At 27.9% G+C, this 57,671-nt stretch carries 56 protein-coding genes, 1 pseudogene and 1 other annotated feature (1 of these 58 running past the window's edge); of the genes and pseudogenes, 47 read left to right on the forward strand and 10 right to left on the reverse strand.

Features of this window, described 5'->3' with window-relative positions; genetic code table 11:
- The first annotated feature begins 188 nt into the window (after positions 1-188).
- On the forward strand, positions 189-1,094 hold the full coding sequence (locus J7M87_RS05925; protein ID WP_291649616.1) for a Gfo/Idh/MocA family oxidoreductase: 906 nt from the start codon (positions 189-191) through the stop codon (positions 1,092-1,094).
- A gap of 30 nt (positions 1,095-1,124) precedes the next feature.
- On the opposite strand, the gene J7M87_RS05930 is transcribed toward J7M87_RS05925, so the two are convergent.
- On the reverse strand, positions 1,125-2,261 hold the full coding sequence (locus tag J7M87_RS05930) for an AI-2E family transporter (RefSeq protein WP_291649618.1): 1,137 nt from the start codon (positions 2,259-2,261) through the stop codon (positions 1,125-1,127).
- Between the two features lie 220 nt (positions 2,262-2,481).
- Here J7M87_RS05930 and J7M87_RS05935 point away from each other — a divergent pair, with 220 nt between their 5' ends.
- The 18 genes from J7M87_RS05935 to J7M87_RS06020 all read left to right on the forward strand — a co-directional run bounded on the left by J7M87_RS05935 (position 2,482) and on the right by J7M87_RS06020 (position 18,054).
- Complete coding sequence (locus J7M87_RS05935) at positions 2,482-3,072, forward strand: NUDIX hydrolase (RefSeq protein ID WP_291649620.1); 591 nt, start codon at positions 2,482-2,484, stop codon at positions 3,070-3,072.
- Between the two features lie 86 nt (positions 3,073-3,158).
- Positions 3,159-4,142: an alpha/beta hydrolase gene (locus tag J7M87_RS05940; protein WP_291649622.1), complete on the forward strand. Its 984-nt coding sequence runs from the start codon at positions 3,159-3,161 to the stop codon at positions 4,140-4,142.
- 360 nt (positions 4,143-4,502) lie between these two features.
- Positions 4,503-5,054 (forward strand): GNAT family N-acetyltransferase, encoded by a 552-nt coding sequence (locus tag J7M87_RS05945; RefSeq protein WP_291649624.1) that lies wholly within the window; start codon positions 4,503-4,505, stop codon positions 5,052-5,054.
- A 127-nt stretch (positions 5,055-5,181) separates the two neighbouring features.
- The gene (locus J7M87_RS05950) at positions 5,182-5,619 is read left to right on the forward strand and encodes a MarR family transcriptional regulator (protein WP_291649625.1); all 438 of its coding nucleotides are present in this window, start codon (positions 5,182-5,184) and stop codon (positions 5,617-5,619) included.
- Positions 5,620-5,730: 111 nt separating this feature from the next.
- Positions 5,731-6,123, forward strand: coding sequence for an HsmA family protein (locus tag J7M87_RS05955; protein WP_291649627.1), 393 nt, complete (start codon positions 5,731-5,733; stop codon positions 6,121-6,123).
- 238 nt (positions 6,124-6,361) lie between these two features.
- The gene (gene sufC / locus J7M87_RS05960; RefSeq protein ID WP_291649629.1) at positions 6,362-7,114 is read left to right on the forward strand and encodes a Fe-S cluster assembly ATPase SufC; all 753 of its coding nucleotides are present in this window, start codon (positions 6,362-6,364) and stop codon (positions 7,112-7,114) included.
- 16 nt (positions 7,115-7,130) lie between these two features.
- Entirely contained in the window at positions 7,131-8,540 is a 1,410-nt protein-coding gene (sufB, locus tag J7M87_RS05965) for a Fe-S cluster assembly protein SufB (protein ID WP_291649631.1), read from the forward strand.
- The gene (gene sufD / locus J7M87_RS05970) at positions 8,540-9,646 is read left to right on the forward strand and encodes a Fe-S cluster assembly protein SufD (protein WP_291649633.1); all 1,107 of its coding nucleotides are present in this window, start codon (positions 8,540-8,542) and stop codon (positions 9,644-9,646) included. The genes sufB and sufD overlap by 1 nt, the downstream gene beginning before the upstream one ends.
- The gene (locus tag J7M87_RS05975; protein ID WP_291649635.1) at positions 9,639-10,868 is read left to right on the forward strand and encodes a cysteine desulfurase; all 1,230 of its coding nucleotides are present in this window, start codon (positions 9,639-9,641) and stop codon (positions 10,866-10,868) included. Before sufD ends, J7M87_RS05975 begins: the two co-directional genes overlap by 8 nt.
- A gap of 5 nt (positions 10,869-10,873) precedes the next feature.
- Entirely contained in the window at positions 10,874-11,305 is a 432-nt protein-coding gene (gene sufU, locus J7M87_RS05980; RefSeq protein ID WP_291649637.1) for a Fe-S cluster assembly sulfur transfer protein SufU, read from the forward strand.
- 220 nt (positions 11,306-11,525) lie between these two features.
- Entirely contained in the window at positions 11,526-12,854 is a 1,329-nt protein-coding gene (locus tag J7M87_RS05985) for a hemolysin family protein (protein WP_291649639.1), read from the forward strand.
- Between the two features lie 80 nt (positions 12,855-12,934).
- A complete protein-coding gene (locus tag J7M87_RS05990; RefSeq protein ID WP_291649640.1) occupies positions 12,935-13,375 on the forward strand; it encodes a hypothetical protein in 441 nt (146 codons plus the stop codon).
- 79 nt (positions 13,376-13,454) lie between these two features.
- Positions 13,455-13,691, forward strand: a complete 237-nt coding sequence (locus tag J7M87_RS05995) for a DUF1292 domain-containing protein (protein WP_291649641.1) — start codon at positions 13,455-13,457, stop codon at positions 13,689-13,691.
- A 121-nt stretch (positions 13,692-13,812) separates the two neighbouring features.
- Complete coding sequence (locus J7M87_RS06000) at positions 13,813-14,043, forward strand: hypothetical protein (RefSeq protein WP_291649644.1); 231 nt, start codon at positions 13,813-13,815, stop codon at positions 14,041-14,043.
- Between the two features lie 122 nt (positions 14,044-14,165).
- Positions 14,166-14,855 carry a hypothetical protein gene (locus tag J7M87_RS06005; RefSeq protein ID WP_291649646.1) on the forward strand — a complete coding sequence of 230 codons (690 nt, stop codon included), beginning with the start codon at positions 14,166-14,168 and terminating at the stop codon, positions 14,853-14,855.
- Between the two features lie 124 nt (positions 14,856-14,979).
- Positions 14,980-15,744, forward strand: coding sequence for a TIGR02206 family membrane protein (locus J7M87_RS06010; protein WP_291649648.1), 765 nt, complete (start codon positions 14,980-14,982; stop codon positions 15,742-15,744).
- A gap of 80 nt (positions 15,745-15,824) precedes the next feature.
- A complete protein-coding gene (zupT, locus tag J7M87_RS06015; RefSeq protein ID WP_291649650.1) occupies positions 15,825-16,625 on the forward strand; it encodes a zinc transporter ZupT in 801 nt (266 codons plus the stop codon).
- Between the two features lie 262 nt (positions 16,626-16,887).
- Positions 16,888-18,054 carry an AI-2E family transporter gene (locus tag J7M87_RS06020; protein WP_291649652.1) on the forward strand — a complete coding sequence of 389 codons (1,167 nt, stop codon included), beginning with the start codon at positions 16,888-16,890 and terminating at the stop codon, positions 18,052-18,054.
- Positions 18,055-18,182: 128 nt separating this feature from the next.
- Here J7M87_RS06020 and J7M87_RS06025 read toward each other — a convergent pair whose 3' ends face one another.
- The 3 genes from J7M87_RS06025 to J7M87_RS06035 form a co-directional block, all read right to left on the reverse strand.
- Positions 18,183-18,986 (reverse strand): TPM domain-containing protein, encoded by an 804-nt coding sequence (locus J7M87_RS06025; protein WP_291649654.1) that lies wholly within the window; start codon positions 18,984-18,986, stop codon positions 18,183-18,185.
- Between the two features lie 2 nt (positions 18,987-18,988).
- Positions 18,989-19,558 (reverse strand): LemA family protein, encoded by a 570-nt coding sequence (locus J7M87_RS06030; protein ID WP_291649656.1) that lies wholly within the window; start codon positions 19,556-19,558, stop codon positions 18,989-18,991.
- A gap of 93 nt (positions 19,559-19,651) precedes the next feature.
- Positions 19,652-20,554 carry a prenyltransferase gene (locus tag J7M87_RS06035; RefSeq protein ID WP_291649658.1) on the reverse strand — a complete coding sequence of 301 codons (903 nt, stop codon included), beginning with the start codon at positions 20,552-20,554 and terminating at the stop codon, positions 19,652-19,654.
- A 215-nt stretch (positions 20,555-20,769) separates the two neighbouring features.
- On the opposite strand from J7M87_RS06035, the gene J7M87_RS06040 reads away from it, so the two are divergent.
- The 9 genes from J7M87_RS06040 to J7M87_RS06080 all read left to right on the forward strand — a co-directional run bounded on the left by J7M87_RS06040 (position 20,770) and on the right by J7M87_RS06080 (position 32,418).
- On the forward strand, positions 20,770-21,816 hold the full coding sequence (locus tag J7M87_RS06040) for a galactose ABC transporter substrate-binding protein (protein WP_291649660.1): 1,047 nt from the start codon (positions 20,770-20,772) through the stop codon (positions 21,814-21,816).
- Between the two features lie 88 nt (positions 21,817-21,904).
- A complete protein-coding gene (mglA, locus tag J7M87_RS06045) occupies positions 21,905-23,404 on the forward strand; it encodes a galactose/methyl galactoside ABC transporter ATP-binding protein MglA (protein WP_291649662.1) in 1,500 nt (499 codons plus the stop codon).
- A 16-nt stretch (positions 23,405-23,420) separates the two neighbouring features.
- On the forward strand, positions 23,421-24,443 hold the full coding sequence (mglC, locus tag J7M87_RS06050; protein ID WP_291649664.1) for a galactose/methyl galactoside ABC transporter permease MglC: 1,023 nt from the start codon (positions 23,421-23,423) through the stop codon (positions 24,441-24,443).
- A gap of 23 nt (positions 24,444-24,466) precedes the next feature.
- Positions 24,467-24,631, forward strand: a complete 165-nt coding sequence (locus tag J7M87_RS06055; protein WP_291649666.1) for a hypothetical protein — start codon at positions 24,467-24,469, stop codon at positions 24,629-24,631.
- Between the two features lie 398 nt (positions 24,632-25,029).
- On the forward strand, positions 25,030-26,640 hold the full coding sequence (locus tag J7M87_RS06060; protein ID WP_291649667.1) for a response regulator: 1,611 nt from the start codon (positions 25,030-25,032) through the stop codon (positions 26,638-26,640).
- Positions 26,641-26,650: 10 nt separating this feature from the next.
- The gene (locus J7M87_RS06065) at positions 26,651-28,444 is read left to right on the forward strand and encodes a sensor histidine kinase (protein ID WP_291649669.1); all 1,794 of its coding nucleotides are present in this window, start codon (positions 26,651-26,653) and stop codon (positions 28,442-28,444) included.
- Positions 28,441-29,412 (forward strand): substrate-binding domain-containing protein, encoded by a 972-nt coding sequence (locus J7M87_RS06070; RefSeq protein WP_291649671.1) that lies wholly within the window; start codon positions 28,441-28,443, stop codon positions 29,410-29,412. Before J7M87_RS06065 ends, J7M87_RS06070 begins: the two co-directional genes overlap by 4 nt.
- A 28-nt stretch (positions 29,413-29,440) precedes the next feature.
- Positions 29,441-30,490: a galactose ABC transporter substrate-binding protein gene (locus J7M87_RS06075; RefSeq protein ID WP_291649673.1), complete on the forward strand. Its 1,050-nt coding sequence runs from the start codon at positions 29,441-29,443 to the stop codon at positions 30,488-30,490.
- Positions 30,491-30,625: 135 nt separating this feature from the next.
- Positions 30,626-30,866, forward strand: a binding site (T-box leader).
- A gap of 250 nt (positions 30,867-31,116) precedes the next feature.
- Positions 31,117-32,418 (forward strand): dicarboxylate/amino acid:cation symporter, encoded by a 1,302-nt coding sequence (locus J7M87_RS06080; RefSeq protein ID WP_291649674.1) that lies wholly within the window; start codon positions 31,117-31,119, stop codon positions 32,416-32,418.
- A gap of 219 nt (positions 32,419-32,637) precedes the next feature.
- Here the strand turns inward: J7M87_RS06080 and J7M87_RS06085 are convergent, their stop codons facing one another.
- A complete protein-coding gene (locus J7M87_RS06085) occupies positions 32,638-34,308 on the reverse strand; it encodes an FAD-dependent oxidoreductase (RefSeq protein WP_291649676.1) in 1,671 nt (556 codons plus the stop codon).
- Between the two features lie 146 nt (positions 34,309-34,454).
- Positions 34,455-35,018, reverse strand: coding sequence for an alkyl hydroperoxide reductase subunit C (gene ahpC, locus J7M87_RS06090; protein WP_291649678.1), 564 nt, complete (start codon positions 35,016-35,018; stop codon positions 34,455-34,457).
- A gap of 288 nt (positions 35,019-35,306) precedes the next feature.
- On the opposite strand from ahpC, the gene J7M87_RS06095 reads away from it, so the two are divergent.
- Positions 35,307-35,558, forward strand: coding sequence for a TIGR04540 family protein (locus J7M87_RS06095; RefSeq protein ID WP_291649680.1), 252 nt, complete (start codon positions 35,307-35,309; stop codon positions 35,556-35,558).
- A gap of 130 nt (positions 35,559-35,688) precedes the next feature.
- On the opposite strand, the gene J7M87_RS06100 is transcribed toward J7M87_RS06095, so the two are convergent.
- A complete protein-coding gene (locus J7M87_RS06100; protein WP_291649682.1) occupies positions 35,689-36,690 on the reverse strand; it encodes a glycosyltransferase in 1,002 nt (333 codons plus the stop codon).
- 197 nt (positions 36,691-36,887) lie between these two features.
- Here J7M87_RS06100 and J7M87_RS06105 point away from each other — a divergent pair, with 197 nt between their 5' ends.
- Positions 36,888-38,813, forward strand: coding sequence for a glycosyltransferase (locus J7M87_RS06105; RefSeq protein ID WP_291649684.1), 1,926 nt, complete (start codon positions 36,888-36,890; stop codon positions 38,811-38,813).
- A 739-nt stretch (positions 38,814-39,552) separates the two neighbouring features.
- Here J7M87_RS06105 and J7M87_RS06110 read toward each other — a convergent pair.
- Both J7M87_RS06110 and J7M87_RS06115 read right to left on the reverse strand, forming a co-directional pair.
- Positions 39,553-40,032, reverse strand: a complete 480-nt coding sequence (locus J7M87_RS06110) for a flavodoxin family protein (RefSeq protein ID WP_291649686.1) — start codon at positions 40,030-40,032, stop codon at positions 39,553-39,555.
- Between the two features lie 109 nt (positions 40,033-40,141).
- Positions 40,142-41,494, reverse strand: coding sequence for a [Fe-Fe] hydrogenase large subunit C-terminal domain-containing protein (locus J7M87_RS06115; protein WP_291649688.1), 1,353 nt, complete (start codon positions 41,492-41,494; stop codon positions 40,142-40,144).
- 372 nt (positions 41,495-41,866) lie between these two features.
- Here J7M87_RS06115 and J7M87_RS06120 point away from each other — a divergent pair, with 372 nt between their 5' ends.
- From J7M87_RS06120 to J7M87_RS06190, 15 genes and pseudogenes are all read left to right on the forward strand, one after another.
- Positions 41,867-42,304: a LytTR family DNA-binding domain-containing protein gene (locus J7M87_RS06120; RefSeq protein ID WP_291649691.1), complete on the forward strand. Its 438-nt coding sequence runs from the start codon at positions 41,867-41,869 to the stop codon at positions 42,302-42,304.
- A gap of 14 nt (positions 42,305-42,318) precedes the next feature.
- Positions 42,319-42,750, forward strand: a complete 432-nt coding sequence (locus J7M87_RS06125; protein ID WP_291649693.1) for a DUF3021 family protein — start codon at positions 42,319-42,321, stop codon at positions 42,748-42,750.
- Between the two features lie 11 nt (positions 42,751-42,761).
- Positions 42,762-43,643, forward strand: a complete 882-nt coding sequence (locus J7M87_RS06130; protein WP_291649695.1) for an ABC transporter ATP-binding protein — start codon at positions 42,762-42,764, stop codon at positions 43,641-43,643.
- Positions 43,643-44,461, forward strand: a complete 819-nt coding sequence (locus tag J7M87_RS06135) for an ABC transporter permease subunit (protein ID WP_291649697.1) — start codon at positions 43,643-43,645, stop codon at positions 44,459-44,461. Before J7M87_RS06130 ends, J7M87_RS06135 begins: the two co-directional genes overlap by 1 nt.
- A 146-nt stretch (positions 44,462-44,607) precedes the next feature.
- Positions 44,608-45,369, forward strand: coding sequence for a DUF2087 domain-containing protein (locus J7M87_RS06140; protein WP_291649699.1), 762 nt, complete (start codon positions 44,608-44,610; stop codon positions 45,367-45,369).
- Positions 45,369-46,226, forward strand: coding sequence for a GNAT family N-acetyltransferase (locus tag J7M87_RS06145; protein WP_291649701.1), 858 nt, complete (start codon positions 45,369-45,371; stop codon positions 46,224-46,226). Before J7M87_RS06140 ends, J7M87_RS06145 begins: the two co-directional genes overlap by 1 nt.
- Positions 46,227-46,576: 350 nt before the next feature.
- A complete protein-coding gene (locus J7M87_RS06150; protein WP_291649703.1) occupies positions 46,577-46,888 on the forward strand; it encodes a PTS sugar transporter subunit IIB in 312 nt (103 codons plus the stop codon).
- Between the two features lies 1 nt (position 46,889).
- Positions 46,890-49,631, forward strand: a complete 2,742-nt coding sequence (locus tag J7M87_RS06155; protein ID WP_291649704.1) for a sigma 54-interacting transcriptional regulator — start codon at positions 46,890-46,892, stop codon at positions 49,629-49,631.
- 166 nt (positions 49,632-49,797) lie between these two features.
- Positions 49,798-50,109, forward strand: a complete 312-nt coding sequence (locus J7M87_RS06160; protein WP_291649707.1) for a PTS sugar transporter subunit IIB — start codon at positions 49,798-49,800, stop codon at positions 50,107-50,109.
- Between the two features lie 163 nt (positions 50,110-50,272).
- A complete protein-coding gene (locus tag J7M87_RS06165) occupies positions 50,273-50,584 on the forward strand; it encodes a PTS sugar transporter subunit IIB (protein WP_291649709.1) in 312 nt (103 codons plus the stop codon).
- A gap of 2 nt (positions 50,585-50,586) precedes the next feature.
- Positions 50,587-51,909, forward strand: a complete 1,323-nt coding sequence (locus J7M87_RS06170) for a PTS transporter subunit EIIC (protein WP_291649711.1) — start codon at positions 50,587-50,589, stop codon at positions 51,907-51,909.
- Between the two features lie 21 nt (positions 51,910-51,930).
- Positions 51,931-53,019, forward strand: a complete 1,089-nt coding sequence (locus J7M87_RS06175; protein ID WP_291649713.1) for a MupG family TIM beta-alpha barrel fold protein — start codon at positions 51,931-51,933, stop codon at positions 53,017-53,019.
- A 1-nt stretch (position 53,020) separates the two neighbouring features.
- A complete protein-coding gene (locus tag J7M87_RS06180) occupies positions 53,021-53,323 on the forward strand; it encodes a PTS lactose/cellobiose transporter subunit IIA (protein WP_291649714.1) in 303 nt (100 codons plus the stop codon).
- 10 nt (positions 53,324-53,333) lie between these two features.
- Positions 53,334-54,733, forward strand: a pseudogene (locus J7M87_RS06185) (glycoside hydrolase family 1 protein).
- Positions 54,734-55,064: 331 nt separating this feature from the next.
- Positions 55,065-55,193 carry a hypothetical protein gene (locus tag J7M87_RS06190; RefSeq protein WP_291649716.1) on the forward strand — a complete coding sequence of 43 codons (129 nt, stop codon included), beginning with the start codon at positions 55,065-55,067 and terminating at the stop codon, positions 55,191-55,193.
- A 275-nt stretch (positions 55,194-55,468) separates the two neighbouring features.
- On the opposite strand, the gene J7M87_RS06195 is transcribed toward J7M87_RS06190, so the two are convergent.
- Positions 55,469-56,044, reverse strand: a complete 576-nt coding sequence (locus tag J7M87_RS06195) for a hypothetical protein (protein ID WP_291649719.1) — start codon at positions 56,042-56,044, stop codon at positions 55,469-55,471.
- A gap of 298 nt (positions 56,045-56,342) precedes the next feature.
- Here J7M87_RS06195 and J7M87_RS06200 point away from each other — a divergent pair, with 298 nt between their 5' ends.
- Together J7M87_RS06200 and J7M87_RS06205 are read left to right on the forward strand one after the other, a co-directional pair.
- The gene (locus J7M87_RS06200) at positions 56,343-57,185 is read left to right on the forward strand and encodes an aldo/keto reductase (protein ID WP_291649721.1); all 843 of its coding nucleotides are present in this window, start codon (positions 56,343-56,345) and stop codon (positions 57,183-57,185) included.
- A 217-nt stretch (positions 57,186-57,402) separates the two neighbouring features.
- A protein-coding gene (locus J7M87_RS06205) for an AraC family transcriptional regulator (protein ID WP_291649723.1) crosses the window boundary here: on the forward strand, positions 57,403-57,671 show its 5' portion. The gene runs 625 nt beyond the window's last position; 269 of the gene's 894 nt are visible here — the first part of the coding sequence; it begins with the start codon at positions 57,403-57,405; the stop codon falls past the right edge of the window.

Here is a 57,671-nt window from a genome sequence, read left to right on the forward strand (position 1 = left end):
ATTTCATTATTTGAGAACCTTATTTTACTCATATTAAATCACCTCATAACTTTATTGTACAAAAAAAGAACCTATATAGATAGACTCTCTTTTATAAGTGTCCATCTTATAGGTTCCATTTTAATATCTTCTCGCTTTTATTTTTATGATAAAATATAATTGAAATATATTTTAAAGAGGTGAATTTAATGAAAATAGGAATAATTGGTTTAGGAAATATATGTGAAAAGGCTTACTTACCTGTTATTACAGCTATAGAGGGAATAGAAATAGTATTTTGCACTCGTAATAAGGAAAGACTAGATAATTTATCAAAAAAATATAGAATAGCGAAAGTTGTATCTACTGTAGATGAGTTAATTAATATGAATATCGATGCAGCTTTTGTTCATACAGTTACGGAAAGTCATATAGATATAATAGAAAATCTTTTAAATAATAATATCCATGTTTATGTAGACAAACCTATAAGCTATAACTATGAAGAGAGTAAAAGAGTATCTGATTTAGCTAAGAAAGTTAATAAAATACTAATGGTAGGATTCAATAGAAGGTTTGCACCAATGTATTCAAATTTAAAAAATTATGGGACACCTTCTGTTATAAAGCTAGAAAAAAATAGAGTGAGTAGTCCAAAAGATCCCGTAGTATTTGTTTTAGATGATTTTATTCATGTTATAGATACGTTAAGATTTTTAATGAATGAAGAGATAGAAAGTATAAACGTAAATTGTCTAAAGAAGGAGGGGTTAATTTATAATGTTGTTGTTACAATGACAAGCAAAAATACGACTTGTATAGCGATGATGAATAGGGATAGCGGTGCTAATGAAGAGGAGCTAGAATATACCTCATCAGGAAAAAAAGTAATAGTTAGAAATTTAATGGATTCAAAGGTATTAATAAATAATATAGAGGAAAATAAATCTTTTAAAGATTGGGATACTATTTTATATAGAAGAGGATTTGAAAATATAATAAATGAGTTTATTAACTCTGTAAAGTTAGGGATTCAGCCAATGCCAACAATAGAAGATGCGCTAAAGACTCATAAAATATGTGATGAAATTTTAAAGAAGATAAATGAGATTTAATAAGGAAGTGAGATTAATCTCACTTCCTTATTAAATCTTTATATTTTTATTAATTAACCTTTTATTAGTATATTCTTTAATAAGTTGATAAGCTACGCTAAATGTTGGGATTCCAATTAACATCCCTATTAATCCAAGGGTACTACCACCAACTAACATAGCAAGCATAACCCATATTGCAGATAGCCCAACAGAGTTTCCAACTACTTTAGGATAAATGATATTACCTTCAAGTTGCTGTAAGCATAAAATAAATACAATAAACCATAGGGCTTGTATAGGGTTTATTATAAGTATTAAGAATACAGCTGGAATAGTACCAATAAATGCTCCGAATACTGGAATTAATGCTGTTACTCCAATAAGAACGCTAATAAGTAATGAGTAAGGCATTGAGAATATATTCATTCCTACAAAGCAAAGGGCTCCTAATATAACAGCTTCTATGCACTGACCTGTTATAAATTTTGCAAAAGTAACATTAGCAAGTCTACCAATATCTATTATTTTATCTGCTATAGATTTCTTTGAAAAAGCATATAATATCTTTTTAAAATGATATATTAGAGTTTCCTTGCTAGCTAACATATAAATTGTTAATACTATAGAAAGAACAAAATTAACAACACCACTAGTGATATTCATTGTAGTATTCAATATACCAGTGAGAGAAGTAGTTAATAATCCACCAAAGAATTGAAGTAATTCTTTCCATGTGCTCATTAAAGTATTATATACATTTTGTAAAATTTCAGTTGATGAAACAAATTCATTTATTAATGCTTCGAAAGATTTTATATATTCAGGAACAGTATCTAGCAGTGTTGAAACACTTGATACTAATTGTGGAATAACAAATAAAGCTAAAGCTATTATAAGCCCAATAACAGTAATAAATGTTGTTAAAATAGATAAAGGTCTCTTTAAGCCTCTTACAAAACTTGATTTTTCTTTATCTAAAAAATAAAATACGTTTTTTTCAAAGAATTTCATAGGTAAATTCAATACAAATGCCATTGCAAAGGCTATTATAAATGGATTTAGAATTCCTATAACATTTCCAAATGAACCAACTACATATTTTATATTTAAAAGTACAAAATATAAAACGATCAAATATGTTCCAAGTAAGATATTTTGCTTAAATTTGTTGTTTATTTCTTTCAAATTTATACATCCTCCAATTGATTAAAATATAATAAAAGGTTTAAAATTAAGTTTGGTTTAGAGCTATCCTATTAATACAATTATTGATTTAAAATAATATAATATAATTTTAAATCAATAATTGAATTAATACCAGTAATAAAGGTCAAATCATTTGTAAAATAAATATTAAATATATATAATAATAACTATAAATTAAAATAGTAACGGAGTTGAGTGTATGAGTAAGGTAAAGGTAAGTAATATAATAACATTAGCAGATACAAAATATTTAAAGTTGTATAATGCAGATTACATAAATAAAAAAGGTGATTTAAGAAGTTGGAGTATAGCGTCAAGAAAAGATTTAGAAACGATAAAGAGTAAATTTTTTGATGGATCAGAAGATAAAATAGATGCGGTTGTAATAGTTGCAAAGCATATAAAAGAAGATAAATTGGTTGTAATAAGACAATTTAGGGTTCCTATAAATAATTATGTTATTGAATTACCAGCTGGACTTATAGATAATAATGAAAGTTTTGAAGATGCAGTAAAGAGGGAATTAAAAGAAGAAACAGGTTTAGACCTTATAAGCATAGATTATAAAAATACTAAAGAAAAAGTTTATGTTTCAGTAGGTATGACTGATGAGTCTATAGCCCTTGTTCAATGTGCATGTGATGGGGATGTATCATCAGATAACTTAGAGGATGATGAAGATATAGAAGTGATAATGGTTTCAAAAGAAGAAGCTAGAGCACTTATAAATTCTAATGAAAATATAGATGTTAAAGCACTGCTTGCAATTCAAAACTTTATATTAAGCTAAAAAGGTAGGGAGCATCCCTACCTTTTTTAATAAATTTTCCAAAATGAGATAAAATATTAAGGACTATTGTGTATAGAGGTGCTAAAATGGAAGACAAAATTATAAGCAATAAAAGAGAATATTTTGAAAATTTTGGGATGGATGAAGATGTAGTAGAAAAGGTAAGAAAAGAACTTTCATATATAAAACAATCAGGATATTTTACTGGAGAAAATAATATAAAAATATATTATGAAAAATATAAAGTAAAAAAAGAAATAGCAAAAATAGTTATTTCTCACGGATTTACAGAATGTATAGAGAAATATAAAGAAATAATATACTATTTCACAAGAGAAGGATATTCTGTTTATATAATGGAGCATAGAGGACATGGGAGATCTGGAAAATTAGGTATAAAAGATAATACACAAATAAATGTAGAGAGCTTTAATTATTATATAGAAGATTTAAAAAAATTTATTGATAAAATAGTAATTAAGAATAATAAAAGCCTGTATTTATTTTCTCACTCTATGGGCGGAGCAATAGGGGCTATGTTTATAGAAAAGTATCCAGAGTATTTAAATAAAGCTATTTTATCGTGTCCTATGCTTGAAATAGCAATAGGGAAAGTTCCATGTTTTATTGCTAGAAGTATAGCAAAAATAAGTATATTATTTGGAAAAGGTGATGAGTTTATATTTGGTAATATTCCTTATGAAAGTACATACGATTTTATGCTAGCATCAACATCGAACGAAAGTAGGTATAGGGCATATTATAAAGAAATATTATGCAATGAAAAGATACAAAGAGGTGGGGGATCCTTTAGATGGTTATATGAATCTTTAAAAGCAATTAAGTATATATTTAAGAAGAAAAATATAGCCAAGATAAAGATACCAGTTTTACTCTTTCAAGCTGGAAATGATGCTTTAGTTGGTGAAAAGGGAGAAAAAAGATTTTCTAAAAAATGTAATAAGTGTGAATTGGTTAGGTTTGAAAATGCTAAACATGAACTTTACTTAGAAAATGATGATGTATTAGTGCCATACTTAGATAAAATATTTAATTTTTTAGAAAGGTGAATTAGTATTATAGAATATTAATTAATGTAGGTATTGAAAAGTTTGTAATTATTAATATTAAGCAGGCTATATAAAAATATAAGCCTGTTTTTTAGTATTAACAATAATATTATTATAAAAATATGATATTATATAAGTTACAATAAAAACTTAACATTTAAATATAATATTAAGGAATTAATATTATAAAAATAAAGTTAGTATTTTAGAAGCTTATATAAAAAATTAAATAATATATATGATTTCAATTTTGATATCTTACTTAATATAAGTATATTAGACCTTTAATATACTATTAGTGTTAACTATATAGATTATCAATTGAGACATATATGTAAATGCATAAGGAGGTATATTAAAATGCAAGAGATACTAAATTTAAAAGACAAGAGTGGAAATGTGGTTGATGCTAAATATAGAGAATTAGATTTAAGTTATATAGATCAAATAATGAGGCTACAAGATATAATAATTGACGGATTAGAAGATAAGCAATTATATGCTCCTACAGAAAAAAATGAGTTTATAGAGTATTTTAAAAAGGGTGCTAAAATAATAGGCTATTTAAATGAAAAAGAAGAGCTAATTGCTATGGCAGTTTATATAAAAAAAGGGTATGAAAAAGGAAATTATGGATATGATTTAGATCTAGAAGGGGAAAAGCTACTTAAAGTTGGGCAAGTTGAATCAACTGTAGTTAGAAGTGATTATAGAGGAAATGGCCTTCAAAGAATACTTTGTGAAAAGATTGAAGATATAGCTAAGAAAGATGATGTTAAACTATTAACATCAACAGCTTCACCGTATAACAAATATAGTGTTAATACATTTGAAAAATTAGGATATAAAATTAAAAAAGATAAAATTAAATATGGCGGATTAAGAAGATATGTATTAGCTAAAGAATTATAAATTAATGTAGCTGCTGAATTTTACAGTAGCTACATTAATTTACTATGTTATCTATATTGTAAAATAAATATAAGTTATAATATTCTTAAACTATATTAGTTAATAAAATATATTTAAAGGAGAAAATATGAAAAATAAATTTGATTCATTTGAAATGGCGATGCTTATAAAAGAGATATATTCAAGTACTATGAATATTTTAAGTAGTAGTTTGAAGGAAAGTGGATTAACACATCAACAAATAATGGTTATAAAGATAATAGGGCACAATAAAGAGGTAACGATATCAAAGCTTTGTGAAGAAATGCACCTTGCAAAGGGAACAGTATCAGGGATTGTACAAAGGTTAGAAAGTATAGGCTACTTAGAAAAGATTAAATATGGTAGTGATAAACGTAATACATATGTTAGGTTTTCTGATAAAGGATTAGAGTTTTCAAAGGAATTCAGAATGAAAATAAATAACAGCTTTGATATAGTTTTTGATAAGTTTACTGATGAAGAGGGGGAACGTGCAATAGAAGAACTTAGAAGAATAAAAGATAAGATAAAAAAGATTAATTAGAGATTTTAAATTTAATCTCTTTTTAATCTTGACATAAGAAATATTGAAAAGTATAATAGTTTGCATACGAACTAAATAGTTTGTATGCAAACTTATTTGGAGGGATGAAAGATGAATTCAGAATTAATTTTAGCTATTGTAACTATAACATTAGCACTAGTATTTTACACAATAGGTGTATTTGGAGAGAGAAAAGCTAAGAGTTTAAGCAAAAAACATGTAATTATATTTTGGTTAGGTTTAATTTTTGATACTACAGGAACATTAACAATGAGTAAAATAGCAGAAGAAGGAATAAAAGGAATTTCAGAAGTTTCTCAAATGATCCATGGTGTAACTGGACTTTTAGCTATTATTCTAATGTTATTTCATGCTGTATGGGCAACTTGGGTTTTATATAAAAATGATGAAAAGAAAAAAGCTACATTCCATAAGTTTAGCATAGCTGTATGGTTAGTATGGTTAGTACCATATATAGTTGGTATGATAATTGGAATGATGTAAAAGTGGGAGCTTATTCCTTTGAATAAGCTCCTTTTTTATATAAAGTAAAAAATATTTAGCAATGTAAAGCTAATATAAGTTAATAGTAAATAATTAGGCAATATAGTTCAAATTTAAAAAAATACCAGTTGATTAAATCTGAGTAATTTAGTATGATATAATCAATTCAGAGTGAAATAATAAGGATTAAATTAAATAAACTTAAAATAAATTCAAACATAATTAAGGAGATGTAAATATGAGTGATGTTTTATTAAATATAAATGGATTAAAAACGGCTGTTGAGGGAAAAGAAATTCTTAAAGGCTTAGATTTAAAGATAAACAAAGGTGAAATTCACGTTATAATGGGACCAAATGGTGCTGGAAAGTCAACATTAGCTAATACTTTAATGGCTCATCCAAAATACAAGCAAGTTGAAGGTGAAGTCACATTTGAAGGTGAAGATATAACAGAATTAAAAACTGATGAAAGAGCAAAGAAAGGCTTATTTTTATCATTTCAACATCCAGAAGAAGTTCCAGGTATAACTGTAGAAAACTTTATAAGAAGCGCTAAAATAGCTAAGGATGGACAATTAATTAAATTCTTAAAGTTTGATAAAGATTTAAAGAATAATATGAAAGAATTAAAAATGGATAATGAATATGCAAAGAGATATTTAAATGTTGGTTTCTCTGGTGGAGAAAAGAAAAAAAATGAAATATTACAAATGCTTATGCTAAGCCCTAAGCTTGCAATACTTGATGAAACTGACTCAGGATTAGATGTAGATGCTATAAGAATAGTTTCACAAGGTATAAAGATGTTTGCAAATGAAGAAAATGGAGTGCTAATAATAACACATAATACAAAAATACTTGAAAACTTAAAAGCTGATTATGTTCATGTTTTAGTTAATGGAAAAATAGTTAAAACAGGAGATGCAACATTAGCTAAGGAAATTGAGAAAAATGGATATGAAGCTTTTAAAGCAGAAGCAGCAATGTAATATGGAGGTGAATACTTTGGAAATAAAGAAGAAGACCTATGTAGATGATATGGATAGAGGTGTCTACGATGTTAAAAATGAAGACAGATTTGACTTCAAGGCAGATAAGGGATTAACAAAAGAAATCGTAGAAACTATATCTAAAGAAAAAGATGAACCAGAATGGATGAGAGAATTTAGATTAAAATCTCTTGATATATATAATAAGATTAAGCTTCCAACATGGGGACCATCATTGGATGAGCTAGACATGAATAACATAGTTACTTATGTTAGACCAAAGTCAAAGCTTAATGAAAGCTGGGAAGAGGTTCCAGAAGATATTAAAAAGACATTTGATCTTTTAGGAATACCAGAAGCAGAAAAGAAATCATTAGCTGGAGTTGGAGCACAATATGATTCAGAAGTTGTTTATCATAGTATAAGAGAAGATCTTGTTAAGCAAGGTGTTATATATACAGATATGGAAACTGCAGTTAAAGAATATGAAGATATAGTTAGAGAATATTTTATGAAATGTGTTGCTCCAAGTGATCATAAATTTGCGGCACTACATGGAGCAGTATGGTCAGGTGGATCATTTGTATATGTACCAAAAGGAGTAAATGTAGATATACCACTACAATCGTATTTTAGATTAAACTCACCAGGTGCAGGACAATTTGAACATACTTTAATAATAGTTGAAGAAGGCGCAACCCTTCACTTTATAGAAGGATGTTCAGCACCTAAATATAACATGACTAATCTTCATGCTGGATGTGTTGAATTATTTGTAAAAGAAGGAGCTACTCTTAGATATAGTACAATAGAAAACTGGTCAAAGAATATGCTTAACTTAAATACAAAGAGAGCAATAGTCGAAAAGAACGGAAGAATAGAATGGGTATCAGGATCATTTGGATCAAAGATATCAATGCTTTATCCTATGAGCATTTTAAAAGGAGAAGGAGCAAGAGCTGAATTTACAGGAGTATCTTTTGCTGGTAAAGGTCAAAACTTAGATACTGGAGCGAAAATAATACATGCAGCACCAAATACTTCTTCAACAATAAACTCAAAATCTATCTCTAAAAATGGAGGAGCAGCTACTTATAGAGGAGTTGTAAAAGTAAATGCAAATGCTTATAACTCTAAATCAGTAGTATCATGTGAATCATTAATGCTAGATAATTTATCTAAATCGGATACTATACCAGTTATAGATTTAATGAATGATGATGTTGAAATAGGGCATGAAGCTAAAATAGGTAAAATTAGTGATGAAGCTATATTCTATCTAATGAGTAGAGGAATAAGTGAAGAAGAAGCTAAGTCAATGATAGTAAGAGGATTCGTTGAACCTATATCAAAAGAATTACCACTTGAATATGCGGTAGAAATGAATAATTTAATTAAGCTTGAATTAGAAGGGAGCATTGGATAATGAATAATAGTTTAAATTTCAATAATTTAAATAAGACTCCTGTAAGAACTAAAAGCTGGTTAAATGTTAATGATATAACATTAAGAGATTATAAAGCTCCTGAAATAGGAAACTTTAATAATGATAAAATAACTGGTAATGATTTAGAAGGAGTAACAATAGAAAAACTTAATAAGGGAAATGTATTTCCATTAAATAAGAAGTTTATATATGGAGTTTCATATGAAATAGTAAATCAAGGTGAATTTGATTTTAATAAAGGATATATAATAAATATAGCTAAGAATTCTAAAGTTGAAGAACCAATAATTATAGAATTTAATATGGATAATGAAAATAATACTTTAGTAGATAATATACTAATAGTTGCTGAAGAAAATTCTAATGCTAAAGTAATTATAAAATATAATTCATTAGATGATAGTGAAGGATATCATAACGGTGTCTGTAAGATATTTAGTAAAAACAATAGTAATATTCAAGTTGTTAAAGTGAATTTATTAAATAAAAATACAATGAATTTAGATTCAAATCTTTCAGATGTTGGATACAATGGTAAAGTTGATTTTGTTTCAATAGATTTAGGTGGAAAAAATAGTATTACAAATTATCATGGTGATTTACTTGAAGACAATTCTGAATCAACACTTAGTTCAATTTACTTAGGTGGAGATAAGAAAGTTATAGATATGAATTATGTTATGACTCATAAAGGAAGAAGAAGTAAGTCAGGGATAACAACTAAAGGAGCCTTAAAGGGAGAAGCTAACAAGATATTTAGAGGAACTCTTGATTTTAAGAGAGGAGCTTCAAGAAGTGTTGGAGTAGAAGATGAATATTGTATGATATTATCTCCAAAGGTTAAGGGAAAAGCTCTTCCATTATTACTTTGTGAAGAAGATGATGTATCTGGAGAACATGCAGCTGCTTCAGGTAAGATAGATGAAGCAAAACTATTCTACTTAATGAGTAGAGGTCTAAGCTATAATGATGCTAGAAGGGTTATTATAGAAGGAGCCTTTAATCCAATAATAGACAAAATAGATAATGAAAATATAAGAGAAGCAATAGTAGCTTCTATAAAGGAATGTTTAGATAATGAATAATAGAGATTTTTTGAAAGATTTTCCTACATTAAATAAAGAGAGAAATGGAAAGAGAATAGTTTATTTAGATAGTGCTGCAACAACACAAAAGCCTAGTTCTGTTATAAATGCTATAAAAGATTATTATGAACAATCTAATGCAAATCCTCATAGAGGTGCTTATGAATTAAGTGTACTTGCAACAGATGCTTATGATGAAGCAAGAGAAAAGGTTAAAAATTTTATAAATGCAAAGTATAGAGAAGAAATAATTTTTACTAAAAATGCAACTGAATCATTTAACCTTTTAGCTATGGCATATGGAATGAATTTTATAAATGAAGGTGATGAAATAGTAATTTCAATTGCAGAACATCATTCAAATCTAATTCCATGGCAACAAGTAGCAAAAGCTAAAGGTGCTATCCTTAAGTATATGTACACTGATGAAAATGGTGAACTTACAGAAGAAGAAGTAAGAAATAAAATTACTGAAAAAACAAAAATTGTAAGTATAACACATGTATCTAATGCTTTAGGAACAATAAATCCTGTAAAAGAAATTGCTGAATATGCGCATTCAAAAGGTGCTATAGTTATAGTTGATGGGGCACAAAGTGTTCCACATATGAAGGTAGATGTAAGGGACATAGATGCAGATTTTTTAGTAATTGCAGGCCATAAGCTATTAGCACCTATGGGTATAGGTGTATTATACGGTAAAAAAGAACTACTAGAAAAAATGCCACCTTTAATGTTTGGCGGAGATATGGTAGAGTATGTATATGAGCAAGAAACTACATTTAATGTATTACCATATAAATTTGAAGCAGGTACTCAAAATGTTGAAGGTGCAGTGGGGTTATCAAAAGCAATAGATTACTTAAATGAAATAGGTATGGATAACATAGAAAAAATTGAAAAAGAACTAATGACTTATGCATATGAAGAAATGAGTAAGCTTGAATATGTGAAAATATATGGGCCAAAAGATATTGAAAAAAGAGGAGGAGTTTTATCCTTTGAAATAGATGGAGTTCATCCACATGATGTAGCTTCAATATTTGATACTTTTGGAGTGTGTATAAGAGCAGGTAATCACTGTGCACAACCTCTAATGAGATATATGGGAATAAATGCAACATCTAGAGCAAGTATATATTTTTATAATACAAAAGAAGATGTTGATAGATTAATAGAAGCAGTAAAACATACATATGATATGTTTGCAAAATGGAGGTAATATTAATGGATTTAAACGCTATATATACAGAACTTATAATGGAGCACAGTACTTCAAGACATAACAGAAGAAAGCTAGATAATCCAGATTTATCTGAAAAAGGCCACAATCCAAGTTGTGGAGATGAAATAACATTAGAGTTAAAAATCAATGGAGACATCATAGAAGACTTAGCATTTACCGGTCAAGGTTGTGCAATATCTCAAGCATCAACTTCAATGATGATCGATCTTATTAAAGGTAAAGATAAAGAGGAAGCATTAAAGCTTGTAGAAACATTTATTGGAATGATAAAAAGAGAAATAAATGATGAAGATGAACTTGAAGCTTTAGAAGATGCTATAGTTCTAAAAAATATATCAAATATGCCAGCTAGAGTAAAATGTGCTGTTCTTGCATGGCATACTTTAAAAGAAGCTTTTGGTGAAGAAAACTAATAAAAGGTTAGGAAACTTTTGATTTCCTAGCCTTTTATTATAGAGATACGTAATAATCATTAGTTTTTAGAAGATATAGCTTAATATAGATAAGTATTTTACAATAATTTAAAAAATTAAGATTATTTAATCTGTAGTATTAAAAATACGAATTTGAAAGAATAAGCTTTTATATGGTAGAATTATCTCACTATATTTTAAATTTAAGGAGAATGAATAAATGGAAGGAAGTCCCGGGAGTAGTTTTATATTAATTTTAATATTGGTAATAGTTAATGCATTTTTTGCATCGGCAGAAATGGCAATAGTATCATTAAATAAAACAAAAATAAATATATTAGCAGAAGAAGGAAATAAGAAAGCAATACTATTAAGAAACATACTAAAGGAGCCTAATAATTTCTTATCTACAATACAGGTTGGAATAACATTTGCAGGTTTCTTTGCATCAGCATCAGCTGCAACATCAATTTCAGTTGGATTTGCAAACATATTAAAAGAAGCTAATGTTCCTTATAGCGAAAGTATTGCATTAGTGATAACAACTTTAGCTATTTCATATTTAACACTAGTTCTTGGAGAATTAGTACCTAAGAGAATAGCACTTCAAAATTCTGAAAAGGTTGCAATGTTTTCTATAAAAACAATAATTCTAATATCAAAAATAACAAAGCCATTTGTATGGTTTTTATCATTTTCGACTAATATTATTCTTAAGATTTTTGGATTTAAAACAGAAGGAATTGAGGAACAAATATCTAGAGAAGAGATTAGAAGTCTTATAGAAATTGGTGAAGAAAATGGGGCTATAAATCAAGTTGAAAGAGAAATGATAGATGGAATAATTGAATTTGATGATACTACAGCTAAAAAGATAATGACGCCAAGAACAGAAACGTTTTTATTAGACGTGGATGATGATATTAGAGATTGTATTAAAACTATCTTAGATGAAAACTTTTCAAGAATACCTGTATATGAAGAAGAAATAGATAATATCATAGGTATATTGCATATGAAAGATTTATTTGCAAGTATCGTTGAAAAAGGTATAGATAATGTAAAAATAAGAGATCTAATAAAAGAACCATGTTTCTTTATTGAAACAAAAAGTATAGATGACTTATTTAAAGAATTAAAAGATAAAAAAGCTTATATAGCTATTCTGATAGATGAGTATGGTGGATTTTCAGGTATAGTAACAATGGAAGATATCATAGAAGAAGTAATGGGAGAAATCCTAGATGAGTATGATGATAATTTAGATGTTGAAAAAATAGATGATAAGAACTATGTTGTTAGTGGATTAATGACTTTATCAGATCTAAATGATTATTTAGATTTAGAATTAGAGTCAGAAGTTGCTGATACCATAGGTGGATTTTTCATTGAAAAGCTTGGAGCAATTCCAACTACAACTAAAAATTGTGAAGTATTATCAGATAATATAACATTAAGACTGGTAAAACTAGATGATAGAAGAATCGATAGGATTCATTTAATTATAAATGATAAAGAGAAGAGAATCGAAGAGCTAAATGAAAAATAAAATAAATTTATCATTTAAATAATTTAAAAGGAATAAACCTCCTTTATAAAATAAACAATAATATAAAGGAGTGTGAAAATATGAATAAAGATATAAATGAACTCAATAAAGAACTAGAAGGAATTATAATGGGAGAAAATGAAATAGCAAAATTAAAAGAAAAAGCTATTGATTATAAAGTTATAGAACTTCTAGATAAAGTATTGATAACAGTTCAAAAGAATAAAGATTTGATAGTAAAAGAAATTGAAGAATTAGGTGCTAAAGTAACATATGACGAAGGCATGTGGGGAAAAGTTGTAGAAATTTTTAATAGCATTAAAGAGATAAATGTAGACACTGATAAAGAAATACTACAAACAGCAATTAAAGGTACAGAAATGGGATTTAAAGCTATTTTAGATTTCCTAATAAAAGACAATAATATACATGAACATTTAAAGCGTAGTTTAATAGAAATATCAGATGAATATACTGTGCTAATAAAGGATATGCAAGAATATTTATTAAGATTAGCTTAAAGATAATTTTAATAATATATATGCATAAATTTACTGAATTAAAGCAAAATAAATTTAGTAAGGTAAAGGAGTGTATATTATGAGTGAAAAAATAATGTCTTTTAGTGATGAAAATGGAAATAAAGTAGATTATGCAATATTAGAACAAAAACTAATATGTGGAAATGAATATGTTGCTATGGCACCTGTTAAAGATAAATCACATATTGAAATATATAAAATAAAATTCGATAAACACTGGAATGAAAGTTTAAGTGAAGTAGAATCAGAAAAAGAAATAAATATGTTTAAGCAGGTTTCAAGCTTAAAATTTTAATTTAAAAATAAGTCAAAATAGTTAATTCTATTTTGACTTATTTTTTTGAGGAAAAATTAGGGTAACAAATAAAAATGATAATGAATAAGATAAAGTAAAATAATTCTAGGAGCAAAAAATAATGAATAGTTATAATTTAATCATGAAACTCCAAGCGAAGATGCAAGATCCACGCTTTGCTGATAGGTTCAATAGAATAGTATCAGAATTTAATAATATCCCAGGAGTTCAACAAGAAGTTATGAGAATAGCACAAATAGAAGATGAGAAAAAAAGAGAAAAAGCTATATCCAAACTTCCAGATAGGGTAAAAAAACTTGTTAGAGAAGTTTATTCATTGTTAAATGAATAAGTTTATTAAGTTATTTATTATACTTAATAAGATAAATATTAAATATTATAAAAAGCATTAACCAAAAGAAGAAACCATTCATATATTATGTATTATGAGTATTATACAAGGAGATAAAAAAGATGGAAACAAATTATGAATTCAATAGTGATAATTTTGAAGATATAATAAGAAGAATTCAAAATGAAGAAGGAAACCAATTTGTAGGAGAAAATTCAATAGAAAATAATTCAGTAGAAAATGATGCATTCTTTGAAAATGATAATTTTGCAGATTTAGCTAATTTTGATGAAGATATCGATAGTTTAAATAATGAATTTCAAGGCGAAGAAAATTTGGATAGACTTAGTAATGAAGAATTACGTTCTGGATGTGGTAATAATAGCGGAATAGTAAATTGTCGTCGATGTTTTGAAAGAGGATTAAGATGTGGACTAGAAAGAGGATTTAGAAGAGGCTTTAGATGCGGATTAAGTAAGGGTAGAGAGCAAGGAAGACGTGAAGGTTATTCACAAGGATTTAGAGATGGATTTAGAAGTGGTGTTTCTAGAGCAGAAGAATTAGCTAGAGCTAGTTTTGAAAGAGGCCTTAGACAAGGATTTAGGCAAGGATTTAGACAAGGATTTGAAAGAGGATTTAGAGAAGGCTGCAGAGTAGGTTTTCAAAGAGGTTTTAGGGCTGGAGTTAGAAGAGGCCGTGAAGAAGTAATTAGAGAGGTAATGAGATTCTTAAATGATTTAAGACAAGGAAATAACAATAATGGAAATAACAATAATGGAAGTTGCAATAATGGTTGTTGGAGATCTTGTTAATATGAAAATAAACTAATTTAAAAATAGTATAATAAGACCAGTATGGCATTTGCTATACTGGCCTATTTTTTTAGAATTATTTTATTATTGACATCATATTGATAGATTAGAGAGGAGATATATAATGAGAGATTTTTTTATATCGCAAAGACCAAATAAAAACTATCAAATGAGTAGTATGGAGCAATTTATTCCAATACTAATAATGATATTAATAATAGTGTTATTAGTAGTTTATAGAAATGAGATAAGAAAAAATTATAGGGTTGAAAAAACATTAAGATATACATTAACAGGTTTATCTTCAATTATATTTATATTTTATTATTTGGGCACATGGTTAATTAGTGGAATAGAAGTAGATAATTTGCCTTTGCATCTTTGTTATATTGCAAATATTTTATGCATTATTCTTGGGTTTACTAAAAGTAGAAGAATATATGACTTTGTTATTTGCTATGGTGCTATAGGAGGAATGGCTAGCTTAATAGCTATGGATACTTCCTTATCCAGCATGTACTTAAAATATTATCAGTTTATGGTATCGCATATTTCAATAATAGTAATTCCAGTATATTTTTTAATAATACATAGATATTATCTAAAAGAATATAGAGTAGTAAAATTATATATATTATTACAGATAATAGGTATAGCAATTGGCATACTTAATCATAAATTTAATACTAATTATTTTTTTATAATGTTTAATTCAAATGCAGCCGCACGAGGTACTGTTCTTGAGGGGTTAGGAGATGGTTATAATTATTTTATAAATTTAGAATTACTGGTAACGCTATATACAGGAACTATATATATATTAGTTAAATTTCTTAATAGAAAAATGAAAAATTCAGAAGTTTTAGAAAATAAATATAATTTCAATTGAAATTAATTATCATTTAGTGTAAAATAATCATATAGAGTTAATATATGAAATAAAAGAAATTAAATAAGGAGGATAAAAATATGAGCAATATAACAGTAGCGTTTTTAATAACATTATTTGCTGGACTTGCGACTGGTATAGGAAGTTTAATAGCTTTCTTAGCAAAGGATACAAATAAGAAATTTTTATCCATAAGTTTAGGATTCTCAGCTGGAGTTATGATATATGTATCAATGATAGAAATATTCCCAAAGGCAAAAGATTCATTAGTATTAGCATTAGGAGAAAGACCAGGAAATTATTTAACTGTAATTTCATTTTTTGCAGGGATGTTTCTAATTGCAATAATAGATAAATTTGTACCTAGTGGAGAAAATCCACATGAAGTTAAGTCACTTCCAATAGAAGGGGAGAAGGAAAAGAATACTGATGGACTTTTAAGAACAGGAGTATTTACTGCATTAGCAATAGGTATTCATAATTTTCCGGAAGGACTAGCTACATTTATATCTGCATTAGGAGATATGAAAATAGCAATACCTATAGCAGTAGCTATAGCAATTCATAATATTCCAGAAGGAATATCAGTTTCAGTACCAATTTACTATGCTACAGGAGATAAGAAGAAGGCATTTTTATATTCTTTTTTATCAGGAATGTCAGAACCAATTGGAGCAATTGTGGGATATGTATTTTTAAGAAATTACTTTAATGATCTAACATTTGGAATAGTATTTGCTATGGTAGCAGGTATAATGGTATTTATATCACTAGATGAATTATTACCAGCAGCTAAGGAATACGGTGAGCATCACCTATCTATATATGGATTAATTTTAGGTATGATAGTAATGGCAGTAAGCTTGCTATTATTTATTTAATAAAAGGATTGTCTAGATCAAAGTTTAGACAATCCTTTTTATGGTATATAAATTAATATAAACAAAATTATATAAAGTTTAAAACATAAATAGAAAATTATAAATTGAGAGTAATATATATTATAAATTTACATAAGAATAATATTATAATAATGAATAATTAATTAAATTTCACAAAAGATGTCCATTTTAAACCTAAATACATTATAATTGTATTACAAAGGTTTAACATAAAAAATATTATAGTAAAGAGAGGTAAATAATGAAAGTAAATTGGAATAGTAAATACACAACAATAGCAATATATTCATTTATAGTTGCAATTTCAGTTATATTATTTTATTTAGCTATATCGCAAGTAACGATTTTTACGGATAAGTTAGATTCTATATTAGTTGTTATGCAACCATTTATAATTGGATTTTCAATTGCATACATAGTAAATTTTTTATTAGACTTTTATGAAAATAAAGTTTTTGAAACAAGATATATAAAAATGGTAAAGCTAAAATCAAAAAGAGGATTAGCTATATTATTTTCTTATATAACTACTTTTTTTATAATTAGTATGTTTGTAAAATTCTTATTACCTCAGCTAATTGATAGTATTGTTGGGTTAGTAAATGATATACCCTCATATATAACTAACACTACAAATTTTGTAAATGAAATAATAATGAAATTAAATATAGAAGAGCAATATTCTCAAGTTTTAATGGATAACTTTAATAGCTCGGTTAATTATATAATTAAATTTGCTACAAATTTAATTCCTGCATTGGGAGGATTTTTAGCGAATGTTGCTTCAAGTATATGGAATGTGATTTTAGGTATAATTGTTTCTGTTTATTTATTAATAGATAAAGAAAAGTTATGTGCATTAAGTAAAAAAGTAACTTACGGATTATTTCCAGAATTATATGCAGATGAAATTATAAAACTAGTTGATAGAAGCAACTATACATTTGGAAGATTCCTAGTTGGAAAGATAATAGATTCTTTAATTATAGGAGTATTAACATTTATAATACTAACTATATTTAAAATGCCATATACAGTGTTGATTTCAGTTATAGTTGGAATAACTAACATTATACCATTCTTTGGGCCATTTATAGGAGCAATACCATCATTTATAATAATATTATTTGTATCTCCTGTTCAAGCTTTATGGTTTTTATTAATAATATTCTTTATACAACAATTAGATGGAAATGTAATAGGACCAAAGATTTTAGGCGATTCAATAGGTATCTCAGCCTTTTGGATATTATTTTCTATATTAGTTGCAGGAAAGTTATTAGGTATAGTAGGAATGATAATAGGGGTTCCTCTATTTGCTGTTTTCTATTCTATAGTTAAGGATTTTATAGAAAGTAAGCTAAGAAAAAAGGGATTAAAAACAGAAACAAAGGAATATATGAAATAAAAAAAGTTAATTTCTTATTTTTATCAAGGGGCTCGCGAAACACGAGTCCCTTTTACATTTTAAATAAGAGGCTTTCTGCTATAGCCTCTTATTATTTTATATAATAGTTTATTTCAGTAGATTATAATTTACCAGCTGCCAGAAGAGCCACCTCCATTAGAAGATCCACCGCCAAAACCTCCAAACCCACCAGATCCACCACCGCCGAAACCGCCATCTCCACCACGAGGACCACCTCTTCTTCCTATATTACTCCAAAAGATAATTTGAAGTAGTGAAGAGGAAACTCGACCACGGTTAAAAAATAAATCTAGAAAGAACGAAATAACTAGTATTCCTATTAAAATGTTTCCTGCAAAATTATGTGATGTTTCTTGCGTTTCGTTTGGAATCGATATATTTAAAGATTTACTTAAAGTAACTCCATATTCTTCAGCAATTAAATCAGTAAAAGCGCTATAGCTCTTTATTATACCGGAACTATAATTTTCATTCTTAAAATCATCCTTAGCTAAAGATTGCATAACTCTATTACTAATAGCATCTGGAATAGCGCCCTCTAAACCTCTTCCAACTTCAACTCGCCAATTTCTATCATTTATGGCAACTAGAATTAATAAACCATTATCTTTATTTTTCTGTCCAATTCCCCAAGAACGAAATAAATTTATAGCATAATTTTCAATTGGAATATCGCCTGTAGTATCTACAATTACAACAATAGATTGAGCTCCAGTTTTATCTTCCAGTTCCTTACCCAATGATATAATTGTTTCTATTTCGTTTGACTTTAATATCCCTGTATAGTCATTTACATATTTATAGTTTGTAGGAGAAGGATAATTAGTAGCTGCTGAAACTGTTAATGAAAAACTCAGTATTAATAAAAGAGAAGATACTAAAAGTTTTTTTAATACATTACTAATATTCATACTTATCTAGAGAAATCAACTGAAGGTACTTCACTAGCACCATCACTTGCTTTATAAAGTGGTTTTTCTTGAAATCCAAATAATGAAGCAATTATATTTGTAGGGAATCTTCTCCTTTTGGTATTATAATTAGTCACAGCTGTATTATAATCTTGCCTTGCAACAGCTATTCTATTTTCAGTTCCTTCTAATTGAATACTTAAGTCCTGAAAGTTTTGATTAGACTTTAAATCAGGGTATCTTTCAACAACAACTAATAATCTAGAAAGAGCATTTGATAATTGACTATCTGCATTTGCTTGTTCTGATATGTTTGCTGCACCTGAAAGCTTACTTCTAGCATTAGCTATATTAGTAAATATATCCTTTTCTTGAGAAGCATATCCTTTAACTGTATTAACTAAATTAGGTATTAAATCAGATCTCCTTTGTAATTGAGTATCTATATTAGATTCTGATGTATTAACAAGCTGTTCTAGAGATACTAAATTATTGTAGCTAGATATTATGGGAAAAACCAATATTGCAATAACTACAAGTACAGCAATTAATATTTTTGTTCCTTTTTTCATATAAAAATACATCTCCTTTCTATATATAAACTATTATATGTAAAAAGAAGATGTATTATTAAAGATTTACTGTACAATATTGATTAGTAAGAGTTAACTTATAAATAATGATAATATCAGAATAAGAGTAAATGTCCAGTGTAAATTATTTGTATAAGGAATTCCAAGCTTCTCAAATTTACAAACAGATCTATGAGCCTTTAGTGCTAATGGGAATGTTAAAAACACTAATAAAGAAGTAATAGGATAGAATCCTGATATAGCATATATTAAAGTTAAAATATATGCTCCAAAAACTAAAAATCTATAGATATATGTACTATATTTGCTACCAATTCTAACACTTAATGTTCCAAGACTTAAATTAGCATCTCTTTTGAAATCCCTCATTTCATTACTTATCATTAGTGCTGGAATAAGAAATGAAGCAGGTAATGAAAGGAATATTGGATATAGGCTTATAGATTTAGTAAAAGGATAAGATGCACCTAATACCATTAATGGACCCATTGTTATAAAAGAAATTGGAACTCCTAAGCCTTTTCTTTTAAATACAAAGGGTTCTCCTGTATAAGCGTAAGCACCAAATATTCCTATAATACCAATAAGAAACATTTTAAAATCAGTCATGTATATAAGATATAATCCAATTAGTGAAGCTAGTGCAAAACAGCACATTGCCCAAATAAAAACATAAATGTCAAAATAAGTTCTAGTCACACCTAAAAAATTAATTTTTCTACCGCTTGGCCTATAATATCTAAAACTTCCTTCAAAATAATCATTTACTAAGTTAGCTCCGGATTGAGCTAGAAGTCCAGCTAGTGTAATTAGGATAACTAAAAAAATATCATTAGTATTAGACCAATTAATATATCCCATTTTATCAGCAGCAATAATACCAAGAGTGGTAGATCCAATTGCTAATGTTAATGAAAAGGGACGGAATGCTTTCCAAGAATCCTTAATAAATTTCGATAGATACTCTTTATCCACGTTAATCACCTCATATATTTAATTGCAATTTTAAATTTTATCATAAAAGGATAATCCTTTCAAATTATTAAAAAATATATATAATTATTTATCTAAGAATTTCGATAGAAGTGTTAAGTTTTTCGTATGGAAGTTATTACAAGATAAATTTATAATATTAGATGTAAACGAAATCAATTAAGTCTTAACGATTTTATAAAAGGTGGAGGGTTAATATGAAAAAGGTAAAAAAATTACTTACAATGGCAATGGCTACTGTTATGGTTACAGCTTCATTAGTTGGCTGTAGTGGAAATAGTGGAAGCTCTAATGGTGGAGATACTTCAAAAGGAGACAAGGTTAAGGTTGGGGTATGTTTATACAAATTCGATGATACTTATATTTCTACAGTTCGTCAAAGTTTAGAAAAAATACAATCTGAAAATCCAGATAAAGTTGAGTTCACTTTCTATGATGGAAAAGGTGACCAAGCTACTCAAAATGACAGTATAGATACATTACTTCAAAAAGATGTAGATCTTCTATTAGTTAATTTAGTTGATACAGGAGCAGCACCTACAGTAATTGATAAGATTAAAGCTGCAGAAAAACCAGTAGTACTATTTAATAGAGAGCCAGCAGCAGATGCAATAAAAGCATATGAAGATGCTATATTTGTTGGAACAAATGCAAAAGAAGCTGGAGTTATGCAAGGAGATATACTTTCAAAGGAATGGGAAAAAGATAAAGCTGCTATAGATAAAAATGGAGATGGAGTATTACAATATGTAATGTTAAAAGGTGAACCTGATAATCCAGAAGCAGTTGCAAGAACTCAATATTCAGTTTCAACTTTAAATGATAAAGGAGTTAAGACAGAAGAATTAGCACTTCAAGTTTGTAACTGGGACCAAGCATTAGCACAAAATGCAACTGAAGCATGGTTCTCAAAATTTGGTGATAAGATTGAAGCTGTTATTGCTAATAATGATGGTATGGCTCAAGGTGCTATAGCTGCATTACAAGCTCAAGGATATAACAATGGTGATGCTGCAAAAACTATCCCTGTTGTAGGTGTTGATGCTACAGCAGCAGCACAAGATTTAATAGGTAAAGGATTTATGTTAGGATCAGTTCTTCAAGATGCAGAAGGAATGGCTAAGGCATTATATGAAACTGGAATGAATTTAGCTGGTGGAAAGAGTGCTATAGAAGGTACTTCATATGAGTTCGACGATACAGGAGTTGCTGTTCGTATTCCATATCAACCATATGTTAAATAATATATAAAGAAATAAATTTTCTTTAAACTGCATAGTGAAATTTTCACTATGCAGTTTAATAAATAATAGAAAAGTGGTGAAGTAAGTTATGGCAGATACAAAATATGTTCTTGAAATGACAGATATATGCAAAGAATTTCCAGGAGTTAAAGCGCTAGATAATGTCCAATTAAAAGTAAGACCAGGAACTGTACATGCTTTAATGGGTGAAAATGGAGCAGGTAAATCTACTTTAATGAAATGTTTATTCGGTGTTTATATTGAAGATGGTGGAGAAATTTTAATAGATGGTGTGAAAAGTAAATTTTCTAATCCAAAGCAAGCAATGGATAATGGCGTTGCTATGGTTCATCAAGAATTAAACCAAGTTTTACAAAGAAATGTTATGGATAATATATGGCTTGGAAGATATCCAGGAAATGCTGGAGTTGTAAGCGAAAAGATAATGTATGAAGAGACTAAAAAAATATTAGATGAACTTGAAATAGATGTTAATCCAAGGCTTAAAATGGCAAAACTATCTGTTTCTCAAAGACAAATGGTTGAAATTGCAAAAGCAGTTTCATATAATGCAAAAATACTAGTTTTAGATGAACCAACATCATCATTAACTACAGAAGAAGTTAAGCATTTATTTAGAATAATTAATAAATTAAAGGCTAAAGGCTGCGGTATTATATATATTTCTCATAAAATGGAGGAGATTCTTGAAATTTCTGATGACGTTACAATAATGCGTGATGGTAAATGGATAGATACAATTCCTGCAAAAGATCTTACAACTGATAAAATAATTAAATTAATGGTTGGTCGTGATTTGACTAATAGATTTCCACCAAAGACAAATAGGCCAGGAGAGGTAATATTAGAAGTTAAAAATCTAACTGGTACATATCAACCATCTATAAAGGATGTATCCTTTGAACTTAAAAAAGGAGAAATTTTAGGGGTTGCTGGACTTGTTGGATCAAAAAGAACGGAATTATTAGAAACTATATTTGGAATAGCTCGTCATAATGAAGGCGAAGTAATATTACATGGTAAGAAAGTTGAAAATACAGATTCAAGAAGAGCAATAAAAAATGGATTTGCATTATTAACGGAAGAACGTAGATCAACAGGAATATTTGGACAACTTGATATAAAATTTAATACGATGATTGCTAACATAGATGGATATAGTAAATTTGGTGTATTAGATAATAAAAAGATGACTGAAGATACTAAATGGACAATAGATAGTATGAAGGTAAAAACTCCAAGTCAAAAGACGGCTATTAGAACTCTTTCAGGAGGTAACCAGCAAAAGGTAATCATAGGAAGATGGCTTTTAACTAATCCAGAAATACTACTATTGGATGAGCCAACAAGAGGAATAGATGTTGGAGCTAAATATGAAATTTATCAACTTATTATAGATTTAGCTAATAAGGGCAAAGGGGTTATAGTTGTATCCTCTGAAATGCCAGAATTATTAGGAATATGCGATAGAATACTTGTAATGTCAAACGGAAGAGTAGCTGGAATAGGTGATGCAGATAAATTGTCACAAGAAGATATTATGTCTATGGCTGCGAAATATATTTAGGATAGAGGTGTAACTTATGAACAAAGTTAAATTTAATAAAGAGTCTTTACAAAATTTCCTACTAAATTATGCACTATATATAGTATTATTTATAATGATAGTGTTCTTTGTTATAAAGGAACCAGGGTTCCTTTCATTGAAGAATTTTACTAATATTTTAAGTCAAGCATCAACACGTGGTATCCTTGCATTAGGGGTAGCAGGACTTATAGTACTTCAAGGTACAGATCTTTCAGCAGGACGTATATTAGGCTTTACAGCTATTATATCAGCATCATTATTACAATCAACAACATATGCTGCTAGAATGTATCCAGATCTACAAGCCTTACCACTAATATTACCAATGTTTTTAGCAATAGTTATAGGTGGTATATTTGGTGCAATAAATGGATTTGGGGTTGCAAAACTAAAGGTTCATGCATTCATTATTACCTTAGGTACTCAGCTTATAGCATATGGAGCATCATGTTTATACATTGATAGACCTCCACTAGGTGCTCAACCAGTGGCTAACTTAGATGAAAGATATACAAAATTTGTTAATGGTTATTTGAAATTAGGTACTGTAGAAATTCCATATTTAGTATTTTATCTTGCAATAGTAGCAGCTATTATGTGGTTTGTATGGAATAAAACAAAACTTGGTAAAAATATGTTTGCTATAGGTGGGAATCCGGAAGCAGCAGCAGTTTCAGGAGTTAACTTAGTTAAGAATATAATGTTTATATTTATAATATCAGGAGTACTTTATGGACTAGCTGGGTTCTTAGAAGCTGCAAGAGCTGGATCAACTACAACAAGTACAGGGTTCAACTATGAATTAGATGCTATCTCAGCTTGTGTTGTTGGGGGAGTATCCTTTACAGGTGGTATTGGAACAATTCCAGGAGTTCTTATAGGGACAGTATTATTACAAGTTATAAATTATGGATTAAACTTCATTGGAGTAAATGCTTACTGGCAATATATAATAAGAGGTTTAATAATAATAGTAGCTGTTTCATTAGATGTAAGAAAATATATAGCTAAAAAATAATTTAAAAAAGGAAATGATGTTAAATGGAAAATGAAGCTGTAAAAGAAAAAGTAGAAGAAGTTCCTAAGAAGACTATGAGGGATACATTATATGGTAATTTAGATGTATCAGTTAAAACAATGGATAGATTTATTACAGGATTATTTGTACTGTTAGCATTATCAATGATAATAGGAATATTAGTATAAAAATATAATATTATTCATAGAAATAGGATGAGAATTATAATATCTCATCCTATTTTGCTGTTTGATAATATTTACATGAAAAAAAATACAAAAATATGTTATAATTAATTTTAAGATTTAGAAAATTCAGGTTTAACTTTAAAATACTAATTTTTTAAGAAATGTAAATTTGATTTTATTATATAAAAGTTGAAATTATAAAAGTACATATACATATACATATACATATACATATTTGATTATTTGTATAGAGTATTATAGTAATCTCAGGTATAGCAATTATTAAATAGGTATAAAGGGGATTTAAAATTATAATTATTAAAACTATTGCTAGAGAGATACTGCTAATCAAATTTATTCTTTTAGAAACTTATAGTTTTTATATAGGAGGATTATTTATGGGGTTATATAAACTGATGATTGTAGATGATGAAGAGGAGATAAGACTTGGAGTCATAAAAAAAATTAATTGGGAAGAAAATGGATTTGTTGTTGTAGGTGATGCTGAAAATGGACAAGAAGCTTTAGAATTAGCAGAAAAGTTGCATCCAGATGTAATAATGACAGATATAAAAATGCCATTTATGGATGGATTAGAATTAGGTAGAAAAGTTACTGAAATCATGCCTTCAACAAAAATTATAATATTCTCAGGTTCTGATGATCTTGAATATGCGCATAAGGCAATAAAAATAAATGTAGTTGAGTATGTTTTAAAGCCAATTAACTCAATTGAACTTATAGAGGTTCTAAAAAGATTAAAAGAAAAATTGGACAAGGAATATGATGCAAAAAGAAATGTGGAAACATTAAGGAACCATTATGTAGAAAGTATTCCTGTAATAAGAGAGCAGTTTCTTATTGGAGCCTTAGAAGGAAGAATCACTAGAGAAAAGTGGATAGAAGATGAGAAAAAGTTAGGATTAGATTTTATAGAAAAATATCTATCAGTTGCAATAATAGGTGTTGATGGGAATATAAGATCTAATGAAGAAGATTTAGAATTACAAAATGATATTGGTTTATTATCTATATCAATAAAAAACATAGTAGATGAAACTATGGATAATTATTGCAAGTTTATTAGTTTTCCATATTTAGATAAGGTTGTAATTTTAAGTAGCTTTAATGAAAAGGATAACATAATGAACTTTATAAAAGGGTTAAATGAAGTTTGTAAGGTTTTCGAGTGTATATTTGGAGGTACTATATCTGCAGGGGTAGGTAGGATATGTGATGATATATCAAAAATAAGATTTTCTTACAGCACAGCTCAAAGTGCATTAAATTATAGACCAATACTTGGAAATGGAAAAACTATATATATTGATGATGTTGAGCCAGACAATTCAATTCAATTACAATTTGATGAGCAAGATGAAGTTAAATTTTTAAATACTATAAAGCTATCTACAGAGAGTGAAATACAGGAAGTTGTAAATAGTATATTTAAAGTAGTTGAAGAATCTTGTATACCATTGGAAAAGTATAGAATTTATATAATGGAGATACTGACATCTATGCTTAAGTTAACGCAAACATATAATATAGAAATTAATAGTGTATTTGGTGAAAATTTTAATTGTTATATGGGATTAGATCATCTAGATTCTATAGAAGAAATAAAAGGATGGTTTATAAATAAGTCTATTAAACTTAATAAGCTTATAAAGAAAGAGCGTGTTAATTCTTCAATGCTTTTAGTAGAAAAGGCTAAAAATTATATAAAGGAAAATTATAGTGATTTTGATATATCAGTTGAAAAGTTATGCTCAAAATTACATGTAAGCCCAACATATTTTTCAACTATATTTAAAAAGGAAACTGATATGAGTTTTGTAAACTATCTTACTTCAGTACGACTAGAAGAAGCTGTGAAGTTATTAAACACTACTGACGATAAAACATATATGATTGCTACAAAGGTAGGATATCAAGAAGCAAATTATTTTAGTTATGTATTTAAAAAGCAATTTGGAATAGCACCATCAAGATATAGAAAGAACTGAGTGAGTTAATATGCTAAATTCTATTAAGAGTAAAATAATAGGTTATTATAAAAAAGCTAGTATCCAATATATAATATCCATATCTTTTACAATAGTAGCTGTTATTGGAATGATAGTTGTAGGTGGAGCTCTTTACTTAAGATTTAATAACTCGACAGAAGAAATGGTGTTAAAAAATAATAAGTCCATACTAGAGCAAGTTAATTTAAATTTAGATACTTACTTAAGAAAAATGATGAAAATATCAGATACTATATATTATAGAGCTATAAAGAAAACAGACTTATCTACTGAAAATATAGATAAAGAAATGGACCTAATTTATGAAGCAAATAAAGATTATCTTATAAGTATAAGCTTATTTTCAGATTATGGTGAAGTAATGGCTTCATATCCATTGCAACAACTTAAAAATAACATTGATCCTAGAGAAAGTGAATGGTTTCAAAGTGCAATAAGTAAAAGAGAAAACCTACATTTTTCTACTCCGCATGTACAAAATTTATTTTATGATCCTAATTATAAATATACCTGGGTAGTATCTTTAAGTAGAGCAGTTGAGCTTACTGAAAGTGGTAAAATTAATGGTGGAGTTCTTTTAGTAGATATGAACTTTAGTGGGATAGAACAAATATGTAAAAATGTTGATATGGGGAAGAATGGATATGTTTATCTTATAGACAGGGACGGAGAAATAATATATCATCCAAGGCAACAATTAATATATTCTGACTTAATAAAAGAAAATAATTATGAAGCATCTAAATATGAAGATGGAAATCATGTTGAAAAGTTTGAAGGAGAAAAAAGGCTAGTAACAGTAAAAACGGTTGGATATACTGGGTGGAAGATAGTAGCTATATCACCAATGTCAGATATTACAGCTGATTATTATGAAATTAGGATATTTGCAATATTTATAATGTTTTTTGCCATATTTACGTTAATATCAATAAATATGTTTGTATCATCAAGAATAGCAAATCCAATAAAGGAATTAGAAAAATCTGTTAATGAATTTGAAAATGGAGTAGTTAATCTAAATATATCGGAAAGTGGTTCTTATGAAATTCAACATTTAGGAAAAGCAATTAGATCTATGGTAAAACAAATGAATATGCTAATGGAAAATATAATGAATGAGCAAGAGGCAAAGCGAAAAAGTGAATTAAATGCACTACAAGCACAAATCAATCCACATTTTTTATATAACACCTTAGATTCTATTATATGGATGATAGAAAATGAAAATTATGATGGTGCTATAGTAATGGTTACAGCCCTAGCAAGATTTTTTAGAATAAGTTTGAGCAAGGGTAAAAATGTAATAACTGTTAAGGATGAGTTAGAACATGCTAGAAATTACTTAACAATACAGAATATACGTTATAAAAATAAATTTACTTATGATATTAAGGCTGAAGAAGAAGTTTTAAATCTTGCTAGTATTAAATTAATAATTCAACCACTGATTGAGAATGCTATTTATCATGGTATGGAGTATATGAGCGGTGATGGCGATATTATTATACAAGCCTATTTGAAAAACAATGAATTATATATAGATATTATTGATAATGGACTTGGGATGCCTCAAGAGGTTGCAGATAAATTATTAACTAATGATAATAATATTCAAAAGAAAGGTTCAGGAATAGGGCTTAGAAACGTTCATGAGAGAATAAAGTTATACTTTGGAGATAGTTATGGATTAGAGATATATAGTGAACCAGATGAAGGAACAACAATAAGAATTCATATGCCATCTATAGATTTTTATAGTATTAAGGAGGATAAAAAGTGAAGATAAAAAAGAAGTTAGTTTTCATAATCTTATTTATAATGCTTATTTCTTCCTTTTTAGTATTATTAAATGAAGGTAAAAAAAAGGACGTTAAGGTTTATAATTTTTCAGTAATAATTAGAGGAAAAAATAGTGAAGGGTGGAGGATAATAAAAGAGGGGATGGAGCAAGCGGCTTCTGAGATGAACGTAAATATAAGATTTTTAACACTTTTAGAAGAAAATAGTATTAAAGAACAGACTGAATTAATAGAAAGAGAATTAAGTGATGGTGTAGATGCAATACTTATATCTCCAACAGATTACAAAGCTATGGCGAGTACTATAGAAAACGTGAGAAAAAAGATACCGGTAGTTTTATTTGAATCTAATATAAAAACTAAGCAAAATATACCATATATATCTTGTGACAATTATGAATTAGGGCAGAGTCTAGCAGAGGAAATAGTGAGAAATGGAAATACAAGAAGTAAAGTTTCTATTATAAAAAGTGATTTAGGATGTAGTAGTATAAATGAAAGATATTTAGGATTTATAGATGAAATAGAAAAAAGTAAAAATACTTATGAATTCTTAGAATTACCAAAGGATGAGGTGCAACTTTATAATAAAGTTAGAGAAATTATAGAGAATAATGAAACAGATGCAATAATTACATTTGAACCAAGTATTTTAGAGAGTATAGGAAAAGCTAAGAAGTATGTATTAAGTACTAACAATTTAAAATCTGATGTTGAATTATATGGGACAGGAAGTACAAGCTTGATAATATCTTTGATTGAAGAAAATATAATAAATTCAATAGCTATGCAAAATGAATTTAATGTTGGATATTTAAGTGTAAAGGCTTCTGTTTCACAAATTGAGGAAAAATCAATTGATGATAGCATAATAACATCAACTATAATCAATAGTAGAAATATGTACTCTAAAGAAAATCAAAGGATGTTATTTCCCTTTGTAAGATGATAAATTTAATGCTTTATAGGAGGTTAGGGTGAAAAAGGGTAAAAGAATAATTAATATTTTTAGCTTAATGCTAATATCTACTCTTATTGTAGGCTGTAATAAAGAAAGCAATATTAAATTTAAAAAAGAAATTAAAATAGGGGTAACACTTTATAAGCAAGATGATACTTTCATATCTACAATCAGTAAAAATCTAGAAGAAATAGTTAAAGAAAATGAAAGTATTGATAAATCTAAAATAATACTTGATTTTGTTGATGCAAAAGGAAGTACAATAAATCAAGGTAATCAAGTGGATAAGTTTATAAATCAAGAGTATGATGTTATATGTGTAAATTTAGTAGATAGAACAGCAGCATCAACTATAATTGATAAGGCGAAATCAGCAGATATTCCAATAATATTTTTTAATAGGGAGCCGGTAGAAGAAGATATGGATAGGTGGGATAAATTATATTATGTTGGAGCACAAGCTGAACAATCTGCAAGGTTACAAGCAGAGATAGTACTTGATGAATGGCTTTCTAAAAAAGATACAGTAGATAAGAACAAAGACAATAAGATTCAATATGTAATGCTTGAAGGAGAACCAGGACATCAAGATTCTTCAATAAGGACAGAATATTGCATAAAGTCCATTACTGAAAAAGGTATCCAACTAGAAAAACTAGCAGATGATAGTGCGAATTGGCAAAGTGATCAAGCTATAAGTAAAATGAATCAGTGGATTAAAGAGTTCGGAGATAAAATTGAAGTTGTATTTAGCAATAATGATGTTATGGCACTTGGCGCTATACATGCAATAAATTCGAGTGATGTATTTACTAAAAAGCCTCTAGTTGTTGGGATAGATGGGATAAAAGAAGCAATGGAATCAGTTAAGAAAGATGAAATGCTTGGTACAGTTATAAGTGATTCTAAAGCTCAAGCTCAAGCAATATTTGATATTGCAGTAGCATTAGCCAAAGGTGATAGTGTAGAAGGAATAGATGAACTAGAAAATAATAAATATATAAAAGTTCCCCATACAAAAGTAGTTAAAGACAACGTGGATTTATATATAGAAAATAAAAAATAAATTTTTAAGAGTAGGGTAAATACTTACTCTTTTTTTATTAAAAATACCTAATAAATATACAATTTAAATATATAATTAATATATTGACAACGGAGAAAATAATGCTATAATTAAATCATAGTAATCCGATATGAATTAAAGATTATGAAGAGGGAAAGTAATTAATGATAATTATAACAGAGAAGGTTAGTTGCTGAGATAGCCTATAATTTTATTAATGAAGTGCACCTTGGAGTTGAAGGCCTGAATGTAATGAGTAGGGGCTTATGGGTTCTCCCATTATAGAGACAAGGTATTATAGTACCTAAAATGAGATAGATATTTAAGTTATATCTAATCAGAGTGGAACCGTGGAAGTTTACCTTCTGCCTCTGTACAAACAGTGGTAGTAGGTTTTTTTTTATTCATACAATAGATTTAATTAATATATTTATTAATTATTGTATAAACTATTCATAGATTAATTATAGGATATAAATGATTGTATAATTAATCTAAAATTAACTTATTAGATAAAAATTTTAAAATACAACATTTAAAGAATTATCTTAAGAAATTTGCAGGCCAGCAAATAAATATTTAACTAAATATTAAATCATCTAAAATAAATATTAGGAGGATACAAAATGAATATTAATTTAATATTAGCTATTATATTATCAATAGCAGCACTTTATATAATTTATTTAGTAAAATCAAAAACAGGAAAATTTTCTTACTCAACACTGACTGCGTTAACAATAGGATTAATACTAGGTGCAATTTTTAAAGAGAATATTACGTTCCTTGAAGTAGTAGGAAAAGGGTATATATCATTAATAAAAATGATAGTAGTTCCTTTAGTTATGGTATCAATAATAACAAGTATAATTAGACTTAAAAATTTAGATACTTTAAAATCAATTGGGCTTAAAACATTAGGAATATTACTTGGTACAACAGGTGTAGCAGCAATAATAGGAATTATTATTGGAAAGACTTTTAAATTAGGACAAGGGATAAGTTTTGTGGGGGCAGAAGGTTTTAAAGCAAGAGAAATACCAGCATTTTCAAAGGTATTATTAGACTTTTTACCATCAAATCCAGTAGCATCAGTGGTTAATAACCAAATAATTCCAATAGTGATATTTTCACTTTTTGTAGCGATAGCTTTAGTTATTGAAGATAATAAAAATCCAGAGAAGGTTAAGCCATTTAAAGATTTCATTTTATCAACTTATGAATTAGTTTTAAGTATAACAAGAATAGTATTGAAATTTATACCATATGGAGTTTTCGCATTAATTGCAACGGCGGCAGCTACAAATGGTATGGATACAATAAAATCATTAATTAATGTTATATTAGCAGTATATATAGCTTGTATATTACAAATAGTATTAGTTCATACTCCATTAATAGCATTTGTTGCAAGAAAAAATCCGTTAAAGTTCTTTAAGAATATTTTCCCAGCTCAAGTTGTAGCTTTTACAAGTCAAAGTAGTTATGGAACATTACCAGTAACAATTAAGAGCTTAGTAGAAAATGCTAAGGTTTCTGAAAATATAGCAAGCTTTGTAGCTCCACTTGGATCAACCATTGGAATGAATGCTTGTGGTGGATTATATCCAGCAATAGTTGCAATTTTTGTAGCAAATGTATTTAATGTTGATATGACAATGTATCATTATTTCTTAATAGTATTAACAACAGTTATATCTTCAATAGGTATAGCAGGAGTTCCTGGATCAGCAACTATGTCAACAACAGTTGTTTTATCAACTTTAGGATTACCTATAGAGGGTATGGCAATGGTAATGGCTGTAGATGCTATAATAGATATGATGAGAACAGCAACTAATGTTACAGGTTCTGCTGTTACAGCTTTAGTTGTTGATGAAACTGAAAAAAGAAAAGGGAGTGCTCCTATAGCACTTGGATCTAAATAATTAGCTGAAAAAATAGATTGTGAAATAAATTATAGCCCTATTAAACTAAAAGCAAAGAGTTTAATAGGGCTATATGTTTTTTATTATATAGTTAAAAATAAACTTGAAAATTGTATATGGATCATAGAATTTAATCAATGTTAGGAGTTATTACTTATAAAAAAATAGGCACTACATAGATAATTATTATCTTCTGCAATACCTTTAAAATAATATTTATTATTTAAGTAATTGAACTATATCTTCAAGCTTCTTGCCGCCAAAATACACTTTAGAGTCGTTGATTATTAGTGCGGGAACGCTCATTATTTTATGTTTATCTTTAATATCTTTGAAATTAGATAAATCTAGCATTTCTGTTTCTATATTAGGATTTTCTATAGCTATTCTTTGAGCTGCAGTTACAACTTCAGGGCAAACGTGGCAAGAAAGAGATACTGCAACTTTAATATTAGTTTTCTTATCTAGTGAGAGTGATTTAATTTCATTTAGTAAATCTTCATTTAGTGATTGACCTGGACCAGCTAAATTGTAAATAGCAAGTATAAATGAATTTAATTCATGTCCTCCAGGGACTCCATGGAATTTAACTCCGCTGTAGTTACTATCTTTATCTAATAAAGCAACTACAGGATACTTATCTGCATGAATTTTAGATTCCATTTCAGTATTTTCACCTTTTTTATAGATTATAGCAGAAATTTTATCACTCAAGTCAGATATATCTAAAACTAAATCTCTTAATTCAATTGATTTTTTGTTACTTTCGTCAACTATTGATACTAATGAAATGTTATTTTCTATTTTAGCTAATATACCTTTTAATTGGTTTCTTAAAGTGTCGTTTAATAAGTTGCTTTTTCCGGATAAAGTCTTATTATTAGAAGTAAGTACTTCATTTTTAGTCTCCACTTTTTCTTCAATAACTTCTTCTTCAACTATTCCGAGTCTTTCTTTTTCAGATGCAACATGTCTTTCAGCATCTGTTGCTGCAATAGCACCATCAGCCACAGCTGTTACAACTTGTCTTAATAGCTTAGGTCTTAAGTCACCAGCAGCATAAACACCTTTAATATTAGTTTCCATATTTTCATTTGTTAAGATATATCCATATCGATCCATTTCTATTTTATCTTTAAATACTTTAGTCTGTGGCTCATAACCAACAAATACAAAGATACCAAATGTTCCATCTTCTTTAGGAGGGAAGTATTCTGACCTTTCATTAGTAACATTATTAATAAGTTTTACAGATCTTAGAACATCATCACCAACAGCTTCTACAACTTCAGTATTAAATCTTATTTCGATATTTTTATTGGCTTTTACTTTATCACCTATAGATTTAGCACAAGTAAATTCAGGTTCCCTTGCTACTATAATTACTTTTTTAGCAAATCTAGTTAAGTAAATGGCTTCTTCAGCAGCAGCATAACCTGCACCGATTACAAGAACCTCTAAGTCTTTAAAGAATTCTCCATCGCAAGTAGCACAGTAGGCAACACCTCTACCACCGTATTCAATCTCTCCAGGGAAACCTAATTTTCTTGGTGAAGCACCTGTTGCTATAATTACAGATCTACCTTGAATTTCACCATTATTTGTCTTGATAATTTTTACATCTCCAGAAAAATCAACATCAACTACATCTGCTGTTTGGAATTTAACACCGAAGTTCTCAGCTTGGGTTCTCATATCTGAAGTTAAATTAGGGCCAGTTGTTTTTACAATACCAGGGTAGTTTACAATTTCGGCAGTACTATTAATTTGACCACCAGTATGCTCTTTTTCTATTATTAAAGTATTAAGCCTTGCTCTACCAGCATATAGACCAGCAGATAAACCAGCAGGACCACCACCGATTATAATTAAATCATATATTTTATTCATAAATTCCTCCTTAAAATTTCAAATATGTTATTAAGTAATAATAATTATTGATTAGTTTATTAAAAAAATAGCGAGTTTCCTCGCTAATTTTTTAATATATGATTGGATATATAGTGAGGAGAAAATAGCTCTCCTTATGTTTTATATTAAAGTTTACCAACTAAATCTAAGCTTGGTACTAAAGTTTCTTCACCTGGAGTCCAGTTTGCAGGGCAAACTTGATCGCCGTGTTCAGCTACGAATTGAGCAGCTTGAACTTTTCTTAATAATTCTTCAGCATTTCTTCCAATTCCGTTTTGATGAACTTCGTAAGCTTGGATTTCTCCTTCAGGATTAACTATGAATGTACCTCTTAAAGCTAAACCTTCTTCTTCTATAAGAACTTCAAACATTCTTGCTAATTTTCCAGTAGGGTCAGCTAACATTGGGTATTGAATTTTTCCTATTGTTTCTGTTGCATCAGCCCATGCTTTGTGAACGAAGTGAGTATCTTCAGATACTGAGTATATTTCAGCACCAATTTTTTTGAATTCTTCATAATGATCAGCTAAGTCTCCTAATTCAGTTGGGCAAACAAATGTAAAGTCTGCTGGGTAGAAGAAGAAGATTGACCATTTACCTAAAACATCTTCCTTTGATACTTCCTTAAAGTTACCATTGTGGTAAGCTTGAACTTTAAAATCTTCTATATTTTTTCCTATTAATGACATATATTGTTTCCTCCTTGTTTTTAAAAATTACTATGTATTAATAATAATTATTATTTAATAAAAAGTCAATAGATTTAGCGAAAATAATTGATAATTTTTATCATTTGATTTTTTATTGCAATTATACAGAAATATATAACATTATTACCAAAATAGGAGTAATATTTACACATAATAATTAAATAAAAATTAAGAAATTTAATACATATTGTTTTAGAGTTATATTTAGTATAAAATATATATAAAAAGTAGATTTTAAAAAGTAGATTTTTAGGGAGGATAATATTCTTGAACAAGGGTGGAATTAGATTATATTATAAAAATCAGGAAGAGCTTAGCTATGCGCTAAGAGACTACATAGACGATTACTTTGAAGGTAACATAGAGGATGAAGCTCTAGAAGAAAAAATATTTATGGTAATAGAAGCTAATAGAGCTAAATTTTATAAAGATGAAGAAATAGCTAAGAAACCAAAGCAAATTTTAGGGAAAACAAGATTAAATGTATTAGAACAAATTTTAAAGAAAAAAAGGGGATAATAACCTGATAAAGCAATCATTATTTAAGAATTTATGTTTATAAAACTTTAAATGGTTCCACTAATAATTTGGATTACTTATATTTGGGAATTAATAAGAAGGACAAGTAGAAATACTTATCCTTCTTTTTTTAATTAAGCTTTTTTAAGTTTTCTAAATTAAAACCAAGCATTTCCGGTATGAAGTTTTTTAAGTTTATAAAATCTAATCTAAAATAATATGGGGAGTATTTTTCATAAAGCTCTAGATATAATTTTAGATTTTCTCGTGATTTTTCTATATTATTTAATTTTTCATAACATAAACTAATTAATAAATAGATTTCCCTAAAAGCATTATTTTCAAATAAAAAGCTTTCTCCTTTAAGAATAGCTTTTCTATATTTTTTTGCCTTATAATAAGTTTTTACAATTAAAAAAGAAATATAGCTATTTATATAGTAGTTATCATTTAGATCAATTGCTTTAATATAGTTGTTTATTGCTATAGTATATTTATTTAAAAGGAAATATTCATTTGCAATGTTATAGTAATATAAATAATTTTTTTCTTTGGTGTCATAAGATAAATATATGGAAAGATTTCTATTACACCTATCTGTTAATTGTTTTTTATTATAATCATATCCAAAGTTATATAATATAACTTCTAAATTTAAAATTTGATTTAAATATGAATCATTATATAAAGAGTTGCTAAGTTTTTCATTTATTTTTCCAGAAAAATAAAATCCAGAGTTATTCTTAATAATCCTAAGTAAATACTCGCCTTTATAAGGCTTATTATCTATTATGTTTATAAGTTTCAATCTGAATCCTAAATATAAAGAATCATTTAGAATATTTTTTAATTTAGATACTTGAGTAGTGTCTAATGACTCATCGCAATCAATGCACAAAATCCAATCTTTAGACGCAACTTCTAATGCCTTATTTCTTACAGAGCTAAAGTTATTATTCCATGGAAACTTTATTATCTTTGCGTTGAATTCTTGGGCTATATTAGTAGTACTATCAGTGGATCCAGTATCAATTAAAATTATTTCATCAGCAATACTTTTTATACTTTTAAGACATCTAGTTAAGTTTGTCTCTTCATTTCTAGCTATAATACAAACGCTTAAAGTATTCAAAGAAAAGTTACCTCCAAACAAAAATGGTTTTATTATAGAATATGATAATAAATAAAATATGCTAATAATAGAAAAATAGATATTACTATTAAATTCTACTTAAAACTACTTAATAAAGGGTATTTTATTAAAAATAAGCATAATATGATAATTAGGAATAAACTATTGTATATAAAATAAATAATTGGAGGAAGTCAATGATTAGAATTTTAATTGGGAGTCCTATTCATCAAAAGCCCATTATTTTAAAAGAATTCCTTATGTCATTAAAAGAATTAGATTCAGATGATTTATATATTGAGTATTGTTTTATTGATGATAATGATATAGAAGAATCTTCACTAATATTAAATAAGTTTAAAGAATATGTGAAGAAAGTTACTATTTTAGAAAGTAAAGAAAGTACCTCTTCATATATATGTGATGATTATACTCATAGATGGTCAAATGATTTAATAAGAAAAGTGTCAAACTTTAAAAATACTATAATAGAAAAAGCAGTAAAAGAAGATTATGATTATCTTTTTCTTGTAGATTCTGATTTAATAATGCATTCTAAAACATTAAAAAGGCTAGTATCATTAAATAAAGAAATAGTTTCAAATATATTCTGGACAAGATGGCAACCTAATAGTTATGAGCAACCACAAGTTTGGTTAAAGGATATGTACACTTTATATAATTTTGAACATGGAGAAAACTTGAGTGAAAGTGAAGTTATAAAAAGAACATCAGATTTTATTAATATGCTTAGAAAACCAGGGACATATAAGGTTGGAGGACTCGGAGCATGCACTTTGATATCGAAAGGAGCACTTTTAAAAGGGGTAAATTTTAATCCAGTTTATAATATTTCCTTTTGGGGGGAAGATAGACACTTTTGTATAAGAGCAGCTGTACTAGGAATTCAATTATATGTAGATACCTATTATCCGGCTCATCATATATATAGAGATGAAGATTTAAAAAAAGTAGATCAATATAAAGAATCAAATAATATAAGAGATTTTCAAATTTATAGTGCTAAAGCATATGATACATTGAAGATAGCTTTAGAAGCAGTTAGAGATTATAGTTATAAAGAAGATATCCCTTTAAATCATCTAGAATACTTTGGAGAAGAAGAAAAAGCTAGATTAAAAAGAGAGTTAATAGCAAATCGAGGAAGAGTATTAGAAGAAAGAATAACAAATAAAATAAATATAATAAGTCATCAAACACCATATACTGATAACGTTAATGAAATAGTTATTAAAGTTATTTATAGCGAATCAGGATATAGAAATAACTATAGTTATTATGAAGAGAGTCAAAGTGAATTTACTTTACAGATGGACAAAAATGAAAATTATAAAGTAGTTCAATGGATAGTCGAAGGTAAAAAAGAACCTGTAATTAAGCCTTTGGTAAGGAAAGCTAAAGAGGAAGGTAATAAACTAACTTTATCAATGGTAGTTAAAAATGAAGAAAATAGATTTTTAAAAGCAGTGTTAGAAGATGCTAAACAATATATTGATAATGCAGTTATAATTGATGATGGGAGTACTGATAATACTGTAGGAATAATAAAAGAAGTGTTAGGTGATATACCATATATATTAGTAGAAAATAAAGATTCAAAATTTAGTAATGAAGTTACCTTAAGAAAGCAACAGTGGGAAGAAACTATAAAGATTAATCCTGATTGGATAATATTTTTAGATGCTGATGAGATATTTGAAAATAGATTCAAATATAATGTAAGGGATTTAATGAAGAATACTGAAGTAGATGGTTATATGTTTAGGTTATATGATTTTTGGGATGAAGATCATTATAGAGAAGATAGTTTATGGAATGCTCATAACACTTATAGATTATTTATGATAAGATATCAAGAAAATTATAATTATAAGTTTAGAGAAACACCGCAACATTGCGGAAGGATGCCATATAATTGCAATAACTTATCATATGAGTTAAGTAGTTTACGATTAAAGCATTATGGGTGGTCTAGATTAGAAGATAGAGAAGAAAAGTTTGAAAGATATATGAATCTAGATCCAGAAGGTAAGTTTGGAATTCTTGCACAGTATTATTCAATATTAGATAAAAATCCAAACTTAAAAAAGTGGGAAGAGTAGTGATAAATTAAAAAGTTTATGCTATGTTAGCTAGTTTTGTAGTATTTTGTGTTATAAAGTGCGAATATAAAGGCTACGATAACTAGATATGTTCAATAAGCTAAATAGCTATGCAGGCATTGAATACTTAGTGAAGCTAGCTGAACTTAGTATGAAAGCCCATCTACTGAAGCTTCTCTGAAGTAGATGTTCCTATTAAATTTTGGAATAACTACTATGCCAAGAGTTTTGGTTAACTCGCTGCACTCAGACAATTAAGCAACACTAAGACCTAGTAGTTATTTCTACGCCAAATACTTCTAATTGCTCGCTATATGCTTATTCCACCGTCTATTTATATTCGTCAACTTATATTTTACCACTTTACACCGTTAAATTAAGAATTAGCCTTATTAATGATATGTATTAAATTGGAGATTTTATTATAATGAGAAACTACAATTCTTATTTAAGATATCTAAGATGGCGTTAAGAATTTTTATTGTTTGAGCGCAGCGAGTTATAAAAATTTAGTCATCTTAGATATCTTAAATTTAGAATTGTATTCGATATTATATAAAAATCGGAAAGTTAATACATATCATTATGTTTAATTCGCAATTTATAAATGTTATAAATATAAGAAGTAATATCATTTGTTTCATTGTAGATTATATTTTAATTTACAATATATAAAAGAGGCTGTTGAAAAAGATACTTAATGTAAAATTATAGCCCCTTGAATTAAAGTTTAATATAATTATAAGTTTATTTTCTCAATTTCAGATATTAATGATTTTATATCATTTTCATTTGGGTGGTTTAATGATTCTACAAGATTATATTTAATTGCTTCAAATTTTTCAGGCATAGCTTCTTTTATCTTATTTTGAATAGCATCTGATACTCTGCCTTGGCACATATATGTTCCTATAATAGTATTAGATTGAGGTACTAATTTTTTTACGCTATCTAAAATCCCACTAAAGTATTCTTTTGTATTATCATACCCGGCAGTTCCAAATATAAATACCTTCTTACCAGAAAGTTTCTCTATAAATGCTTTAATATCTGCTCCACAAGAGTTTCCTGCCGTCCAAAATCCTACAAATATAATATCTGCTTCAAGTGCTTCATCACAAGGTTTCCCAAAATAACACTCACCAACTTTATTTTTAATTGTTTCTGCTAACTTTTTTGTATTATCAGTTACACTGCTAAAAACTATTGAATATTCCATTTTTTCTCCTTATCATACGCTAGAATTGTTGAATTATTATATAATAATTACTATATAATAATAACTATTATATATAATATCATATTTATAATTGTAGAGCTACTAATTTTTATTTAAAATCTCTATGGAATATTGCAGTCTTAGTATCATCTTCAAAGTCTCTTAAAGATGTTATATTAAGTTTTGCTAAAACATTATCCATAGTAGTACTATGGGTTGCTACCTTTATTGGAGAATGATAAGCGAAATTATCTACAGCTATTTTCCCTTGTTCTTTTGGGATAATTGCTTTAGGACCACCAACACATCCCCCAATACAACCCATGCCTTCAACAAAGTTTGCTTTAATTTTGCCATTTAAAGCTTTGTTTAAGATATCTTTACACTCTCTTACTCCTTCAGCTCTGACAGAACTAAATAGCTTAGATTTTTCAGGATATAGTTCAGAAACAGCTTCACCAACTGCAATGGAAACACCACCTGTACGGGCATATAATCTACCGCCTCTTGAGGCATAATCTTTAGAAGGAATACCTTGAAGCTCATTAGGATTAATTTCAAAAGCTTTAAATATATTATCTAGTTCTTGGAAAGTTAAAACAAAATCAATATCTTCAGCTAAGTCAGGTTCTTTTGCCTCAGCCTTTTTAGCTATACATGGGCCTATGAAAACGACTTTAGCATCTGGGTTTAATTTTTTTATAATTCTTCCAGCTCCAACCATAGGAGAAACAGATGGAGATAAATCTGGGACTAATTCTTTATATACTTTCTTAAGCATTCCAACCCACATAGGACAACAACATGAAGTTATCATTAAATCGTTAGGACCGTTAACATGATGATTAAATTCAACAGCCTCTTTAATAGTAATCATATCAGCAGCAAAAGCAACTTCAATCATATCAGTAAAGCCAATTTTAATAAAAGCAGCACGTAGTTGATCTATAGATACATCTTCACCAAATTGCCCCATAATAGCAGGAGCAACTGCAGCTATAACTGTCTTATTGTTTTTAATTAAGTCCAATACAGGGATAAAATCAACTTTATCTAAAATCTTACCATCCTTGCAAGCATCTATGCATAAGCCACAACCAACACATAAATCATAATTTATATATGTAGATTTATTATCATCATCATACAATATTGCATCAAATGGACAACTTGATTGACAATTAAATTTCTTATTTGCATCTTGTTTACAATTAATACTACAACTATCTAACTTTTCTATAAATCTTTTGTTAACAGCATAATTTGTAATTGCTTTCTTTATGTTATAAACATAGTTGTTATCAAAGTCTATAGAAACTCCACAAAGTGATGTAATAATTTTAAATGTTTCTTGAGGTGAAATTTCATGACAGACCATAATTCTAGAAAGCGTTTCATCAAAGTTGTCTTCGTAATAAGATCTTACTAAAGTATCAAAAAGATCATTGTATTTATTATGCATTCATATACCTCCAAATAATTAATTTTCTATAGTTTAGTATATATAATTTACTAATTATTAATACTAAAAAGTTATAAATTCTGAATATAAAGGCTACGATAACTAGATATGCTTATTCCTCATATTCTATTTATCTTCGCCAACTTTTATTTTTCCACTTAAAATTATTAATAAAGAATTAGCCTCATTAATGGCTTGTATTAAATTGGAGATATTATATGAAAATCGGAAAGTTAATACATATCATTATGATTAATTCGCAATTTATAATAAGTGTAACTTAGTATTTAAATAACGCATCTTAGGAAATTTATATTGATATATTTATTAAAAATAGTAGTATGAGATTATAAAAGTCTAAGAGGGGATATTATGAAAGTAATAATTAATCAAGATGAAAATAATGATGAAATTGAAATAGTGATAAATTGTAAAGCTATAGATGATAGTATATTAAAAATAATTGAAAAGCTAAGGGACGAGGAAAATATAATTACTGGTGTTAAAGATAGTAAAGTACATATTATAAAACCAGAAAATGTATTATATTTTGAATCTGTTGATAAAAGGACATTTATATATACTAAGGAAGAAGTATATGAAAGTAATCTTAGACTTTATGAAATTGAAGATAAGTTTTCAGCATATCATTTTTTTAGAGCATCTAAATCAACAATAATAAATATATCTAAAATATCAGTTATAAATCCTGTAATTGGGGGAAGAGTAGAGGTTTTGCTTGAAAATAAGGAAAAGTTAATAGTTTCTAGGCAATATGTACCTATACTTAAAGCAAAATTAGATTATTAAAAGGAGGGGATATAGTGAAGAATTTTTATAATATAGGATATGAAGTAAAAGCTCTAATAGGATTATTCTTTATGATGATAATTTTAACCTATGCAGTAGTAAGTTTTTTTATTGGAAATAAGATAATGCCTTTAGAATTATTATGGGAATTTATTTTATTAGCAATTATAGTTGGAGTAATTCAATTTATTTTATATAATGAAAAGTTTTTATCGAAGATATCAATAAAAATAAAAACAGCAGCACATTATTTAATACTTTTAGGAGTTTTAAATATCTTCATTAAATATTTTAATTGGATAGAACTATGGGGAATATCTTTTAAAGTGTTTTTTATAATATATACGGTTTATTTTATACTTATAACTTTAAACTTTTATTTTTATAAAAAAATAACAGGAGAAAGGTTTAATGACAAATTAATAAAATATAAAGAGAATTTATAGGTGGTGTAAAAATGGAAGCTATAAAAATAAGTAATTTAACTAAAAGTTATGGGAAAAGCAGAGGAATAAAAAATGTAAACATAGAAATTAAGGAAGGAGAAATATATGGATTTATAGGGCCAAATGGAGCAGGTAAATCTACAACAATAAAGACGTTACTTAATTTTATTTTTCCAACATCAGGAAGTGCTAAGATATTAGGAAAAGATATTGTAAGTGAAAGTAAGCTTATTAAAGAGTTTGCAAGCTATGTGCCAAGTGAAGTTAGATATTATTCAGAAGTTAAAGTAAAAGATATATTAAACTATGCAGCTTCATTTTTTGATTATAGTGATAGCCAGTATTTAAATGAACTTTGTAATGATTTAGAAGTTGAGCTAGATAAGAAAATTGAAGAACTTAGCCTTGGAAATAAAAAGAAGGTTGCCATAGTTCAAGCCCTTTTAAGCAATCCTAAGATAGTAATTTTAGATGAGCCAACAAATGGACTAGATCCATTAATTCAACAAAAGATATTTAATATATTATTAAAGGAAAAAGCAAAAGGAAAGACCATATTCTTATCATCACATAATCTTTCTGAAATAGAAAAATTTTGTGATAGAGTTGCAGTTATAAAAGAGGGGGAAATAATAGATATACTAGATTTAAATAATATGAATAGAGATTTAGGAAAAAGAATAACTCTAAAATCTAGTAATATAGATAAAAAAGAAATCGAGAAAATATCAGAAATCCTAAAATGTATTGATGAAGAAATTGAGTTTATATATAAAGGAAATATAAATGAGTTAATAAATTTGTTATCTAAATATAACTTGGACAAGTTGTTAATTGAAGAAGTTAAATTAGAAGAAGCCTTTTTAAACTATTATGAAGGAGATAATAAATAATGAATATATTTAAGTTTGAATTTAAAAGAAATATAAAATCATTAGTATATTGGAGTATAGGAACTTCTGCAATCGTAGTTTTATTTATGGCATTATTCCCAAGCATGAAGGATATGGGAATGCAAGAATTAGTTGGTGCAAAATTAGATTCACTTCCACCAGCTATTTTAGAAGCTTTTAATTTTTCAAGCACTACTGATTTTAGTGATATAAATGATTTTCTTGGATATTGTCTCCAATATATTTCAATGGCTTTTGGTATTTATGGTGCAATGCTTGGAGTTAATTCTATAATAGAAGAGGAAAGTGAAGGGACAATAGAGTTCTTATATTCTAAACCAGTATCAAGAAGTAAAATTCTTTGGAGTAAGATATTATCACGAGTTGTATCCTTTTATATATTTGTAATTATCATTGGAGCAGTTACAATAGGTATATCAATTGCAGTTAAACCAAGTGAAGTAAATACAATAGATCTTATAATGAATATAAAAAGTACGTTCATTGGAATGAGCTTTTTAGGATATATATTTATAGCAATTGGTATAGCTATATCAACAATTTTGAAAAAAGGAAAAATGGCAACTAGTGTAGGAGTTAGTTTATTTTTTATGACATATATACTTGGGATTATATCTAAGCTAAAAGAAGAGTTTTCATTTATACAATATGTTTCTCCATATGAATGGGTAATTCCATCGAATATAATTAAGGATGGATTTCAAGTAAACTTTCTGATAATAGGATTTTTACTTATAGTGATATCATTAATTACTGCTAACATTATTTATAAAAAGAAGGATATGAATATAAATTAAAAATAAGGACAGGTTGTAATTTATAAATTATAACTTGTTCTTTTTTATAAATTAAGACAAACAAAAATGGATAAAGTTTGAGTGTACATAGACAAATATCCAAAATGGTTGTACAATTTAATTAAGAAAATATTGTGGAGGTAGTTATGGATAATGAGTTTTTTGGGAGAGCGTCTATAGATGAGATAGAAAAAGGATTAGTAGAAAAGGAAGAATATATAAAATGTATAGTATGTGAAGAAATATTTATTAAAGGAAGAATATATGAAATAGGTGGCAACTTATATGATGCAAAAAAGGCTGCGCAGCTTCATATAAAGGAAAGGCATAATTCTATGTTAAGTTATTTATTAAATATGAATTCACTTTATACAGGAATATCATCATCTCAAAAAGCAGTAATTGAATTAATAGCTTTAGGACTTAGTGATAAAGAAATAGCAGCCAAATTAGGTATTGCAAATTCGACTATTAGAAATCATAGGTATAAATTAAGAGAAAGAGAAAAACAAGCTAAGTTATTTTTAGCAACTATGAATTTACTTTCTAAAAATACTAATAAAGATATAAATATTTTAGAAGAAGATGTTATATGTGATGCACATAAAGGAGCAACAACATTAGATGATAGGTTTAATATAACCAAGGAAGAAAAAGTTAAAGTTATAGAAACTTATGTAGATGAAAATGGGGCATTAAAAAGTTATCCATCTAAGGAAAAGAAGAAGATTATATTATTAGAAGAAATAACTAAAAACTTTAATGTTGGAAAGAGATATTCTGAAAAAGAAATAAATAGAGTATTAAAAAGAATATATGAAGACTATGTAACAATAAGAAGAGCTTTGATTCAATATGGATTCTTAGATAGGTCTAAAGATTGTAGTGAATATTGGGTGAAGGAATAATGATAAAGAGTTTTTTAGAATTAAATAATGATGAAAAAAATTTAGCATTAGAGTTTATAAAGAAAAATGAAAATACCAATTTATCATTATCAGAACTTGAAAAAGAACTCACAGGTAAGATATGTAATTATGGTGAAGGTATATTATTTTATATTGATGAAAATGAAGTAGTAGGGAAGGTATCGGTTATACTAGAGGTTGTAGATAAATTAGAAACTATCTATATAAATAAAGTAATTTGTCCAAATGATAATAAAAAAATATTGAGAGAATTAATTAATAATTCATTAGTGTTTGCTAATAAATATAATGCGATGAAAGTTTTACTTGGAATAAGAAGTGATAATTTGCTTAAGTTAGCACAAGATATTGGGCTAAAAAGAAGTTATTCATCTTTTAATATGGTTCTAAACAATAGAGAAAAAGTAAATGATGTGATAGATAGAATTGATTTATCAAAGGAAAACATCGAAGAATATGTTGATATATATAATAAGTCCTTTATGGATATGCCTCATGGAACTTATATAGAAATAGAAGATGCAAAAAGCTATTTGAAAAATAAAAATGACAATGAAGATTATTTTATTGTACTTGATAAAGGTGAAAGTATAGGTTTTTTAAATACTACTATTAAAGAGAAAAAAGCTTTCTTTGATATAGGATTAATAAAAGAGTATAGGGGAAAGGGCTATGGTAAAAAATTATTAGAAACAGCAATACAATTTTTAAATGAAAAGCAAGTAGAAGAAATTTGTTTAACAGTAATAGAAAAGAATAGTATTGCGTATGAAATGTATAAGAAAAGAGGGTTTAAGGTTTATAATAAACTAAGTGATTGGATAGAATTAACGTAAATTTAAAGGGGGTCGCGTTTCGCGATCCCCTTTAAAATTTGCGAAAATCAACTTTTAAAAGTAATAATATATTTACAAATTTAAAGAACATTGTTATTAAATATAAGAATAAAAAATGAAGCTATTTACAAAAGTAATGATGGGGGGAGGGTTATTATTTAAAATTAAACTAGAGAGAAATGAATGAATAAGTATGCTAATGGTATGCTTTGAGGATGAAGCATATTTTTATTTTAAATTGATATATGTCAAGCAATTTGATATATTAAAATAAAATATGGATTATAGGAATAGATTATATTTTGTTTAATCGTATACAAAGTATGATAACCTACAAACGGGAGAAGATTATGAAAATATTGATTTTATGTGCAACAGGAACATCAAGTAACATAGTTGTAGAAGCAGTGAAAAAGGCAGTAGGAAATAGAGATATAAAAATATTTGCTAATGGAATAGAAGAGCTTAGGGAGAGTGGTAATGAGTGTGATTTAATTTTACTAGGGCCTCAGATAAAATATAAATTAGAGGCAGTTCAAAAGATAGTAGGTAATAAAAATATACCAGTTGGAATAATAGATAGTATGGACTATGGATTATGTAGAGGGAAAGAAATACTTGATAAGGCTATACAAATTATAAGTTTATTCAAAGGAGAATAGTATGACTAAGGATAACAGATATGAAGAAATATATAATTTCATATTAGATACAATTAGAAGACAAAAAAAGAACAACCAAGCAATAGGTGTTACAACAAAAGAGGTAGCAGATGGAATAGGAATTAAAAGAACAAATGCAAGCAGTGAGCTAAATAGACTTGTAAGGGATGGATTAATAAAAAAATGCGAAGGTAGGCCTGTTGTTTACACATGTATCGAGAAAAATCAATATATAAACAATAAAGAAAAGGCAGATGCATTTAATAATTTTATTGGATTCGAAGGAAGTTTAAAGAAACCAATAAAGCAAGCAAAGGCAGCTATTAGTTACCCACCAAGAGGACTTCACACTCTATTACTTGGACCAACAGGAGTTGGAAAAACCATGTTTGCAGAGAAAATGTATGAGTATGCAATAGAGAAAGGGCAGTTAAGTAAAGAGGCGCCATTTGTTACTTTAAATTGTGCTGATTATAGTAATAACCCTCAGATTTTACTATCACAGCTTTTTGGATATGTTAAGGGGGCTTTTACTGGAGCTAATAAGGATTATTCTGGCCTTGTAGAGTCAGCAGATAAGGGAATATTGTTCCTAGATGAGGTGCATAGATTACCACCAGAGGGACAAGAAACCTTATTCTATTTAATGGATAAGGGAGTATTTTCACCAATTGGCTCAATTGAGAAAAAGCATGTAGATGTATTAATTATTTGTGCTACTACAGCAAGAAAAGAGGATTCATTATTAGATACATTTACAAGAAGAATTCCTATGTCAATAAATATACCTTCTTTAAAGGAAAGGAATAAGAAGGAGAGGTTTAAAATAGCACAAGCCTTTATTGAGGAAGAGGCTAGTAGAATTAAGAAGGAAATAGTAGTTAATGTTGCTGTTATAAAGAACCTTTTAAATTATGAGTGTTTAGGTAATATAGGGCAGCTTAAAAGTGATATAAAGCTAATATGTGCTAATGCTTTTTTAGATGCTATTCATTTAAACCGTGATAAAGTTGAAATTGAGGTTATCCATCTTCCGGATCATATAAGAAAGTATGGTATTTATGAAAAGGATTTTGAGAATGAGATGAAAAGCATATTGGGAAAAAGTGACTTTTTAACTTTCAGTTGTAATGGAGAATGTAGAATAAGCACTCCTAAAAATAAGATTAAGTATGAATCGTTCTATGACAAGATAGAAAAAAGATTGAAGGACTTAAGTAGCAGATATGATAATCAAGATGATATCGATACCATAATTAGATTTGAGATTAATGGGCAATTTAAAAGTTATATAGAAGGTGTGAATAATAATATTGAGCTTGAGAAAGTAGTTAGCAAGAAAAGTATTATGTATATAGAGACTTTATTAGCCTTAGCAGAGAAGGAACTTTCTAAGAAGTTTTCTAAGAAGGTTTTCTATGGGCTTTGTATGCATTTTGATTCAAGCATAAAAAGACTAGGAGAAAATAAGACTGTAGTAAATAAAAATTTGCTTAATGTAATAGAAAATCATCACAGGGAGTTTGAACTAGTTAGAAATTTTATAAAAGGAATAGAAGGAGAGTTAGAGGTTCGAGTACCTCTTGATGAAATAGCATTTATTGCAATGTTCTTATGCATAGATACAATTGAAAGTAATCTTAAGAATAAGTTACCTAGGGTAATAATAAGCATGCATGGAAGAAGTAGTGCATCATCTATGGCAGAAACCGTAAATTCATTACTTGGAATAGATACTGTACAAGCTTATGATATGGAGCTTAATAAGGATTCAAGGACTTGTTATGAAGAACTAAAAGAATTAGTAAGAAAAAATAGTAATGAAGCTGGAGTTCTATTACTAGTAGATATGGGATCATTAATTATGTTTGGTGATTTAATTGCTGAAGAGCTTTTAATTAAGATAAGAGTTATAGATTGTGTAACAACAATAACAGCTTTAGAGGTTGCAAGGCACGCAGAGTTTGAGAGGAATATTGATATTATTTATGATTCCATATTAAATAAACAAAAGATGACATTAATGGATAACAGATATAAGGATGCATCTAATACAAAAAAAGAAAATATTATTATTACAGCCTGCACTACTGGAGAAGGAAGTGCTCAAAAGATTAAGAAATTAATAGAGGACAATATAAATCTCTTAGGAACAAACACAGAAATAGTTACAGCTGCAATTACAAGTCATGAAAATATTAATAATATTATAGGTAAGTTAAGTAAGGATAAAAATATAATAGCAGTTGTAGGTAGTATTGATCCAATGATATATGGGGTGCCATTCATTTCTATAACAGACTTGATAATGTTAAATAAGTATTGTGAGCTTGAAAAAATGATAAAAGCAACACAAGTAGGTAAAAGGGCTGAGACAGATGAGGATTTAAGTATTATAAGTGAACAGGTATTCAATAAGCTAATAGATAAAATTAATGGGATTGATATAGAAACATTTAAAAAAGAGTTTGAATTTTTTAAGATATGGATAGAAAGTGAATTAAGTTACCAATTTGACAAGGATACTTTAATAGCTATAGTATTTCATTTATTAGCAACAACAGAGAATTTAGCATTAAATAAAAAGTGTAAGGAGTATAAAAATAAGGAATACTTATTAATTTATTACGAAAAGGAGATAAGGCAGATTAAATATGCACTTAAAAATATAGAGGATAAATTTAATATTCAGTTTAAATTAGATGAGCTATGTTATTTATTAACTATACTGTATAAATTATAGCGGAATTTTTAAGGCGTTGCATAAATTTAAGTTTAGTGTATAAATTGAAGCTAAAAATAGTATATAAAAATGAGGAAAATATATCTTTTTCTAAATATTTCAGGTTTTGGCATGGAATTTGCTTGATATAAATGTGAGGAAAAATATTTATAAAGGAGAGATTTTTATGACAAAAATTATATTAGCGTGTGCAGCAGGAATGTCAACATCATTATTAGTAAACAAGATGAAGGAGGCAGCGGAATTAGGAAATATTGAAGCATCAATAAAAGCTATTCCAGAAGCAGCAATATCTGAGCATTTAGATGAATGTGATGTTATATTACTTGGACCACAAGTAAAGTTTATGATTGATGAAATTAGAGCAATAGCTGCTCCAAGGAATATTCCAGTAGAAATTGTTCCAATGCAACTATATGGAATGATGAATGGTAAGGCAGTTTTAGAGATAGCTTTAAAATTAAAAGGTGATAATTAAAATTATTAATTGGTGTATAAATTTAAGTTTAGTGTATAACTAAAATTTGAAATAGTGTATAAAAAAGGAGGTAGAGCCTTCTTTTTTTATAGCTTTCTAACTTTGGCATGAAATTTGCTTGGGATAAAGATGAGAAAAATATTTATAATTAGGAGAGATATTTATGATGAAAATTATCTTAGCATGTGCAGTAGGAATGTCAACATCATTATTAGTAAATAAGATGAATGAGGCAGCAGAATCAGGAAATATTGAGGCATCAATAAAAGCTATTCCAGAAGCAGTAATATCTGAGCATTTAGATGAATGTGATGTTATATTACTTGGACCACAAGTAAAGTTTATGATTGATGAAATTAGGGCAATAGCTGCTCCGAAGAATATCCCAGTAGAGATCGTTCCAATGCAATTATATGGAATGATGAACGGTAAGGCAGTTTTAGAATTGGCTTTAAGTTTAAAAGGAGGTAATTAATAATGAAAAAAATCATGGATTATATGGAAAGAAAAGTAATGCCAGTTGCTAATAAGGTTGGTAACCAAGTACATATTAGAGCTATATCAGCTGGCATGGTAAGTTTAGTAGGAATTATTATACTTGCTTCAATGGCTACATTAGTTCAAAATCTACAAGTGGAATCATACCAAAACTTTATTACAAATACAGAAGCGGGCCAAGTAATTTGGAATATAACACAAAATATTTGGTGGGGATGTCTTGCTATGTATGGACTATTTGTTTGTGCAACAGTTGGACAATCACTTTGGAAAAATTATGGCCATAATGGACTAGATGGTTTATGTGTAGCATTAGCTTCATATTTTGTATTAATTCCATGGATGGCACAAGTTCCAAATGGAGAAGAAGCTCCAATTAGAGCTTTTGGATTTATAAAATATACTAATTTTAGTGCAGATTCATTATTTAGCTGTATGATTATAGCTCTTATATCAGTTGAAATACTTCATAGATTATCACGTGTAAAAGCATTTAAAATTAAAATGCCAGATGTAGTACCAGCAGCAGTTAGTGATTCGTTCTCAAAATTAATTCCAACAATGTTAACAATAATTATATTTGCAGTTATATCTTATTCAATAATGAGATTTGCTAATGGTAAATCATTTAATGAATTAGTTAATTTGGCTATAACAAAGCCACTTCAAGGTTTTAGTGATAATTTAGTAACAGCAATATTCGCACCATTTATTGTATCATTCCTATGGTTCTTTGGAATACATGGTTCAAATATTGTAGGACCAATACTTGCAGCAGTTTTATCACCACTTGGAATGGCAAATATTGAAATGTATGCTCAAGGTGTTAGTGATTGGTCTCAATATAATACATTAACATACCAATTTATATCTTCATTCGTAAATATGGGTGGAGCATCATGTACAATAGCTTTAATAATTGCTATGTTTATTACTAATAGAAAGAGACATAAGATATTATTATCACTTGCAGGTCCTACAGGAGCATTTAATATAAATGAACCAATAATATTTGGGTTTCCAATAGTTTTAAATCCATACTTATTTATACCATTTGTTATAGGACCATCAATTATAAGTGCAGTATCTTATTTAGCAATTAAGTTCCAATTTGTTCATCCAGTTGTAGCATCAGTTCCTTGGACAACACCACCAATATTAAATGGATTCTTGGCCACAGGTATGCACTGGACTGGAGCAGTATTGTCAATAGTTAATATTGCAATAGTTACATTGTTATATATTCCATTTATTAAATTAATAGAGAAAAACGAAGAAAAGGAATTATTGAGTAAATCATAGTGTATTCAGAAAGGACGCCATATGGGAATAGGAATTAGTATATATCCATTAAATAGTAGTACTGAAGAAAATAAATCTTATATTGAAAAGGCAGCTAGATTAGGTTATAGTAGAGTCTTTACTTCAATGCTTGAATTAGATAGTGATAAAGAAAAAGCTTTAAATCAAGTTGAAAAGTATAGGGAATTATTAACTCTATCAAGAGATTTAGGGATGAGAGTTTTCATAGATATAAATCCTGAAGTTCTAAAAATAATCGAAATAAATCCAATGGATCTAAAATTCTTTAAGGATTTAGGAGCAACTGGACTTAGATTAGATGGAATGTTTAATGGATTTTATGAGTCAATGGTTACATTTAATAAATATAATCTAGATATAGAAGTAAATGGTTCCTTTAATAGTGGGTATGTAAATAATATTCTAGATATAGGTTGTAAGAGGGGGAAGCTTGTGACTTGTCACAACTTCTACCCTGAAAAAGATACTGGTTTAGGACTAGAGTATTTAAAGACTTGCCATAGTAGGCATAAATCCTTAGGGCTACACACAGCAGCTTTTGTAGATGCAACAAATGGAGGAAGATTAGGGCCATGGTTAGCTAATGATGGATTATGTACATTAGAAAAACATAGAGGAATTGATATTACAGTGCAAGCACAAGAATTATTTGCTATAGGAATAGATGATGTAATAATAGGGAATGCTTTTGCAACTGATGAGGAATTAGAGGCTCTTGCAAATCTAGATGAAGATATAATATCCTTAAAAGTAACTCTAGAAAATGTGACAGATATAGAAAAATCGGTGTTTAATAAAATACTTCAAAATAGATGGGATGTTAGCGATTCAGTAATAAGACATACAATGGGAAGAAAAGAACTAAAGAATAAGGAAATAGAATCAACAACTAAAGAAGAAAGAATTGTTCCTATGGGAACTGTATTAATTAATAACAATAATTATTTTAATTATAAAGGAGAGGTACTAGTAGCATGTGAAGATATTACATTAGATAATAGAAGAAATGTAATAGCAACTGTATGCGACTCTCACTTGGAATTACTAAAATATATTACATCAGGGAAAAAGTTTAAGTTGGAGGAATAGTATGGACGAAAGAATTTTAAATAGTGCAATGAATATAATTATGTATGCTGGAGATGCTAGAAGCTCAATTATTACAGCAATAAAAGTAGCAAGAGAAGGAGATAAAGAAAAGAGCTTAAAGTTGCTTGAGGAAGCAAAGAAAAATTTACTTGATGCTCATAGAATTCAGACTGAACTACTTCAAGGAGAAATGCAAGGTAACCCATGTGAATTTAGTTTATTATTAGTTCACTCTCAAGACCATTTAATGAATGCTATGCTTGCAAAGGATCTAGCAGAACAAATTATCTTAATGATAGAATAGGAGTGATATTATGGCTTTAGGTTTTAAAGAGGACTTCCTATGGGGAGGAGCAATATCAGCTAACCAAGTTGAAGGAGCTTATTTAGAAGGTGGAAAAGGGCTATCTACAGCAGACGTACTTCCAAGAGGAATGATGAGTGCACCAGTTATACCTCCAGAGGGAGATTATCCAGCGCATACAGGAATTGATTTTTATCATAGATATAAAGAAGACATAAAACTTTTTAAAGAATTGGGTTTTAAATGCTTAAGATTATCTATAGCTTGGAGCAGAATATTTCCTAATGGAGATGAAGAGGTTCCAAACGAAGAGGGATTAAAGTTCTATGATAATGTATTTGATGAATTAATAGCAAATGGAATAGAGCCAGTAGTAACACTATCTCATTATGAAATGCCATTAGGTTTATCAAGTGATTATGGTGGATTTACAAATAGAAAACTTATAAGTTTTTTTGAAAGATATGCAAGGGTAGTTTTTACAAGATATAAGGATAAAGTGAAGTATTGGCTTACATTTAATGAAATAAATAGTATTACAGTAATGAGATTTACATGCGGGGGGATTATTCCTAAAGAAGGAGAAAATCCAAGACAATTAAGCTATGAGGGAGCACATAATCAGCTTGTTGCAAGTGCTTTAGCTGTTAAAGCTTGCCATGAAATTATAGAGGACGGAAAGATAGGATGTATGATTAACTATGGATGCGTATATCCTATGACTTGCAATCCACTTGATGCATTAGAGGCTTTAGATAAGGATAGAAGAACTATATTCTTCGCTGATGTTCAAGTTAGAGGTAAGTATCCTGGATATCAAAAGAGATTCTTTAAGGAAAATAATATTTCTATAAATATATCTGAAGAAGATGAAAAGGTACTAAAAGAAAATACTGTAGATTTTATAGGAATGAGCTATTATATGAGTAGAGTAGCAAGTACTGATGCTGAAAGTCTTGAAAAGGCAGAGGGAAATATATTTAAAATGGTTAAGAATCCTTATCTTAAATCATCTGAATGGGGATGGCAAATTGACCCAGAGGGCTTAAGATACTCCTTGAATACATTATATGATAGGTATGAGGTTCCTATATTCATTGTAGAAAATGGGCTTGGAGCAGTAGATGTTGTTAAGGAAGATGGCATAATAGAGGATGATTATAGAATTGATTATTTAAGAGAGCATATAAATGCTATGAAAGAGGCTGTAAAAGATGGTGTAGATCTTATGGGGTATACAACATGGGGCCAATTGATTTAATAAGTGCATCTACAGGAGAAATGAAAAAACGTTATGGGTTTATATACGTGGATAAAGATGATGATGGAAATGGAACCCTAGAGAGAAGAAAAAAGAAGAGCTTTGATTGGTATAAAGAAGTTATTAAAAGTAACGGAGAGATTTTATAGAATAAAAAATAGCTATTGCTTTTGCAATAGCTATTTTTTTATATAGATATGTTTATAGGGAAAAAGCAATTTAATTTAATTTTAAATCAGGATAAAATTTAAAAATGTTTTTGCTCATGAAATTACTTAAGATGGATAATATAATTGAAAAATTAAATTAAATTTAAATATTAAAAAGAATTTTAAATGGTTTATGTTTTTATTACAATTTTTTATGAAGAAAAATTTTTGTTGTAGTTAACAAAAATTATATATCTAATATTTGTTAGAGGGAATAATGTGATTTAAGAAAAAATCAATTGTAACTAAAAAATGTATGCAAGGAAAACTAATGTTTATAGTGTTTCTATTTAAAAAAGATATAGATATTGAAGTTATAAGGGTATTTAAATATAGTGATATAAAAGGAAGCGAATGGGAAAAAAGAATATATAACATAGAGAGAGCTAGAAGAAAATAATATTTTGTTAGTAATTTTAAAAATCTAAATTATTAGCAATACGGAGAAGCATACCATAGTAAGTGAGATTTTTTCTAGTAACCAGTAATTTTTATGTTAAATATTTATAAAAATTTATATGAAATTAATTCTTATTTAACTTAAATAATTGCAACTTAAATAGTTACAAAAATAGGAAGCCTCTGCTGAATTTTTTAGTATTTAAAGGCAATCCTATTTTTTTAGAAAGACTTTGCTGTAAATAAATTATATGCGCTAATATAACACATTTTGATTTAACAAAGAACAATAATTTTATATGGAGTAGTTTGGGCGGGGATGCTAAATGTTGTAGGACCATAAACAACAATTAGGTTTCTATTTCCAGGGTATATATTAAAAATTTGATCATTTGTTAGAATTACTTCTGTAGATGGGCCAATGTTTAATTTTAAATTTCCATCGCTGCTCATAAGTTGCTTATTAAAATAGTCTACAGTAACATTTTCAGCTCCTGTGTTTTTAGCCATAACAATTGCACGATATTGTGGAGGATAAATAAGTACAACAGGTGCATTTGCATCGTAAAATCCCGTTACCTCGTCGCCGACTTCAATCACTACATGATTTACGAAGTAAGTTTCTGGAGAAATTATAAAATTTACAGGCCCCATGTCCACAGTTTCTAGCGACATTAATTTATAACAGCCTGTTGATGTATCATTTTGACCTGTGTAAAAATCTTCAATCATTGTAACGGTACCACTAAAGGCTGAAAACTTTTGTACTGTGTTTTGCCTCATTGAATTGTAGGAGAAATAAGTAGATTGATTTATATGATAGGGATAAGAGAAAAATTGGTTATTATACATATAATACTCCTTTATATTGATATTGTCGTAAGCATCATCAGTAATAGTATATTGGTAGATTTAAGTAGTGTTACTTAATAATTTCAATTTTAATATCCTACACTATCTAGTATGAAGAAATTAAATGAATGTATATGTAAAGTTAAAGTCAATATTATGTATTTAAATAAGAACAAGTATTCAATAGTATGAAAAGCATGTTCTTAAATATAAAAATAAATCTAAATATGGTATAAATAATAATAGAAAATAGTAGTAATAAATATATGAAAAATAGTTCATGGAAATAGGAGAATATATGAGATATGTAAATTTAAATAATGGGGTGAAAATGCCTATTTTAGGATTTGGGGTTTATCAAATTGAAGATTTAAAGGAATGTGAGAGATGTGTATTAGATGCAATTGAAGTAGGATATCGTTCAATTGATACTGCTCAGACATATGGTAATGAAGAAGCTGTAGGAAGAGCAATTAAAAAGTGCAATGTTCCAAGAGAAGAATTATTTATTACAACTAAAGTATGGATATCAAATGCTGGGTATGAAAAGGCGAAGATTTCTATAGAGGAATCACTTAAAAAGCTTCAGCTAGAATATTTGGATTTAGTATTAATACACGAACCTTTCAATGATTATTATGGCACATATAGAGCTATGGAAGAAATGTATAAAGGAGGAAAGATAAGAGCTATAGGAGTAAGTAATTTTTATCCAGATAGATTAGTAGATCTTATTAAATTTAATGAAGTAGTTCCAGCAATTAATCAGGTTGAAACACATCCATTTAATCAACAAGTAAAATCTAAAGAGGTTATGGATAAATATGGGGTGCAAATTGAATCTTGGGCACCATTTGCAGAAGGAAAAAATAATATATTTACAAACGAAACCTTAAAAGAAGTAGGAGAGAAATATAATAAATCTACAGCTCAAGTTGCATTAAAATATTTAATTCAAAGAGGTGTTATTGTTATTCCTAAGTCTGTTCATAAAGAAAGAATGATTGAGAATTTTAATATATTTGATTTTAAACTAGATGATTATGATATGAAGAAGATTGTAAAATTAGACAAAGCAGAAAGTGCTTTTTTCTCTCATTATGATCCTGATGTTGTAGAAATTTTTGCTGAATTAGATTAATAATAATATAAAATATGAATTTTATATACTATTAAAAAATTATGAATATGAAAAGATAATTTACTAGATTGAATTAATTATTATAAAAAATAGTTAGTAATATAAATATGTATTACTAACTATTTTTTATAGTTTAATTTTAGCAAATTAGGAACAGTTTTATTATATTTGTGATGTTATACTATAGTTACCACGTGGGGAAAGGGGCGGTGAGAATTTGAATTATAATGATGCAATAGCACTATGTATTGATTACATTGAAAAAAATATTAAAAATGAATTATCACCAGAATTAATAGCTAATGAGTGTGGTTATTCTACATTTCATTTTTCAAGGGTGTTTAATATTAACAAAGGGATAACTTTAATGGAGTATGTAAAGAAAAGAAGACTTTCATTGGCAGCAGAGGATTTGTTTAATGATAAGAAAATAATAGATATAGCTTTAGAGTATGGATTTCAAACTCATAATGGTTTTTCTAAAGC

The organism is Clostridium sp. (genome assembly GCF_017888565.1).
GTDB lineage: Bacteria > Bacillota > Clostridia > Clostridiales > Clostridiaceae > Clostridium.

Excerpts from the sequence above, each read along its gene's own strand:
- J7M87_RS05925 (WP_291649616.1), top strand. The coding sequence starts at position 189 with ATGAAAATAGGAATAATTGGTTTAGGAAATATATGTGAAAAGGCTTAC.
- J7M87_RS05935 (WP_291649620.1), top strand. The coding sequence starts at position 2,482 with ATGAGTAAGGTAAAGGTAAGTAATATAATAACATTAGCAGATACAAAA.
- J7M87_RS05940 (WP_291649622.1), top strand. The coding sequence starts at position 3,159 with ATGGAAGACAAAATTATAAGCAATAAAAGAGAATATTTTGAAAATTTT.
- J7M87_RS05945 (WP_291649624.1), top strand. The coding sequence starts at position 4,503 with ATGCAAGAGATACTAAATTTAAAAGACAAGAGTGGAAATGTGGTTGAT.
- J7M87_RS05950 (WP_291649625.1), top strand. The coding sequence starts at position 5,182 with ATGAAAAATAAATTTGATTCATTTGAAATGGCGATGCTTATAAAAGAG.
- J7M87_RS05955 (WP_291649627.1), top strand. The coding sequence starts at position 5,731 with ATGAATTCAGAATTAATTTTAGCTATTGTAACTATAACATTAGCACTA.
- sufC (WP_291649629.1), top strand. The coding sequence starts at position 6,362 with ATGAGTGATGTTTTATTAAATATAAATGGATTAAAAACGGCTGTTGAG.
- sufD (WP_291649633.1), top strand. The coding sequence starts at position 8,540 with ATGAATAATAGTTTAAATTTCAATAATTTAAATAAGACTCCTGTAAGA.
- J7M87_RS05975 (WP_291649635.1), top strand. The coding sequence starts at position 9,639 with ATGAATAATAGAGATTTTTTGAAAGATTTTCCTACATTAAATAAAGAG.
- sufU (WP_291649637.1), top strand. The coding sequence starts at position 10,874 with ATGGATTTAAACGCTATATATACAGAACTTATAATGGAGCACAGTACT.
- J7M87_RS05985 (WP_291649639.1), top strand. The coding sequence starts at position 11,526 with ATGGAAGGAAGTCCCGGGAGTAGTTTTATATTAATTTTAATATTGGTA.
- J7M87_RS05990 (WP_291649640.1), top strand. The coding sequence starts at position 12,935 with ATGAATAAAGATATAAATGAACTCAATAAAGAACTAGAAGGAATTATA.
- J7M87_RS05995 (WP_291649641.1), top strand. The coding sequence starts at position 13,455 with ATGAGTGAAAAAATAATGTCTTTTAGTGATGAAAATGGAAATAAAGTA.
- J7M87_RS06000 (WP_291649644.1), top strand. The coding sequence starts at position 13,813 with ATGAATAGTTATAATTTAATCATGAAACTCCAAGCGAAGATGCAAGAT.
- J7M87_RS06005 (WP_291649646.1), top strand. The coding sequence starts at position 14,166 with ATGGAAACAAATTATGAATTCAATAGTGATAATTTTGAAGATATAATA.
- J7M87_RS06010 (WP_291649648.1), top strand. The coding sequence starts at position 14,980 with ATGAGAGATTTTTTTATATCGCAAAGACCAAATAAAAACTATCAAATG.
- zupT (WP_291649650.1), top strand. The coding sequence starts at position 15,825 with ATGAGCAATATAACAGTAGCGTTTTTAATAACATTATTTGCTGGACTT.
- J7M87_RS06020 (WP_291649652.1), top strand. The coding sequence starts at position 16,888 with ATGAAAGTAAATTGGAATAGTAAATACACAACAATAGCAATATATTCA.
- J7M87_RS06025 (WP_291649654.1), bottom strand. The coding sequence starts at position 18,986 with ATGAATATTAGTAATGTATTAAAAAAACTTTTAGTATCTTCTCTTTTA.
- J7M87_RS06030 (WP_291649656.1), bottom strand. The coding sequence starts at position 19,558 with ATGAAAAAAGGAACAAAAATATTAATTGCTGTACTTGTAGTTATTGCA.
- J7M87_RS06040 (WP_291649660.1), top strand. The coding sequence starts at position 20,770 with ATGAAAAAGGTAAAAAAATTACTTACAATGGCAATGGCTACTGTTATG.
- mglA (WP_291649662.1), top strand. The coding sequence starts at position 21,905 with ATGGCAGATACAAAATATGTTCTTGAAATGACAGATATATGCAAAGAA.
- mglC (WP_291649664.1), top strand. The coding sequence starts at position 23,421 with ATGAACAAAGTTAAATTTAATAAAGAGTCTTTACAAAATTTCCTACTA.
- J7M87_RS06055 (WP_291649666.1), top strand. The coding sequence starts at position 24,467 with ATGGAAAATGAAGCTGTAAAAGAAAAAGTAGAAGAAGTTCCTAAGAAG.
- J7M87_RS06060 (WP_291649667.1), top strand. The coding sequence starts at position 25,030 with ATGGGGTTATATAAACTGATGATTGTAGATGATGAAGAGGAGATAAGA.
- J7M87_RS06065 (WP_291649669.1), top strand. The coding sequence starts at position 26,651 with ATGCTAAATTCTATTAAGAGTAAAATAATAGGTTATTATAAAAAAGCT.
- J7M87_RS06080 (WP_291649674.1), top strand. The coding sequence starts at position 31,117 with ATGAATATTAATTTAATATTAGCTATTATATTATCAATAGCAGCACTT.
- J7M87_RS06085 (WP_291649676.1), bottom strand. The coding sequence starts at position 34,308 with ATGAATAAAATATATGATTTAATTATAATCGGTGGTGGTCCTGCTGGT.
- ahpC (WP_291649678.1), bottom strand. The coding sequence starts at position 35,018 with ATGTCATTAATAGGAAAAAATATAGAAGATTTTAAAGTTCAAGCTTAC.
- J7M87_RS06105 (WP_291649684.1), top strand. The coding sequence starts at position 36,888 with ATGATTAGAATTTTAATTGGGAGTCCTATTCATCAAAAGCCCATTATT.
- J7M87_RS06110 (WP_291649686.1), bottom strand. The coding sequence starts at position 40,032 with ATGGAATATTCAATAGTTTTTAGCAGTGTAACTGATAATACAAAAAAG.
- J7M87_RS06115 (WP_291649688.1), bottom strand. The coding sequence starts at position 41,494 with ATGCATAATAAATACAATGATCTTTTTGATACTTTAGTAAGATCTTAT.
- J7M87_RS06120 (WP_291649691.1), top strand. The coding sequence starts at position 41,867 with ATGAAAGTAATAATTAATCAAGATGAAAATAATGATGAAATTGAAATA.
- J7M87_RS06130 (WP_291649695.1), top strand. The coding sequence starts at position 42,762 with ATGGAAGCTATAAAAATAAGTAATTTAACTAAAAGTTATGGGAAAAGC.
- J7M87_RS06135 (WP_291649697.1), top strand. The coding sequence starts at position 43,643 with ATGAATATATTTAAGTTTGAATTTAAAAGAAATATAAAATCATTAGTA.
- J7M87_RS06140 (WP_291649699.1), top strand. The coding sequence starts at position 44,608 with ATGGATAATGAGTTTTTTGGGAGAGCGTCTATAGATGAGATAGAAAAA.
- J7M87_RS06145 (WP_291649701.1), top strand. The coding sequence starts at position 45,369 with ATGATAAAGAGTTTTTTAGAATTAAATAATGATGAAAAAAATTTAGCA.
- J7M87_RS06150 (WP_291649703.1), top strand. The coding sequence starts at position 46,577 with ATGAAAATATTGATTTTATGTGCAACAGGAACATCAAGTAACATAGTT.
- J7M87_RS06155 (WP_291649704.1), top strand. The coding sequence starts at position 46,890 with ATGACTAAGGATAACAGATATGAAGAAATATATAATTTCATATTAGAT.
- J7M87_RS06160 (WP_291649707.1), top strand. The coding sequence starts at position 49,798 with ATGACAAAAATTATATTAGCGTGTGCAGCAGGAATGTCAACATCATTA.
- J7M87_RS06165 (WP_291649709.1), top strand. The coding sequence starts at position 50,273 with ATGATGAAAATTATCTTAGCATGTGCAGTAGGAATGTCAACATCATTA.
- J7M87_RS06170 (WP_291649711.1), top strand. The coding sequence starts at position 50,587 with ATGAAAAAAATCATGGATTATATGGAAAGAAAAGTAATGCCAGTTGCT.
- J7M87_RS06175 (WP_291649713.1), top strand. The coding sequence starts at position 51,931 with ATGGGAATAGGAATTAGTATATATCCATTAAATAGTAGTACTGAAGAA.
- J7M87_RS06180 (WP_291649714.1), top strand. The coding sequence starts at position 53,021 with ATGGACGAAAGAATTTTAAATAGTGCAATGAATATAATTATGTATGCT.
- J7M87_RS06190 (WP_291649716.1), top strand. The coding sequence starts at position 55,065 with ATGTTTATAGTGTTTCTATTTAAAAAAGATATAGATATTGAAGTTATA.
- J7M87_RS06195 (WP_291649719.1), bottom strand. The coding sequence starts at position 56,044 with ATGTATAATAACCAATTTTTCTCTTATCCCTATCATATAAATCAATCT.
- J7M87_RS06200 (WP_291649721.1), top strand. The coding sequence starts at position 56,343 with ATGAGATATGTAAATTTAAATAATGGGGTGAAAATGCCTATTTTAGGA.